This window comes from Fictibacillus halophilus, from assembly GCF_016401385.1.
In the GTDB taxonomy this organism is placed as follows: domain Bacteria; phylum Bacillota; class Bacilli; order Bacillales; family Fictibacillaceae; genus Fictibacillus; species Fictibacillus halophilus.
The window spans coordinates 3,050,416-3,108,086 of record NZ_JAEACF010000001.1 but is presented as its reverse complement, the minus strand read 5'-3'; the positions used below and the strand labels follow the sequence as shown (position 1 = coordinate 3,108,086).

Here is a 57,671-nt window from a genome sequence, read left to right as displayed (position 1 = left end):
AACGATAAATTCCGTGATAAAACAGGATTATTGATCGACGCTTACTTCTCCGGAACAAAAGTAAAATGGATCCTTGATAACGTTGACGGTGCTCGTGAAAAAGCGGAAAACGGTGATCTATTATTCGGAACGATCGACACGTGGCTGGTTTGGAAGCTAACAGGCGGAAGAGCGCACGTAACAGACTATTCCAACGCATCTCGTACACTCATGTACAACATTTACGATCTAAAGTGGGATGACGAGCTTCTAGAAATCTTAGGCGTTCCGAAATCCATGCTGCCAGAAGTTAAATCGTCATCAGAAGTATACGGTGAAACGATCGATTATCATTTCTTCGGTAAAAATATTCCGATCGCAGGTATTGCGGGCGATCAGCAAGCGGCACTTTTCGGACAAGCTTGTTTTGAAAAAGGAATGGCGAAGAACACGTATGGAACAGGCTGTTTCATGCTTATGAACACAGGAGAAAAAGCAGTTAAGTCTGAGCATGGCCTCTTAACGACAATCGCTTGGGGTGTGGACGGGAAAGTCGAGTACGCACTTGAAGGAAGTATCTTTGTTGCAGGATCTGCCATTCAATGGCTGCGCGACGGACTTCGCATGTTAAAAGATGCGGCAGACAGTGAAGATTATGCAGAGCGCGTTGCATCAACAGATGGCGTTTATGTTGTGCCAGCATTCGTAGGGCTCGGAACTCCATATTGGGATTCAGAAGCACGCGGCGCGATCTTTGGACTCACACGCGGTACAGAAAAAGAACACTTCGTTCGTGCGACACTTGAATCATTAGCGTATCAAACAGCTGATGTGTTAACAGCGATGGAAGCAGACTCTGGCATCGAGTTGAAGAAGCTTCGTGTTGATGGCGGAGCGGTGAAGAACAACTTCTTGATGCAGTTCCAAAGCGATATCTTAAACGTTCCTGTTGAGCGTCCGGAAATCAATGAAACGACAGCGCTTGGTGCCGCTTATCTAGCAGGACTTGCCGTAGGATTCTGGGGTGATCGTCAAGAAATTGCAGATAAATGGAAAGTGGACAAAGACTTCGACGTAAACATGAAAGAAGAAGAGCGTAAAGAGCTTTATGATGGCTGGAAAAAAGCTGTTGAAGCAACGATTGCATACAAACCGAAAGCATAACCCTTTCAAAATCTTGAAAACTGCGTTATACTGAACACAAGTTGATATTGAACCGGTTGGAGATCAGGAGAGACCACAAAACCTCGTACAAACGATGCGGGGTTCTTGTGGTCTTTTTTTGCGTGCCAATACACGGAAATGTTGAAAATTGTGTGTTGGGTTCGCTGATTACGGGAAAACTACCCGTATTATAAATGTCCAACGGTTCTGTACAGAAGGAGTGAAGAGAAAATGACAGCATCATTTTCAACATATAAAAGAGAAGAAATCATCACAGGTATGAAACAAGAGAAGCTTGACCTTCTCGTTATCGGAGGAGGCGTAACTGGAGCGGGTATTCTTTTAGATGCTCAGACTCGTGGTATGAAAGTAGGTCTTGTAGAGATGCAGGACTTTGCTGCTGGAACATCCAGCCGTTCTACAAAACTTGTTCACGGCGGACTTCGCTATCTAAAACAGTTCGAAGTGAAGCTCGTTGCAGAGGTTGGTAAAGAACGTGCCATCGTGTACGAAAACGCACCACACGTAACAACACCAGAGTGGATGCTACTTCCGTTTTACAAAGGTGGTACGTTCGGAAAGTTCTCTACTTCCATCGGTCTAAAAGTATACGATTTCTTAGCAGGTGTAAAACGCAAAGAACGCAGAAAAATGTTTTCAGCCGAAGAAACATTACGCCGAGAACCACTATTGAAAAAGGATAACTTGCTTGGCGGCGGATATTATGTTGAATACAAAACAGATGACGCGCGTCTGACGCTTGAGATTATGAAAGAAGCGGTAGCACGCGGAGCATCGGCCGTTAACTACGCGAAAGTAACAAGCTTTATCTATAACGGAAAAAGAGCGGTCGGTGTAAAAGTGGAAGACCAGCTGACTGGTGAGATCCATGAGATCTATGCGAAAAAGATCGTCAACGCAACAGGTCCATGGGTAGATGAGCTTCGTGAAGAAGACCGTTCAAAAACAGGAAAAGAGATCCACCATACAAAAGGTATCCACCTTGTTATTGATGGCTCTAAGTTCCCATTGAAACAAGCGGTTTACTATGACACAGAAGATGGCCGTATGGTGTTCGCGATTCCACGTGCAGGTAAGACGTATGTTGGTACAACAGATACGGATTACAAGGGAGACCTTGCGAACCCAGGTATGACGGAAGAGGATCTTCAATATGTACTAAATACGATCCACTTCATGTTCCCAGATGTGAAGATCACACGCGACGATGTTGAATCTTCATGGTCAGGACTGCGTCCGTTAATTCACGAACCGAAAAAGGGACCATCAGAAATCTCACGTAAAGATGAAGTGTTCCACTCTCCATCTGGACTATTGACGATCGCTGGTGGTAAGCTGACAGGTTACCGTAAAATGGCTGAAAAAGTCGTGGATATCGTACGTGATCAGCTTGGAGAAGAAGAAGGCGCGAAATTCCCTGGATGCCGCACGCAACACATGGAACTATCCGGCGGTAAGATGGGCGGAAGCCAAAACTTCGCAGACTTCCTTCGTACAAAAGTACAGGAAGGATTGGCGTTAGGCTTAGATGAAGCAAAAGCTCGCGAGCTCGTTCAACGCTATGGTACGAACATCGATATCGTATACGGTTATATGAAAGAACGCGGTGAAGAAGCGAAGAGCTACAATTTGCCAGTAAGTTTGTACGCATCCCTACTTTACGCATTAGAGTATGAGATGACGTCCACACCATCTGACTTCTTGATCCGCCGTACGTCTGCTCTATACTTCGACATCGATACGGTATACGAGTGGAAAGAAAGTGTGATCAACTGCATGGCAGACAAATTGGGCTGGAACGCAGAACAAAAACGCGAGCATGCAGAAGACTTTGAAGATCAATTGCGATTGTCTGTTGAGGCGATCTAATAAAGTTTATAGGTACGGCAGAGAGGCATTCCGCTTTTAGAAAGAGCGGGATGTCTTTTTCATTTTCATATGTAGGGGATATTTGAGGGGTTAAATGTGTCCGCAGATTGTCGAGGTTTGTCGACTTGAGGATAAACAGCCAAAACTTTTGGATTCATGCTTAAAACTCGTGGATTACATACTGATTCTTGTGGATTAAAGGCTTGAACTTCTTGATTGATTCTCAAATATACCCAACAGGGTATGAACAAGAAACAGTTTCGTTCCCCGAAACTGCACCTATTTTAGCCAAAACAAAAGGATGATCCCACACAACTACGGGAGCATCCTCAATTTTTAATAAATGTTGAACGTGATAAGTAATCTGAAGGGTATTTTTGAAGCAAATACTGCAAATACAGGTGAATTTCATACGGCATTTCATCATAATACTCTTCATCTAACTCTCTCAAGGTTTCTAGCAGCGAAAAAAAGTGCTCTTTATCCACTTCTTCTGCTGATTTTTTAAAATAACCCCAAACATGTTCTAGCGTATTGCATAAAGCACGTCGCTCAAAAGGTTTTTCCTTCATCTCAGCGATCAACATCGTCACTTTTTCATAATCAGAGTCAGAATGAGCATCTCTCATCAACTCTTGAACCTCTTTGTAAAAGTTATAACCCTTTGCCATCACGGTATATTTTTCACTCGCCCACAATTGTTCGGTCTCTTTTTTCAAAAGGGATCACATCCTTTAATAACGACATTCTATTAAAGATAAATGTAGAGAGCAAGTGCGATGATCGAAACGAGAATCACTATTGCATAGATGAGGGTAAGGCGCACGAGGTTCTGTCGAGTCGAACTTCCGTATTTTTCGTCCTGTGTTTTAGAAATCATGATCGTACCGACTAATCCAGCGATCGAAATCACGACGATTAAAAAGTAAGCAATCCACCATATATCCATTACGAATCTCCCCTTTATACCTATCATACTGCTAACAGTCTATCGGCACCTCCAAAAAATTTACAGGATTATGAACATTTCTATAGAAAAATAAGGGGTAGACCTTAATATAGTAGAAGTACCATATGTGAAGAAGCACATCGACACAAAATATGGAATTTGCTATAATTAAAGCGGTTACAGAATTTATAAAATTCTGAAGATTAGGAGGTAGTCAGAATGGATTTTTATCATCTGTATCAAAACAATTACCTCATTGTGGCTGTATTTTTATTTTTAGGGGTCCTTTTGCCGGTTGTCGCACTGACTGCAGGCCGCTTATTGCGCCCTTATAAACCATCAGCAGAAAAATACACCACCTACGAAAGCGGAATTGAGCCTTTCCATCAAAGTTGGGTTCAGTACAATGTCCGCTATTATTTGTTTGCGCTCATGTTCGTTATTTTTGATGTTGAAACCGTATTTTTATACCCCTGGGCCGTTGCCTATGAAGAGCTAGGCGTGTTCGCTCTCATCGAGATGGGGATTTTTGTTGTTCTTTTAACGTTAGGTCTTGTATACGCTTGGAAAAAGAAGGTGCTCAAATGGACATAAAGTGGGAACTTACGGCAGAGGAACGCGCCGAACTCGACCGCAACGTATTCATGGTAACACTCGAACAAGTAAAAGCCTGGGCCAGAAGTAACTCATTATGGCCGTTAACCTTTGGACTCGCCTGCTGCGCGATTGAAATGATGGGCACAGGGTCGTCTCATTACGACCTCGATCGTTTCGGAAGTATATTCCGTACGTCACCTCGTCAATCCGATGTAATGATCGTTTCAGGAACCGTAACGAAAAAAATGGCGCCCGTATTAAAACGATTATACGAACAGATGCCAGAGCCAAAATGGGTCATCGCGATGGGATCATGTGCCACAGCCGGAGGACCATATATAAAATCGTATGCCGTCGTAAAAGGCGTCGATCAAATCGTACCCGTGGATGTATACATACCAGGATGTCCACCTAACCCTGCTGCACTCATTTATGGCATCAACAAGCTTCAAGAAAAAATCCGTTATGAAGCGAAGACAGGCAAGAAGGTGATGAGCGAATGACAGATAAGCAAAATGATTCCAATGAAGGATTATCGATAGAAGAACAAAAGAAAAAAGCAGCCGCAGAGGCTAAAGCAAAAGCACTTGAACTCGCGAAACAGCGTCAGACTGAAAAAGCGAAGGCAGCGGAACAGTCAGAACCGACTGCGACCGAACCAGAGCTAACAAAAGAAGAACTGAAAAAGAAGGCTGCTGCAGAAGCGAAAGCAAAAGCACTGGAACTTGCGAAACAAAGGCAGGCCGAAAAAGCAAAGGCGGCAGAACAGTCATCAGAGCCGTCAGTATCCGAACCAGAGCTAACAAAAGAAGAGCTCAAGAAAAAAGCGGCCGCAGAGGCGAAGGTAAAAGCCCTCGAGCTTGCGAAACAGCGTCAGGCAGAAAAAGCAAAAGCTGCAGAACAGTCAGAGTCGCCCGCAGCCGAACAAGAATTAACAAAAGAAGAGCTCAAGAAAAAAGCCGCCGCAGAAGCTAAAGCAAAAGCTCTTGAACTCGCAAAACAACGCCAAGCTGAAAAAGCGGAAACCGGGGAAGTTCCACAAACGGATGAGCAAACAGATGATCTTGCAAAACAAAAAGCACTAGCCGCCGCGAAAGCAAAAGCAGCCGCAGCAGCAAAGGCGAAGGCAGCAGCTGCCGCTAAAGCAAAACTAGCAAGAGAGAGTGGGAGCGACACAACCATCGAACCCGGCTCAGACGATGAAAAAGCGAAAGCTGCGGCAAAAGCAAAGGCCGTCGCTGCAGCAAAGGCAAAAGCAGCGGCCGCTGCGAAAGCGAAAGCGTCTCGTGAAGCAGCATCAGATGCAACAACTGAGCCAGCAGGTGACGATGAAAAAGCGAAAGCAATCGCCGCTGCGAAAGCAAAAGCAGCTGCAGCAGCAAAAGCACGCGCTGCCGCAAACGCCAAAGGTGCAGCAACAGAACCTGCGGCTGAAGAAAAACCATCACCAAACCAACCTATCCTCGATACCTACATAAAAGTCATCAAAGAACATCTAGGAGAAGATGTACTCGAAGATTCCTATATTAACAGACTGTCAAAAGACGTCCCTACCTTAGTTGCAAAACCTGATTCCTATTTTAAGATCGCGGAGTTTTTAAAATACAATGACCAGCTTCGTTTTGATTATTTATCTGAAATGCACGGCACCGATTTTGAAACACATTTTGAAGTCTATAACCACCTGTATTCATACAACCATCGCCAGTCCGTTGCCTTAAAAGTAAAAATAGACAGAAATAGCGCTACTACCCATTCCATTACCCCGTTATGGGAGGGAGCAAACTGGCCAGAGCGTGAAACGTATGATCTTCTAGGTATTCACTTTGAAGGTCATCCGAACTTAACGCGCATCATGCTGCCGGATGATTGGGTCGGACATCCGCTAAGAAAAGATTACGAACCACATGACGTGGAGGTGTAGAGACATTGATCAGAACAGAAGAGATGCTCCTCAACGTTGGGCCTCAGCATCCGAGCACACACGGCGTTTTTCGAATCGTACTCAAAATCGACGGAGAAACAATTATTGAAGCGACCCCAGTGATCGGTTATCTTCACCGAGGTACAGAGAAATTAGCAGAAAACCTTCAATACACGCAGATTATTCCATACACAGACCGCATGGATTATTTAGCGGCCATGACGAACAATTATGTAATCTGCCACGCGGTCGAAACGATGATGAGTCTAGAGATACCAGAACGCGCGGAGTATCTGCGTGTCATCGTGATGGAGCTTGGCCGCATCGCAAGCCATCTCGTGTGGTTCGGTACATATTTATTAGATATCGGGGCGATGAGTCCGTTCCTATACGCGTTTCGTGAACGAGAAGCGATCATCAATATGCTGAACGAGATCTGCGGGGCTCGCCTTACGTTCAACTATATGCGTGTTGGCGGTGTGAAATGGGATGCACCAGATGGCTGGATCGAGAAAGTGCGAGATTTTGTTCCGTACATGAGAGAAGAGCTTGCTGGCTATCATGACCTTGTGACGGGCAACGAAATCTTTTTGAACCGTGTCAAAGGAATCGGCTACTACACAAAAGAAGAAGCACTGAACTTTTCATTAAGCGGCGCAAACTTAAGATGCACGGGTACGAATTGGGATCTTAGAAAAGATGAACCTTATTCGATCTATGACCGTTTTGATTTTGATGTTCCGGTATTTCATACGGGCGATGCATGGGCGCGTTATCAGTGCCGCATGCAGGAAATTGAAGAATCACTCAAGATTGTAGAACAAGCGGTGGAACAGTTTCCAGAAGAAGGACCGGTTATGGCAAAAGTGCCAAGAATCATCAAGCCGCCAAAAGGCGAAGCTTTCGTTCGAATTGAGTCGCCTCGTGGAGAAATCGGCTGCTACATCGCATCAGAAGGAAAGAAAGAACCGTACCGCTTGAAGTTTCGCAGGCCATCTTTTTACAACCTTCAGATTCTGCCAAAACTTTTAGTCGGTGAAAACATCTCCAACTTGATTACCATCTTAGGCGGGATTGATATTGTTCTCGGGGAGGTTGATGGCTGATGGAGGATCTTTTATACACACAACCTGGCTGGACACATGTTGCCATCTTCTTTGCGCTCGGTGCGGCACTACTCGTAACGGTTCTCGGGTTCGTAACCTACGCGATTCTAGCGGAACGAAAAGTGCTCGGGTTCATGCAGATGCGGACAGGGCCAAACCGGGTTGGAGGAAGATTCGGTCTTCTACAAACCGTTGCGGACGTTTTTAAACTTCTGATAAAAGAAGACACCATACCGAAACTAGCTGATCGGCCGTTGTTCATATTAGCACCTGTCATCGCGTTTGCTCCAGCGTTCATGGTGCTCGCGACGATTCCGTTCTCAGAAAACATGCAGTTCGCAGACCTTGGCGTCGGCCTTCTGTATTACGTAGCCGTTTCAGGAATTTCAACGATCGGCATCTTAATGGGTGGCTGGGCATCAAACAATAAGTACTCGTTACTCGGCGGCATGCGTGCTGCAGCACAGATGATTTCATACGAAATTCCGCTCGTTATCTCCGTGATCGGAGTAATCTTGTTCGCTGGCAGCCTGAACTTAAACGATATCGTAAGAGGCCAAGAAAACATTGCCTACATCTTTTTAACACCGATTGGATTTTTCGTATTCTTGATCTCCTCGATCGCTGAGTTGAACCGTACACCGTTCGACTTGCCTGAGGCAGAGTCAGAGCTCGTCGCGGGCTATCACGTCGAATACTCAGGATTTCGCTGGGCGTTCTTCATGCTTACAGAATATGTATATCTGTTTGCGATGGCATCCTTAACAACCGTTCTTTTCTTAGGAGGCTGGAACCCGATCCCGTTCTTAGATTTTATCCCAGGGATGTTGTGGTTCGGCGTCAAATTCAGCATCGTCGTATTTTTCATGATTTGGATTCGCGGAACACTGCCACGACTCCGCGCCGATCAACTGATGGGCTTCGCATGGAAGGTCCTGCTGCCGCTAGCACTGCTAAACATTTTTGTCAGTGCAGCTGTTAAGGAACTGTTTTTATAAAAGAGCTTAAGGCAGCACTGCTGGTTATTGTGGGAGTTGGTTTCCGTTTCAGGTGCTCGCTTTCCGCGGGGCAGGCGGTGAGCCACATTCGAATGTTTCACATTTAAGTGTCTCACCTGTCTAGTTGCAGTGGCTAGCCCCTCGAGGTCAAAAGTTAAATAGACCATGAAGGCAAAGAACACCTTCCTTGTCTATTCACCTTTTGCTTGTCGGGGCTGAACGAGCCACTTTCACATTTAGAACTGCCCACCTGTCCCGCAGGAGTCTCACACCTTTCACTACAACCAACAGTTCAAAGAAGGTAGAAAAGATTAAAAAGCAACAAGCTTCTTGAAAAAAAGCTTTATAGAATGACCTTAGCCATCACTCTGAATTTCAAAAGTCGAGCTATTAAATCTTTGGAAGTATTACAAGCATGCTTCCTCGAATAGTTGATTGGATCGCAAGGTGCGAGACTCCTGGGGGATCAGCGGGACAGGTGAGACTCCTAACAGCGCAGAGCGCTAGGAGGCTCACCGCACGCCCCCCGGAAAGCGAGCATCCTGGAGAGGAAATCAACACTTTCACAACACGACAAAGCGAAATCACTCAAAAAGGTTCTAGTCCGTAATAGAGTGCTCTATCAATCGAAAGACCAACGCATAAGGAGCGTGATCTCAGGATGAAAGGTCTTGTAAAAGGTTTAAGCTATACCGTCAAAAACCTAACAAAACAAAACGTCACCACAAGCTATCCAGACGTGCCGATTCAGATGCCTGACCGTTTCCGCGGCATCCAAAAGTTTTATCCCGAAAAATGTATCGTCTGTAACCAATGCGCGCAGATCTGCCCGACCGACTGCATTCAGTTAACAGGTAAGCCGCATCCCGATCCTGCAAAAAAAGGGAAGATCATCGACACGTACGACATCAACTTTGAAATCTGCATCTTATGCGATTTGTGTACAGAAGTATGTCCGACTGAAGCGATCGTCATGACGAATCAGTTCGAGCTTGCAGAATACAGCCGTGATGAACTTTTTAAAAACCTCGAGTGGCTCGATGAGAACGACGAGAATGTTAGAAAGGAGAACAAAGCATGACCGGTGAAATGATCGCATTTTTCTTTCTCGCCTTAACAGCCATTGCCGGCGGCGTTCTTCTTATTAACCTTTCCAATGTCGTTCACATGGTTGTTGCTCTTATTTTTACGTTTATTGCCATTGCAGGGATTTACATCACACTATCAGCAGAGTTCGTTGCCGTCGTGCAGGTGCTAATTTACTCAGGAGCTATCACGATCATCATGCTGTTTGGAATCATGCTCACACGTCATCAGGAAAAAGAAAAGCGTGCACCACGGTTAAAAGTCATCTTAACCGGGCTTGCGATCGGACTTTTCTTCCTGATCATGTACGGCAAGATCAAAGACCTTGATTTTGGTCAGCAGAATGCAGAGCTTCACATCGATAATACGAAAAAGATCGGAATAGAACTGTATTCGCATTATGTGATTCCGTTTGAGTTAACATCCGTCCTGCTGCTTGTAGCTTTAATCGGTTCTATCATTCTGGCAAAGCGGGATGACGATGAAAAGGAGGCAAAAAAATGAGCTCTGTCCCTTTAGCAGCTTACTTGATGCTTGCCTTGATCCTGTTCTGCATCGGTTTGTTTGGTGCATTAACAAAACGAAATGCAGTCATTGTACTTATTTCGATTGAACTGATGCTGAATGCTGTAAATATTAATCTCGTCGCTTTTGCTAAATACTCAATAAATCCTGGTTTAACAGGTCAGATTTTCTCGCTGTTTACAATCACAGTTGCTGCGGCAGAAGCGGCAGTCGGACTTGCGATTCTCATTGCACTGTACCGCAACAGACAGACGGTCAACGTGGATGAGATGGATACGATGAAGCGATAAGGAAGGAGATGGACGATTATGTTGCAGAATAGTTGGCTTATACCGTTGTTCCCGCTTTTATCCTTCGTTTTATTGCTGATTTTTAGAAAATCAAAAAATGAAGGCACTGCATGGATCGGTGTGCTTCTAACCGGGTTATCGCTCATTCTATCTCTCGGGGTTTGGATCGCGGTGTGGCAAGGTGACGGGATTAAGGTTGAGGGCACGTGGTTCGAGATCGGTGAGCGGGCCATCACGATGGGATATGAAGTCAATCCGCTGAATGCTCTTATGCTTGTGATCGTTTCACTCGTCAGTTTTCTTGTACATCTTTACTCAAAAGGTTACATGCATGGCGATGAACGATTTCCCGTGTTCTTTGCTTATTTAGGATTGTTTTCCTTTGCGATGCTCGGACTCGTTCTTTCTCCGAATCTATTACAGCTCTATATGTTTTGGGAGCTTGTTGGACTTGGTTCGTTCTTGTTGATCGGATTCTACTATTTTAAACCAGAAGCAAAAGCCGCTGCGAAAAAGGCATTTGTCATGACCCGAATCGGGGACGTTGGTCTTTTTATCGGAATGGTTTTACTATTTTGGCAGGTTGGTAGCTTTGAGTATGACGAAATATTTGCCTCTGTCCGAAATGGTGATATATCCTCTGGCATGCTGACACTTACCGCACTATGTATTTTTGTGGGAGCGATCGGAAAATCCGGTCAGCTGCCTCTTCATACGTGGCTTCCGGACGCGATGGAAGGACCGACACCCGTATCAGCCCTTATCCATGCTGCCACGATGGTCGCGGCAGGGGTGTACTTGGTCGCTGCGATGTATCCGCTCTTTCAAGCCTCAGAAACAGCTTTAACAGTCGTTGCTGTAGTAGGTGGGGTAACGGCAATCTTTGCAGCTTCGATCGGTCTTATGCAAAAAGACATCAAACGCGTGTTGGCGTATTCAACGGTCAGCCAGTTGGGTTACATGATGCTTGCACTTGGCGCATCCGGTTATGTGGCAGGGATCTTTCACCTAACGACGCACGCATTCTTTAAAGCGTTATTGTTCTTAGCTGCAGGAAGCGTGATTCATGCTGTACATACACAAAACATTGAAGAGATGGGCGGACTTTGGAAAAAGCTCCGACTGACAGGACCTCTCTTTTTGATCGGTGCTCTAGCCATTTCAGGAGTTCCGCTATTATCAGGTTTCTTTTCAAAAGACGAAATCCTAGCAAGTACGTACGCAGATGGCCGTTACGGATTGTTCTGGCTGGCAGTCATTGCCGCTTTCATGACGGCGTTCTATATGTTCCGTCTATTTTTCCTTGTGTTTACAGGAAAACCGCGCGGCGATCAGAGTGGCGTACATGAATCACCAAGTGTCATGACGCTTCCGATGATTGTTCTAGGTGTGCTGGCTATTGCGGCGGGTTACCTGAACACAGCATGGTTCGGTACGTTTTTAACGGATTACTTAGCAGGAGGCCCTGTTGAACTACCGCATGGAGATCATCACGGTCCAAGCTGGATTCCGATCGTTGCAACAGCATCGTCTCTTTTAGGAATCGGTCTAGCTTATCTGATCTACCAAAAAGGAACACTTTCCCGCGATTGGATTACACGGTCTTTGCCAGGACTCAGCAACGTGATCTATAACAAGTGGTACGTGGATGAAGGATACGACGCGACTTTCGTTAAAGGAACGAAGGGGTTGAGCAAACTTGGCGTCCTGTTTGATAAATATATCGTGGACGGACTCGTGGCAGCAGTTGTGAGTGGCGTTCAAGGGTTAAGTAAGGTAGGCTCACGTCTTCAAAACGGGCAGGTTCAAACGTATGGGACGTTCGCCATTTTTGGCATCGTGATTCTATTGCTGATCGTCGCATTAACAGGGGGGTACTTCACATGAACACATGGCTTCTATCGATATTAATTCTTTCCCCTTTGTTAGGCGTTTTGGTTCTCCTATTTACTCCATCTCAAGATGAGAAGTCGATCAAATGGATCGGGGTATTAGGTACATTATTTCCGCTAGGTACCGCGCTCGTTACGTTGTCTGCTTTCAATAAATCGGGCGAAGGTCTTCAGCTTGCTGAAAAGTTTCAGTGGGTGTCTTATGAAGTCTTTCAGTCGAATGGTGATGTGAGCTATCCGATCTTTTATGAAGTGGGCGTTAACGGTCTATCGATGGTGCTTATCTTATTAACAACGGTTGTAAGTGTGCTTGCTGCCATTGCATCGTTTTCGATCAAAAAGGATTGGAGAAGTTACTTCATTTTATTCTTCTTGCTTGAGATGGGCATGATCGGCGTATTCGCCGCCCAAAATTTATTTTTGTTCTTTATTTTCTTTGAGATCACGCTCATTCCGATGTTTTTCCTCATCGGACGCTGGGGTTATCTTGAAAAAGAAAAAGCAGCTTACAGTTTTTTGATCTATAACGGGGTCGGTTCAGCTATTCTTCTGATCGCATTCGTGGCGATGTTCATGAAGACGGGGACGATGAATTTTGATCAGCTAGCTTATACATTCTCGCTTCCGCAATCTGAACTGAACGAGATGAACATCACAAAGAATTTTAAGATGGGGATGCTGATCGCACTTCTTATAGCGTTTGCAGTCAAGCTGCCGGTCGCACCGCTTCACTCATGGATGGTGAGGGTCCACGTTCAGGCGCCACCGCCGATCGTTATGCTTCACTCAGGTATTCTTTTAAAAATTGGTGCGTACGGCTTGATCGTTTTTGGGGCAGGACTGTTTCCTGATCAGTTTGAGTCACTCGCTTTTATCATCGGATTGTTCGGCGTGATTAACCTGCTTTACGGAGCATTCTTAGCACTCACACAGCGTGATCTGAAACGCGTCTTAGCTTACTCGTCTGTCTCACATATGGGAATCGTTCTAATCGGTCTCGCCGCATTGAACGAAGCGGGTATGACTGGTGCAGTGTTCCAAGTCGTTTCACACGGATTGATCTCGGCTCTGTTGTTCTTTTTAGTAGGTGTTCTCTACGAACGAGGTGGTTCATCACAGTTAAAAGACTTTGGTGGAGTCGCGAAAAGGATGCCGATCTTTGCAGGTGTGATGCTCGCAGGTGGACTCGCATCATTAGGCCTTCCAGGAATGTCAGGTTTTATAAGCGAGTTCATGGCGTTTTTAGGATTGTTTGAGAAGATGCCTGTGTTAGCCGCTGTAGGGGCACTAGGCCTAATTTTAACGGCAGTTTATGTGTTGCGAGCGGTGTTGGCGATCACGTTTGGAACTGAAAAAGAACTATCAAACGCACACGACCTTTCATCAACAGAACGAATTCCGGCGTTTATCTTGCTTGCAGCGATTTTGTTTATCGGCATCTATCCTGCATGGTTAAGTGATATGCTCCGTCCGACATTAGATAGCATTCTGCTAGGGTTAGGGGGCTAAATCATGGATCTAGATACTTTATTATCGTTTAGATGGAGTGTTATGACTCCTGAATTTATTATCTTAGGGGTTGCGACCCTTTTATCTGTTATCGACCTTTTTATGAAAAAAGAATCGAGCAGGAAGCCACTAGCCTGGCTTGCTGGAGCAGGTATTCTAGCTGCTCTTATCACGATTTTTATGCAGCTCGATATAGAAGTAACGTCGATTCTGTATGATACGTACAGACTTGATTCTTTCTCTAAAGCATTTAAGATTCTACTCTTGTTAGGAACGTTATTAGTTATTGTTCTCTCTTCCAATTATAAAAAAGAAGACCTTGAGGAGAATAGGGGAGAATTTTATTACCTGCTCCTCGCAGCTCTATTAGGAGCCATGATGATGGCATCCAGCGCTGACTTGATCACTTTGTTTGTCGGTCTGGAACTTCTATCCCTTTCTTCCTATGTTATGGCTGGACTCGAGAGGCGTAATAAACGAAGCAATGAATCAGCGTTTAAGTATATCGTGTCAGGCGGAATCGCGACGGCTATCACCCTTTTTGGAATGAGTTACATTTTCGGACTGACCGGAGAGACAAACCTGTTCAAGATCGCAGAGAACATGGGGAACCTTGAACTGTTAGAGCACAGCTTTCTCATCTTCTTCGCATTCATCATCACGTTTGCAGGACTAACGTTTAAGATCGCGGCCGCTCCACTTCACATGTGGGCACCAGATGTATATGAAGGTGCGCCTGTTCCAGTTACAGCATTCTTGAGTGTCGTGTCTAAAACAGCAGGCTTTGTGATCTTGCTGCGTGTGATCATCATCTGTTTCATCGCGGCTCCAGGGATCGATAAGGAACCGATTCTGCTGCAAGTTCAGCCGTATGTAATGGCATTAGCTGCGGCAACGATGATCATTGGTAACGTTACGGCACTTCGTCAACGCAACATAAAAAGGATGTTTGCATATTCTTCAATTGCACAAGCAGGTTACATTTTAGTACCGTTCGTTTCAAATTCGTCATTGTTGTTTGAATTGATCTGGTTTTATCTGTTGGCGTACTTGTTTATGAATATTGGCGCGTTCACCGTCATTCAGCTGTTAACAAGTCAAGAAGGTTCAAATGATATCGGCGTTTTCCGCGGATTGTTCCGCCGCTCACCGTGGCTCGCGGTTCCGATGACGTTCTTTGTTCTTTCTCTTGCCGGTATTCCGATTACGGCAGGTTTTATCGGGAAGTTTGGAATCTTTATGGGAGCGCTTGGGCTTGAGCAGGCACAATATTGGCTAGCCGCTGTTATGATGGCAACCACGCTCGTATCGTACGTATATTACTTTAATATTATTGCGATCATGTTTTTCCGTGATAGTGAGGGACCAAAGGTTTCAATCCCGGGGGGAATGGCTGCTGTACTCGCATTCTGTACGGCATCGGTTTTAATTCTAGGGGTTATGCCAGATCTCGCACTCGACTTCTTTTACGGAAACTTTGATGTGAACGAATTCTTCATGCAGATCGAAACAGAAGTTCATACGCATGATCATTAATTGTTGAGCTCAAATGGTAGTCCATCAACCTTCTCCTTAGTGAGAGGTTGATGGGCTTTTTTAGTTTCTTAAGAATAAGTATTCTTTAGAAATAATAAGAGCTAGCGTCTTTTTAATCTTTTAATTTCTACTTTGACTGTTGATTGTAGTGTAAGATGCGAGACTCCTGCGGGACAGGTGGGCAGGTGAGACACTTAAGAGTGAAACGTACGAATGTGGCTCACCGCCTGCCCCGCGGAAAGCGAGCATCTGAAACGGAAATCAACAACTTTCTTGAACAGTAGTCCTCACCCGAAAAAAACCCAAAAAATGAGCCAAAACTACCGTAACTTCTTACGTTTTGTTTCGTCTAATCATAGTGAAACGACTATCTATCGAGATTGACATTTATTAGTCGTTACAACTTTTTGAACTTATCGAAAGAAAGGGCTTTCAAAACACCTTACTAGGGATAAAGTATCTATCTAAAATGTCGGGAAAGATTTATGCTTAAAGATGTCGAAATATGTAATGAGGAGGTCAGACTTTTAAATGATTCCAATCGGACAACAAGCTTTGTTACATATCATCGTACATCTATTGTTTCTCGTGATCTCTTGGTGGGCATTGCAGGCCGTTCATTTTGATAAATGGATCAAAAAAGGTAAGGTCATGCAGGCTAGAGTGTTATACATACTTCTAGTGATCAGCTTAGCGAGCATAGCGAGCGATTTTTTTCTAAAGTATCTACAGTATTCCACGAATCTTAGTCAGCTATTTGGATGACTTCACAACTTTTACTGAAGTAGTGGATTTGTCGGAATATGACTACAACTTCCACGGATATCCTCTGTTTCATTGGCAACAATGAGAAATAGAGAGGATGTGCTGGGGAATGAAAAAATGGACGATGACGATTACAGCGATTTTGCTATTAGTTATGATTACTTCTGGATATGCAAAAACAGATGAAAAAACAAATGAAGTTACACATATAATAGACGTTCTAAAAGACAGTGGTGCAACGCCTGACAAATGGACTATGTATTTTCGTGGTCAAACAGGTTTTACATCTAAAGGACTAGGGTATGTAAAACAAGCAGAAGAGCTTAAACGTAATTATCCTGAATTTAACTGGGCGGTAACGGAAGAGGAAGCCGGACATTATAAAATGACCGGATTATTTGAGCGTAATGACATCGGGGTTAGAGAGAAGATTACCGTCATTACATACCCCCAAAAAGATCAATCTGCATCGTATTTTATTTATGCGGTTGAAGGACTTGTAAATGCAAATCAAAATTGGAAAGAAATCCAGAACCTGATCGATAGCCGTGTTGAACAATCAATTGGAGGAAATCCCAAAATTTTCTCTTGTGTTACCGGTACATACGGTGATAAAATGGTGGTTGATTTGTATTCGCAAGCAAATGAATTGGTACGCGCCTTTTCTGGTGATCCTGTCGAGGAACTAAAAGAAGAGACGTTTGTGTCGCTTTCTGCATATACTGAGCAGTGGGAACAAGCGATTTATACCGGTCATCAACATAAAATGAATCTTCAGGTGGCATTGCGATCTGAAGGATTGGGCAGCGGAACAACTGTCACAATTGGCACACCAATAATTACGTCTGAATATTAATATACAAATTGGACGCGGAGGGGAATATCGTTGGAAAAAATCATTGTCCGTGGTGGTAGGCGGTTAGAAGGCTCTGTTCGAGTTGAAGGAGCTAAAAATGCCGTACTTCCTGTCATCGCAGCATCCATTTTAGCAAGTAAAGGCAAAAGCACAATTAAAGACGTGCCTAGTCTAGCTGATGTGTTTACGATTAACGAAGTATTACGTTATTTAAATATTGATGTAGCATTTGATAACGGTGAAATTTCTGTTGATGCTACAAACGAATTGAAAACTGAAGCACCATTTGAGTATGTCCGCAAAATGAGAGCATCATTCCTAGTAATGGGACCATTGCTTGCTCGTGTTGGATTGTCTCGTATCGCACTTCCAGGAGGATGCGCAATTGGATCTCGTCCTATTGACCAGCATCTAAAAGGATTCGAAGCGATGGGTGCAACAGTAAAGATCGGAAATGGATTTATCGAAGCAAAAATTGATGGCCGCTTGCAAGGTGCAAAGATTTATTTAGACTTCCCAAGTGTAGGAGCTACTGAGAACATCATGATGGCTGCAACTCTTGCTGAAGGAACGACTATCATCGAAAACGCTGCAAAAGAACCTGAAATCGTATGTCTAGCTAACTATCTGAACGCGATGGGTGCTACAGTAATCGGTGCCGGAACAGGTACGATCCGCATCGTTGGAGCTGAAGAACTTGTTGGTGCTGAGCATACAGTAGTTCCAGACCGTATCGAAGCTGGTACGTACATGGTAGCAGCAGCTATTACACAAGGTGACGTTTTAGTTGAAAATGCTATCGCAGAACACCTACGTCCTTTAATCGCAAAAATGGAAGAGATGGGTGTACAAATTCAAGAAGAAGGAAACGGACTTCGTGTTCGCGGACCTCGTGAATTAAAGCCTGTTGACATTAAAACAATGCCTCACCCAGGATTCCCGACTGACCTTCAGTCGCAAATGATGGCGCTATTGCTTCGTGCAAACGGAACAAGCGTAATCACGGAAACTGTATTCGAAAACCGTTTCATGCACGTGGAAGAATTCCGCCGCATGAATGGTGATATTAAAATCGAAGGCCGTTCTTCTGTGATCAACGGACCTGTAAATCTGCAAGGTGCTGAGGTTGCTTCAACTGACCTTCGCGCAGGTGCAGCTTTGGTACTTGCTGGGCTTGTCGCTGATGGTTACACACGTGTAACAGAACTGAAGCACATCGACCGCGGATACGTTGATTTTACTGGGAAATTGGCTGCATTAGGTGCTGACATCGAGCGTGTAAACGAAGATGTGAAAACAACACCTTCCAAAGAGCAATCATTAAAAAGTAATTTAGCGTAATTTTATTTAGAGCGAACCCTTTCTCAACTTTGAGGAAGGGTTTTTCTGTTTTAGTCTGAGTTTTATGGTACGCGTTTTTATATATTACACGTTCGCCGGTAAATGGATGGTGAGCACCTGAAAAGGGTGTAGTTTCGCCTGAAAGCAGTCTCTAACCACCGATGTTTTATGATTAACCGCCTGTAAATGATGTATTTCCACTGACAATTATGATTTAGAGGTAACTGCTGTTTAATTCAAAGCGTATTCGGGAAATCTAAACCATATACTTATACTTTTTTTATTTTATGGAAGGGATGTCGAACTCATGCTTTGGACCATTATCGGAATACTAGTCGTACTTTGGTTATTAGGTGTCATTTTTAAAGTAGCTGGCGGGATCATTCATATTTTACTTGTAATCGCCTTAATCGTTTTTGTTTTAAATTTTATTAAAGGCCGAAAATCGAAATAGCTGTAAAAGCTGGCTTTCATAGCCAGCTTTTTTTATTGATCAAGTTAGTCTTTTAACTCGAATAAACACGAAAAAACAGTTCCTAATACCTGTTTTTTGTTTTAAAATTTTGTAGTTAGTACGATATAATCAAAATTTTAAGAATAGTTTGAAAATAAAATAAAAGGTGCTATTATAAATCCACTGGCTTTAAAATTCATGAAGCAAAGGGGATTGGGAAGGGATGAAAAAGCAATTAACTCTATGGGGATTAGCACTTGGTCTTGCAGTAAGTCCGTTAGCGGTAGGACAAGCATCGGCGGAGGCACCTGTTAATGTTTTATCAACAAAAAAAATGAACAGCTTAACGGGTACACCGTCGTTCGTATCTGGAAAACTGTCTGAGGCGTCTTCAAAATCAGCAAAGGAAGTTGTTTTTAATTATCTTCAAAAAGAATCAAAAACGTTTAAATTAGGAACTCAAAAAGCAGAGGATTCATTCACGGTTAAGTCTGTTACAAAAGATGAGTTAGGCAGACAATTGGTGCGAATCCAACAAACTTATAAAGGTGTTCCAATTTGGGGCTCCACACAAGTAGCGCATGTTAACGAAAAGGGAGAGCTCGTTGTATTTTCAGGAACGGTTACTCCTGATCTTCAAAGTAAGCCTGGGTTAAGCTTCGGCAAAAAGATTACAGCTGCAAAAGCAGTAACCGTAGCGGTTAAAGACCTCGGTTTCACGCCTGAATATGAAGCAGATCCAACTTCTGAACTTGTTGTGTATACAAATGGAGATAAAGCGAATTATGCGTACTTGGTGAATCTAAACTTCTTATCGCCTGAACCAGGTAACTATAATTACTTTGTAGATGCTGTAACAGGCAAAATCTTAAACTCTTATAACGACTTGGACGAAGCACATGGTGATCATAAAGCGCCGCCAACGGGTGGAGGAACATTAGTAGGTACGAATGCGATTGGTACAGGAACGGGTGTCCTTGGCGATACGAAGTCCCTGAACACATTATTATCGAACGGTACGTACTACCTGCAGGATAACACGCGAGGAAACGGCGTATTTACATACGATGCGAAGAACCGTCAGCAGCTTCCTGGCACACTATGGGCCGACGCTGATAACAAGTTAAACGCGACCTATGACAGAGCAGCTGTAGATGCTCACTATTATGCTGGTGCAACGTACGATTATTATAAAGAAGTCTTCAACCGCAACTCGTATGACAATAAAGGAGCAGCATTAAAATCAACGGTTCACTATGGCCGTAGCTATAACAATGCGTTTTGGAACGGACAGCAGATGGTATACGGTGATGGCGATGGATCGACGTTTGTATCATTGTCAGGCGGATTAGATGTTGTCGCGCATGAATTAACACATGCTGTAACGGATTTCTCATCTGATCTGATCTATCAAAACGAATCGGGTGCGTTGAACGAAGCGATGTCCGATATTTTCGGTACGTTAGTCGAGCACCATGAAAATAACAATCCGGATTATGAGATCGGAGAAGATATCTACACACCAGGAACGCCAAATGATGCACTTCGTTCGATGAGCAATCCGGCAAAATATCAAGATCCTGATCATTATTCGGTTCGCTACACAGGAACGGGCGACAATGGTGGAGTGCACATCAATAGCGGTATCATCAATAAAGCGGCATACTTGCTGGCAGTTGGTGGAACGCATTATGGTGTAACGGTTCCGGCAATCGGCAATCAAAAAGTAGGAGCGATCTACTACCGAGCAAACACGGTATACTTAACAGCTTCTTCAAACTTCAGCCAAGCAAGAGCGGCTCTTGTTCAATCAGCATCTGACCTTTATGGAGCAACATCTCCAGAAGTAGCAGCGGTTAAAAAATCGTATGATGCAGTTGGCGTGAACTAAATTTAATGCGAAAACCCTGATCTCTAAGCGTGGAGGTCAGGGTTTTATTGTTGTCTTTTTATAACCCATTCACAGCCATTTTACCAAGTGGTCCGTTTTCATCAATGATGTTCTGCAGATCGAAAACGGAGATGGGGAACATGGGAAATCCATATACATAAGCGGTAATTTCATATAGCTGAAAATAAATCACGAGCGACTTGTCGGCAATGTAAAAGTCTTGATCAGGCCGTATGCTTTTGAACGGTTCGAGTGTGTCGATCTGCCTCGATTTCAGCTGTTCTTTAATATGGCGGTTAATAACCTCTACATAATTGCTTCCGGATTCGAACAGATCTTTTAACTGATACGTTTTTCCGGTAGAAAGATCCCACGTCTCTGATTTGATATACGTCATTCCATGAGCGGCCATGGGTGTATAAGCAAAATTTAAGAAACCGATGGATAGGATGTTCTTTTCGTTCGTTTTAACAGCAAACTCTCCATACATGCCTGGACGAGCCTCGGGATTCTGATAATTCGCGAGCTGCTCGTTGATCTGAACGATTCTTCGGTTTACTTGCTGCTGAATACGAGGGTTGATCTTGCCTTCGATCTGCGGATAGTAAATCTTAATATTGCCAGGTGCATACGTGAGCGTACGAACCAAAACAGGCTGCTGAAAACTGTCCATGCTGTTCACCCTTTCAAGCATTTCATCTCTCTATTTTATGCGGCGGTTGGCCTGTATCAGTCCCTGAAGCAAAACTTGTAAATGAAGATTGTAAGGAGCTCATTTCAATTGTAAAAATGCTAGTTTCGAGTTCTAAATGCCCCTCTTTTTGTATAAGTTGTATGGTAGATAACAATCTAGGAGGGCATTGGAACGTGAATGTAAATATCAAGCCGCTGATTTGGATTCTAGCTATTTTTGTCGCTATCATCGTCCTTCTCCCGACGATACTCGTACTACCATTTTCGTCAGAACCTCCTGAATGGAAAGAAGAGAAGGCTGCGCGTCCATCTGAGAGAGTGCTAGCTTTAGAAGTCCCTCATTCTGACATCGTCGTGCCTGTTTTCAGAAAATCGATGGATACGGTTCAGAACATCCCGTTAGAGGAGTATGTGGCGGGAGTGGTCGCTTCTGAAATGCCCGCAGACTTTGAGTTAGAAGCGCTGAAAGCACAAGCGCTGACCGCACGAACGTTTATAGTCAAAGCTCTACTAAACCGCGGCAAAGATGATAGTCTGCCAGAAGGAGCAGTCGTGTCAGACACGGTGATGCATCAAGTGTACAAAGGAAACGAAGAGCTAGAGACCCTTTGGGGAGATGACTTTAACAAAAAAATAGAGAAGATCATCAAGGCAGTCTCTGAGACAAAAGGACAGATCCTAACGTATGAAGGAGATCCGATCCAAGCAAGTTTCTTTTCCACAAGCAACGGCTTCACAGTGAATTCCGAGGACTATTGGAAAAACGAATACCCTTATTTAAGAAGTGTAGAAAGTCCATGGGATAAAAAAGAATCTCCGAAGTACACAGAGACCATCCAGCTGCCTGTCAGAACGGTAGAGCAGAAGCTCGGCGTTTCACTAACAAAGGACGGTCAGATCGGAAAAGTGGTAGCCACAACGAGCGGAAAACGAATTGGCAAATGGGCGATCGGTAAAAAAGAGTTCACTGGAAAAGAAGTGCGAGAGAAGCTGGAGCTACGGTCGACTGATTTCCAGATGAAGAAAAAAGGAAAGCAAGTTACCGTGACAACACGAGGATATGGTCATGGAGTGGGACTGAGCCAATATGGTGCGAACGGAATGGCAAAGGAAGGTAAGACGTACAAAGAGATCGTAAACCACTATTACAAAGGGATTGAGATTGCAGATTATAAACCGATTGCTGACAAAGGGCTCGCGTATCAGCCTCAGTAAATTGCGTGGAAATTGTAGGGGGTCTGACCCGGGTCAGACCCCCTCTTTATAGTTTTGAGGAAACCGCTAGATGTTATAAGGCATTCGGCGGTTTTTTGTATTGTCGAAAGAAATCTTCAAAAAAGTTTTGCACGAAAGTATATATTTTCAGAATTCTGTTCAAACTTGTTGCTGAGGTGATGAAAAATGAAAGAAGAAGAAAAACAAAACAAAAAAACAGTACCGATGAAAGGTAAGAGTGCTATGAAAAAACGTTGGGTTTATCCTGCAGTATACTTAAGCTTTGCAGCAGTCATTCTAACTTCTGTTCTATGGTATCAAAACGATGCGAAGAATACGGAGAATAATAATACTCCAGACAGCGCATTAGAGGACAATGGAGCAGCAGTGCCTGTATCCCTAACAAAAGAAGTTTTCCAAATGCCAGTTGCTGAACCTGAAGCCATTGAAGTTGTAAAAGATTTCTTTAGCCCGGAAGCACCAGCTCAAGAACAAGAAGCAGCCCTTGTATTCTATAACAATATTTACTACCAAAACCGTGGTATCGACTTAGCGACTGCTGATAACAAAGCATTTGACGTAACAGCAGCATTAAGTGGTAACGTTGTAAAAGTAGCAAAAGATCCTGCACTAGGGTTCGTAGTAGAAGTAGAGCATGACAAAGGTGTAGTCACACACTACTCATCACTTGCTTCTGTATCTGTTAAGCAAGGTGACCAAGTGAAGCAAGGCGCAGTTTTAGGACAAGCTGGTGAGAACGCATACGATACAGATGCGAAGATCCACGCACACTTCGAAGTTCGTAAAGACGGAGAAGCAGTCGACCCAGTGATGGCTTGGGACCAATCTGTTGCACAACTTGCAACCGCTGTTGATGACTCTCGTAAAGAGATGAAAAAAGCGGAAGAGAAAAAAGCAGCAGAAGAGCAGAAGAAGGCTGAAGATAAAAAGCCTGCTGAAGAAAAGAAGCAAGCACCAAAGGCTGAAGACAAAGGTTCTAAAGATACAAAGGACACAAAGGATTCTAAAGATACAAAAGATACAAAAGATATGAAAGACACGAAAGATGGCAAAGATGCCAACCGTGAGCAAGAATCATCATCTCAATCGGCAGAAGATACGAATGCTCCTGCAGCAGACGACTCTGGTGCTAACGAATAATAGCAAAAAGGAAGCTGTCTCGGTTCAATCCGAGGCAGTTTTTTCATTTTTATACAAGCCTAAACCATTTATCGGTGAAACATTCCTCTTTTCAGGTGGTCACGATTGCATCACCGGTGTAACGAAGCCGTTCTCAGGTGGTCACAAACGTTTTACCGGTGAAAAAAGCACGTTTACCGGCGAACGTGTCATACATATAAAAACACGTACAGTAAACTAAAGTTTTCTTTCCTTCACAATTATTAAATAACTTAATTTTCCAACTGTTTATGCAGGTTTTTTCACAAATATGGACATTTCCCCTTGTCCCAGTTGAGATTTAGGCATATAACGAAAACTTGGTTAATAAGATGTTACAAAACCTACAATAATTCAATTGAGGGTGAGCGGTGAGAAATCGTACTATGGCTGCGGTGGAAAAAGGGGAATGGAAGCAACACTTATAAGCCGAAGATGACAACGAAACTTGTCACGTAGCTTGTTCATACAAGTCTCTATCGCATCTCTCACATCCATTTTAGGGAGGCGAGTGGTGTGCACGATTACATCAAAGAGCGAACCATCAAGATAGGACGGTATATCGTGGAGACAAGAAAAACAGTCCGCATGATCGCAAAAGAATTCGGGGTTTCCAAAAGCACGGTGCATAAAGACCTCACCGAGCGGCTGCCTGAAATTAATCCTGATCTTGCAAACAACGTAAAAGAGATCCTCGAATACCATAAGTCCATCCGCCACTTGAGAGGTGGAGAAGCGACTCGCGTAAAGTACAAAAAAGGCACAGAGGAAGTTGTTCAGTAAGTTTATGATGAATAGGGATACGAGATGAAATGATATTACATTATGTGCCGCATCGTTCCAGTGTCTAATAATTAATTTTTGACAATATTTCACCTTGTTCGACAGACTTGTGATATAATGATAAATTGGATAGAACTTCGATTTTTTACTAAAAATGTCATTATATCGTATGGATGTTAACAGGGAGGATATAACATGTTTTCAAGGGACGTTGGAATTGACCTTGGTACCGCTAATGTACTGATTTATGTAAAAGGAAAAGGAATCGTGCTCGATGAACCATCTGTAGTTGCGATCGACACGAATACTGGAAAAGCACTCGCTGTAGGAGAAGAAGCCCGCCGCATGGTAGGCCGTACGCCTGGGAACATCGTGGCGATCCGTCCGTTAAAAGATGGCGTAATCGCTGACTTTGAAGTAACCGAGCAGATGCTGAAACATTTTATTAATAAGATTAACGTAAAAGGCATGTTTGCCAAGCCTAGAATCTTGATCTGTACACCAACGAACATTACGTCCGTTGAACAAAAAGCGATTAAAGAAGCTGCGCAAAAGTGCGGAGCGAAACATATTTTCCTTGAAGAAGAGCCGAAAGTGGCTGCAATTGGGGCGGGGATGGATATCTTCCAGCCGAGCGGCAATATGGTTGTGGACATCGGTGGTGGCACAACTGACATTGCGGTCTTGAGTATGGGAGATATCGTTACGTCCTCTTCTATTAAGATGGCTGGGGACAAGTTCGATACAGAAATCCTTCAATATATTAAAAAAGAGTACAAGCTGTTGATCGGTGAACGTACGGCTGAAAACATTAAGTTGAACGTCGCTACGGTTTACGAGCGTGACGAAGAACTCGAGATCCGCGGACGTGACATGGTATCAGGACTTCCACGTACGATTACAGTAGGTTCTAAAGAAATCCAACGCGCATTGATGGAGCCGGTGATGGTTATCGTTCAAGCGGCTAAGAGCGTGTTAGAAAAAACGCCGCCTGAATTATCCGCTGACATCATCGACCGTGGAATCATGCTAACAGGTGGTGGAGCGCTTCTTCACGGAATTGACCAGCTGTTTGCAGATGAATTAAAAGTACCTGTGTTGATCGCAGAAGAGCCGATGAGAGCAGTTGCTCAAGGAACAGGCTTAATGCTTGAACATATGGATAAAATCGCGAAAAGAAAAGTGTTTTAATGAAGGAATGCTGCCCGTATTGGGTGGCGTTTTTTTGTATGAAGTAAGGTTAAGATCTGTAAAGCAATATGGGCATCGGAAAATAGCTTCTAAGCCCTAAAACGAACTTTATAGGCCTTCAACATATTTTAAAGTCCCTCAAATTATTTTATCGGCCTTCTAATGAATTTATAGTCCATCAAAAATTTTTATAGGCTTTTCGACAAACAAACGCGCGTCACCAGCTCCACGGCCACTCCACCATCTCTGCCACAATTTCCTCATCATGAAAAAGGAATCTCACAATTTTTGCAGAAATCTATTAATAATTGTAAAAAACTGTCGATAAAACGGATGAGACATTTTGTGTCCAGATTACAAATACAGGAGGAATACTCCGTGTTAAGAGGCTTCTATAATGCTGCAGCCGGCATGCTGGCACAGCAGCGCAAACAAGAAATTTTAACAAATAACATGGCGAATGCGAATACGCCTGGATATAAAGCGGATAATGCGAGTCTGCGCACGTTCCCAACGATGCTGCTTCAGCATATGGGAGAAACAGAAATGAACGGAAAAAAATTGCCAAACAATTATCCAATCGGACCCGCGGCACTTTCAACAGGTGTTTACGTGCAGGAAACAGCACCTAACTTTCTGCAAGGAGACATGCGCGAGACGGGGATCAAAACGGATATGGCTCTTCTTCAAGGACAAGTTCCGCTTGACCCGGAAACAGGAAAGCCCGGCGGACTCTTTTTCCGATTGAACGTGAACGGTGAAGAGCGTTTTACGCGAAACGGCCATTTTTCAGTGGACGCAGAAGGTAGTCTTGTAACGCCGGAAGGATATTATGTGCTTGGAACAGATGGCAACCCGATAACGGTGAGTAGCGATAATTTTACAGTGAACAAAGACGGTACGGTGCTCGATAACGGTGCAGTTGCGGGGCAGATTGACGTTGCGTACATCACCAACCCTAACGATCTGGTAAAAGAAGGCACAGGCTTGTTCAGGCTAGATGGAAACGGGAATGCGCCGAGTGCGCTTGGAAATCCAAACATCACATACAACGTGCAGCAAGGTTTTGTAGAACGGTCGAACGTGAACACCGAACAGACGATGACAGAGATGCTGACGGCTTACCGTGCGTTTGAAGCCAACCAAAAAGTACTTCAAGCTTACGACCGAACGATGGAAAAAGCATCGAACGAAATTGGCCGAATCGGCTAGGGGGATCCAAACATGAACCAGTCTATGATTTCAGCAGCAGTAACGATGGGGCAGCTGCAACATAAGCTCGATACCATCTCAAATAATATGGCCAACAGCACGACAAATGGCTATAAAAGACGCGAGGCCCAATTTTCGGATATTCTTTTTCAGCAGATCAATAGTGAAGCATTGAATCCGACAGAAGCGGGTCGTCTAACGCCAAACGGAATTCGAATTGGCAGCGGAGCGCGTGTGTCCTCAACTGCACTCAGTTTAGAAGCAGGCACGCTGCAGCAAACTGGACGACTTCTTGATGTAGCGCTCACACAGCCTAGCTTTTATTTTCAGGTATCTGCGATAGATAACAACGGAAATGAATCGCTGCAGTTTACAAGAGACGGCGCGTTCTATTTGTCACCGTCTGCTAACAATCCCAACCAGATGGAACTTGTAACATCAGAGGGCAATAAAGTAATGGGCGTAGACGGACCGATTACGATTCCAGCTGACCATAGCAAAATTACCATTGGACAAAACGGCCAAGTTTCGGTAACGTTAAATAATGGAGCGATTGTTGAATCAGGACAGCTAGCGATTGTAAACATAGTTCGGCCGCAGCTGATGTTATCTGTTGGACAGAACTTGCAAGCGCCACAGGACATTCCGTTAAATCAATTGATAGAGGAAGTAAATGCTGGAGCAGGTAACTTCGTTCAGCAAGGTGCACTCGAATCCTCGAATGTAAACATCTCCACGGAGATGACGGAAATGATTCAAACACAGCGTTCTTATCAATTTAATGCGCGTTCTCTTACAATTGCTGACCAAATGATGGGGTTAGTAAACGGGCTTCGCTAAATGAGGTAGGTTTGTATGACGAATAAGATGCAAGAGTTGAATAAAAACGAAAAACCGAAAACACAGCGTTACCAAGAGAAAGAAACGTCTTCTAAAGAAGAGAAGAAACAGTGGTACCAACGCCAAACGAAAAGAAGCTTTCCGATCTGGCTGCGTCTTCTGCTTCTTGTCTGTGGCATCATCGTCTGCTTTGCTGTTGGTACAATGGTTGGCTATGGCGTGATTGGTGACGGTAAACCGATGAACGTGTTTGAAAAAGAAACATGGACACACATCATCGACCTTGTAGAAAAAGATGCGTAAAGATATAATAAAAAAACAATGACATTGCATGAAAGTCATTGTTTTCTTTTGATGTAAAATTAGTACCAGGTAACAATACCAAGTATAATAAAAATAGATCATAAACCATGAGTAAAAAAGAAAGGTGATGTTCGTATATGTTAACGATTGAAGAAATCAAAGAAATCATTCCACACCGTTATCCGTTCTTGCTGATTGACCGTATCTTAGAAGTAGAAGAGGGAGAGCGCGCTGTTGGGATCAAGAATGTTACAGCGAACGAAGAATTCTTCAACGGCCACTTCCCAGAGTACCCAGTTATGCCAGGCGTTTTAATCGTCGAAGCACTGGCTCAAGTAGGGGCAGTCGCAATGCTGAAAAAAGAAGAAAACCGCGGACGTCTAGCATTTTTCGCAGGCATTGATAACTGCCGCTTCAAAAAGCAAGTCGTACCTGGAGACCAGCTTCGCCTTGAAGTTGAGATGACACGTGTACGAGGTTCGATCGGTAAAGGCAAAGGAATCGCAACCGTTGATGGCCAAGTAGCCTGCGAAGTCGAGATCACCTTCGCACTAGGCAAATAGGGGTCTGACCCCACACAATTATCATAAAAGCTTGAAATGGAGTATTCCCCTAGGGTGTATGTCCTATTTCAAGCTTTCTTTTTATGCTATTTTTATTTTTAGCTTCAAAATAAGACTGTGAAGGAGCATAAATCATGATGAAGAATTATGAATATATCTTGTTTGACCTAGACGGCACTCTTTCTGATCCTAAAATCGGTATTACAAAATCTGTTCAATTTGCCCTCAAGAGAATGGGGATCACAGAAGAGAACCTTGATCACTTAGAATCTTTTATCGGGCCACCGCTTCAACAATCTTTCTCAGAATTTTATACTTTAACGAACCACAGATTCAAACTGCCATCACGCACTATCGAGAAAGATTTAAAGACATAGGCATGTACGAGAATACACTTTACGAACATATTTCTTCACTTCTTCAAGAACTGAGTGATAATGGCCATACATTAGTTATCGCAACTTCTAAACCTACTGTCTTTGCTGAAGAAATCTTAAATTATTTCAACATCCACCACCATTTTGACCTAATCGTTGGCAGCAATCTCGATGGAACACGTACGAGTAAAACAGAGATCATCCAACACATCCTCCACCATTACAACGACCAACCAAAGAAATCGTTCATCATGATTGGTGACAGAAAACATGACATGATTGGGGCGCATAACACAGGTATCGATTCAATAGGAGTTACTTACGGGTATGGTTCAATCGAAGAACTTACAGAAGCAAACCCTACTTATATGGTTAAATCTGTCACTGAATTAAAGAAACACTTGTTAAGAAACGGAACTATTCAAGTCCAGAGCTAAACAAAATAAATCCGGATAAGATGACGGACGTTACATTAATATATATAGTTCGCCAATCATCACAAATACAAATCAATCATCTTCCTAAGAGCCGCTTTATCGTACCCCATATACTGAGCGGCTTTATTACGGATGGGATCGCCGGCATAGAAACGCTCATACAATTCGTGTCTCGAGCCTAACGAACTGCCTATCAAATCCCACGCCAGTTTAAATAACTTAGTTTTTTCCACTGCATCCACGTCTTTACCCCTATAGTACTTTTCCAACAGATGGCCGATCGGTCCGTCGAAATCTGCGATAACAGACGGCGTTTGAATGAATCCGCCTGCTCCGATCAGCTGCAATAATTCGATCGCGCGCGGATAATACGTGGTGCCGAGATTTCTTGCTGTTTCAATAAACGAAAAATGAGGCAGAAAAATACCTTGATCATTACACTTACCCGCCGATTCACTCCCAATGACAAGCCCTTTGATCGTTTCACTCTGCATAAGGAGTTCACCTAATTTTTCTTGTACGTGCAAATACTGATTGGCTCCGATGCTTTCTGCGATTGCATGCCCGATCGCAACAGTGAACTCCAATTTTACTTGAAGACGAACAATCGCTTGATGATAGGCAAGAGCGTTTGCAACAGAATCATTTTTAAACTGCCAAACCGCATCAGGATTTTCATACAATAATACTCTCTCCCAAGGAATCAATACATCATCAAAAATCAAAACCGCGTCCATCTCATCATAAGCGGAACTAAGCGGATAATCAGTGCGCGCCACATTGCCAGAATCAAAACCCGCTCTGCAAATCATATGCAAGCCCTTGCTGTTCGCCGGAACGATCAGTGCCGATGCCAACGCTTTCTCCTTTTCACCCCACTTCGCAACAGGAAACACAATCAGATCTTGAGAATACGGAGCGGCTGTAGCGATCATCTTGCCACCACTCACATACACCCCTTCGCTCGTTTTTCTTGTGATACGAAGTAGACCGAGCTCTTCTGGATTCACCTCACCACCCGCACTGCGATTAATCTGTGGATCACGCTGAACAACCGTTAGAAAACGGTGCTCAACTCCAGCTGTTTCATAATACGTTTTTATCTTTTCTGCAAATTGCTTATCGTAAGCGTCATATGCCGATCGGTTCGCATACCATCCTGTTATACGGGATCTGGCATAGTCAGACAAACGGCTCATCACGCCTGAAGTCGCTCTGCTCCAAGCTTCAAAAGCGATCCTTCTTTTTAGCAGATCATCCTGTGAATGAGGAACTAAAAAAGACGTGTGTATGCGTTGCGCTTGACCTCTAACATGCTGTACCTCGCTAACCTTATCCTGATTCTCAGCACAATCCATCATATCGAATAAAGAACTGATCGTAGATAATGTGCCAGCAAAATGAGGATCTGTCGTAACATCTGTCACACGACCGTTCAGCCACACAGAACGAGCATCTTTTAAGCTATGAATATAGTGTTCACCATATTTACTCATGAGGCTTGTACACCTTTCCGGTCCCGAGTGGAGGAGAATAGATATGAAGAGTCACCGTTGCCGAGAATGTAGGATTGTACATCGCGTGCGTCGTATCTCCCTCGACAGAAAACAGCTCACCTTTTGGGTAATATTCACTTCTTTCATAGCTCACACCATCGTTTCCCTTTCTGTACAAAAGATTCAATACAGAACCTTCTACCACATAAATCCATCCCGAAGAGAATCCATGATCATGCACGAGTGTTTTTGAGAAAGGAGGTAAAAAGACTAATAGCACCTCAACACGTTCATTTTTAAAAAGAACATTCCTTCCATATTCTAAATCCTGTGGAGTTGATAAATGTTTCTCTACATCTTGAAAAGTAGGAGAGAGCTGTAGCATGATATTCGCTGCATTTGCTCTATCTATGTCCGAAACCGTGCTAAACACACGCTCGATTTTTTGTAAAATATCCAACTTCCATTTCCCCCTTGCTGCCTTTGACGACATTGTTGATAAACGTAGTCGCCTTTGTATAAGGTATGAAGCTTGAGGGACGAGCGTTACGGCACAATTGAAAAATGGACAGATAAATCCGGTATAAATCTTACGGTTACCCATAGAGTGATAGAGATGGGGAGGAGGAGGGGTATGAAGATCTCGAGCAAAGGGGAATATGCGCTTCGGGCGTTAATCGTGTTAGGTGCACAATACCCGCAACTGGTTCAAACAAAGGATATTGCAAGAGAGACCCTGGTTCCTTCTAATTACTTAGAACAAATTCTGTTGCTCTTAAAAAACTTAGGCTACGTGAAAAGTAAAAGAGGAGCGAGTGGGGGCTATACATTAAAAATTGAACCTTCACAAATCTGTATTGGCGATATTGTTCGAGATATAGAAGGTCCGCTCGCTCCGATGAGCTGTGTGAGCGTTACGGCATACGAACATTGTCCACTCGAGGAACAAGCTTGTCTGTTGCAGCCGTTATGGCGCCTCGTTCGCGATGTTGTTGCAGATCTGCTTGATCACACATCATTGGAGAATTTGCTGAACGGCAACCTTCCAACCCGATCAAAATAAAAAACCTGGAACTCTCTCCAGGTTTCCAGCCTATTTCGCCCTCGCCACGATCCCGTTATGCACCTTGATGTACCCGTGTCGCAAAATCTCTAGTCCGTTCTCATGCAGATAGAGTCCCATCTGCTCTAACGTCATCAGCTCCCTGTACGTATGATTCATCACATCCGCCATGATCTCGTAATACAGCTTAGAACGCATTTGCGCACGAGGTGTCGTCATCACGATATAGCCACTCGGTTTTAAGAATTTTCGATGCCATTCAACGACTTCGGCTTTCATAGAGTCAGGAAAATGCTCTAACAACCCGACGCTGAGCACAATATCGAACTCTCTACCATATGGCAGATTGCGGATATCATCCACGACATACGAGATGTTGAAGTCGTTTTTATAATAAACTTTATCTCCACCCGTTCGTGAATTTTTCCCCAAAAACGGATAAGATTCAGGAAACTCTGCAAACCGTGCATCTCGGCAGAACGGGTCATAATCCACCATCACCACTTCACCGTCAGGATACATCGCAGACAGCTGCATCGCCTCATATCCTTCAGCAGCACCCAAAAATAGAATGCGAGGCTTCAGAACGTCCAGGCCTTCAAACAAAGCTCTCTTTCCGCGCGGATCCCAGATACCATCCTGAATACGGTGCACATAATTCCAGAGGTGAATTCGCACGTAATCACCGAGTGCCGTCTTTACTTCGCTAGGCTTAAAGCTTGTTAAACTTTTTAAAAAAGCGTTCTTTTTATCTCCAATCTCAGCGGGTACATCCTTAGAGAACCATTCGTGAAACGACTGGTTGAACATCGTCCAGGATGTATGAACCGGAAGCATCTCACCGTGTGTTTGTTCCCACTCTGTTTTTTCCTTTGAAAAAGAAGTCACCTCATATGGCTTGCCAATGTCTTTCCACGTCACAGTGGACCAATCGTTTACCGTATTTACTTTTACAAACTTTTCATATTCTTTCCTGTCTCTATACTGACGCAAATCCATTCGGTATGACGGTCTCATTTCAGTTTGGCCGAACGATTTCGGTTGTTGAACCGCTGTTTCAAGCATGATATACCCTCCTTAAAAAAGGATTTTTTATAGATATTCAAAGAAAGTATGTAAAATCCTCTAAAACCTAACATTTCGCTTCAACATGATAAAATAGAATAAAGAAAACAGGGAGGAAAATGGATATGAAGATTATTTTTATCGGTGACAGCATCACAGCTTCAAATAAAAACACAGATCCAGATCGACTGGGAGACGGATACGTTCGCATGATTAAAGAAGTCTTGCCAAAGGAAGTAACAGTGATCAATAAAGGTGTGAACGGACATCGCGTAACAGACCTTGCGTTTCGTTGGCAGCGAGATGTAATCGACCTGGAGCCTGATCTCCTATCCGTTTCTATCGGAATCAACGATGTGTGGAGACAGCTCGATAGCCCTCAATTACAGCAGATCGATGTTTCTCAGTTTGAAGAAGTGTACCGAGGATTGCTTTCTCAACTTTCAACAAAAACAAAACTTGTCCTAATGGAACCTACGATTATAAAAGAGAACACAGAATCTCAAGGAAATCAGCTGTTGATTCCGTATGTGGAAGTGGTCCGAAAGTTAGCAAAAGAATTTAAAGCCGTGCTCGTTCCTACACATGATGTTTTTATCAATCACCTAAACAAAAAGCCAGATGTGTCCTTAACAACAGATGGCGTTCATATGAGACGAAAAGGAAATGAACTTATGGCAAAAACTTGGCTGGAAGCTGCAGAGTCACTCATTACTCAATAAACCCGAACAGGAGTTACATAGATGACAAACACATCACTAACATTCTTTAATGAAATACATCGAGAAGCGTTAAACGCGTTTTATTTACCTCAGGAGCAAGAAAAATTCACGGCCATGCCGAATGAGGCTTTAAAAAAATGCGAAGAAGATTCAGGACGTCAACCTGTGGTTATTGAAGCAAACGGCAAAACAGTCGGTTTTGTCGTTCTGCATAAGGGAGAGAACATTCGAGATTTTACTGCCAATCCGAATGCGATGGTCATTCGTGCACTATCCATCAATCATCCCCATCAAGGAAAAGGGTACGCAAAAGTTGCGATGCTGCAGCTGCCTCTGTTTGTTTCCAAACACTTTCCGGAAGTAAACGAACTGATCCTAGCCGTTAACTTTAAGAACGATTTAGCAAAAAAGCTTTACGAAAAAGTAGGCTTTGTAGATCGCGGTCAGATCAAACCTGGTCCAGTCGGGCCGCAATATGTGCTGCATTATGATCTATAATTATTAAGCCAATATAAAGCTGATTTAAGAATTGTAAAGTCTCCGTTATGACTTGGTAAATTGCGTCTTTTTGGGTTTTTTTCATGATATATTCTGAACAGGGACAGAGAAATCCCATACTCATGCAAAAATCATATTGAAAATCCGAAGGGAGCAATTGAACAATGAGCAAAACGTTTTTGGCTAAAATCGGAGCATCTCTTATGGCAATATTTTTGATCACTGCATGTAGCAACGCGGAAGACACGAACACTGAGGAAGAAACGAATACGGAAGAAACAGAGACTCAAGACGAAGAGACAAAAACTGATGAGGAAGGTTCTACAGAAGAAGAAACTTCAACAGATGAGGAATCAACGGAAGAGTCAGCTGAATAAGATAAAAGAAGCGCCGGGCCTCTACCTTCCAGAGAGGACCCGGTTTTTTGTTTAGATGAAGGTGATATCAAAGTTGGTAGTGTTTTTACGGTACACGTTCTTATAAATATTACACGTTCGCACTTATATTGGTAATCCACGCACACTTCAAGATAACTTACACACATTTCGACACGCATTACGCACATCCTACACCTGTTTACATACAAAGTTCCCGCATTCCCACACATCTCAATAACCTACAGTGCTATACAAACCCAAAATAATAATCGCATTCCGTATTTCGATCCCTATTATCTGAAAAATATGAAAATATACCCATTTAAGATCATTTTTATCAGCCGAACGGCTCATTTCCAAGTAAAGAAAACATGGCATAATAAAAGGAATGAAAGCGTTATCTTAAAAGCATTTGTGCAAACGCTTTCGCTAATTTGCACACCAATTAAAGGGGGAAATGAAGTGAGGAAAATGAAATCTAGCAACAGAGTTTCTTGGTTACTGCTTTTTACGCTAATTTTGCAAACGTTTGCATCTGCATTACTCATACAACCATCTTCAACAAAAGCTGTGGAGCGCACCGTGACGCTTGTTGGAGATCTGCAATCTGAACTTGGCGGTTCAAGTGACTGGAACCCTGCAGACACTGCTACAAAAATGGAACTTCAACCGAACGGAAAGTACAAGCTTACTGGAAAACTTCCTGCCGGCACCTATGAATACAAGGTGGCGATCAATGGTTCTTGGGATGAGAACTATGGAGTGGACGGAAAACAAGGTGGCGACAACTACAAGCTGACGATCGACACGGAAAAAGAAGTGACATTCGTTTACGACGATACGACTCATAAATTAACGATTCCAGAACCACTTCCTGCCGAAAAAACACCGCGAATCGTAGGTGACATCCAGCCGGATATCGGAGCAGGTGGCGAGTGGACACCTGGTGAATCAACCGCTCTTTTACAAGATGAAGACGGTGACAACATCTACACATACACCGCACAAGTGCCAAAAGGAAAGCACGAATTTAAGATTGTGCTCGGCAACAATTGGGATGCACCAAATTACCCGACAGACAACTTGAAATTGAACGTACTAAAAGACTCAGAGATCACGTTTTTCTACAATCATGACACAAAAGAAGTGTACACGAACTATGACGCGGGTCTTCCTGATGGCAGCGTGAACGCAGGCAAGCTTCACCATGATACATGGAACGAAGCGTTTCGCGCGCCGTTTGGAGCGATCAAAGCTGGACAAGACGTAACACTGCGCCTTCAAACGAAAAAGGGCGATCTGACTGGCGCAAAGCTATATCTTCGTAACTATAACTCCGGCAATACAACGGTAAAAGATATGGTGAATGCTGGCTGGACGACAGTGAACGGCGAAGACATTGAGCTGTGGGAAGCTACAGTTACACCTGAAGAAAAAGGTGTGTACGGCTATAAATTCACCGCGCGTGATGGAGATGCGGTAAAAGAATATGGAGAAGATACGGGTGAAGGTGGAAAAGGAGCAGCAGCCGATACGAACGCCGCTCTATTCCAGATGACCGTGTACGATCCGTCTTATAAAACACCTGACTGGATGAAAGAGTCGGTTGTGTATCAGATTTTCCCGGACCGTTTTTATAACGGAAACAAAAAGAACGATAAAGCAAAAACAACAGCGCGTGGCACTGAGCCGATCGAGCACAGAGATTGGAATGAGCTGCCAGACAACCCTCGTCAAGCAGAAACAGAAGGCTATGATGGAGACGAGATTTGGTCGAACGATTTCTTTGGCGGCGATATTGCTGGTATCCAGAAGAAATTAGACTATATCGAGTCACTTGGCGTTAATACACTTTACTTAAACCCGGTCGCACATGCAGCATCCAACCATAAGTATGATGCGACGGACTATAAAGCGATGGATCCGATGTTTGGGTCACCAGAAGAATTTAAGGCTTTTACAAAAGAACTAAAAAAACGCAAGATGCACTTAATCCTCGATGGTGTATTCAACCATGTTGGAGACGATTCGATCTATTTTGACCGATACGGAAAATATAAAACGGTCGGAGCTTACGAATATTGGGCAAGCATCTACGACCTGATGAGTACGAAAGGCTTAACAGAAACAGAAGCGAAAAAACAAACAGAAGCGAAGTTTAAGAAAGAAGGACAAGAGTTTAGTCCATACGGCTTCCATAACTGGTTTAACATCGAGAACGAAAAAGTGAACGGCGTTTATAAATACCAGGCGTGGTGGGGCTTTGACTCACTTCCGGAAATCAAATCGATTCCAGGTGAAGCAGTAGACTATGATTCTGAGTTGAACAACAAGCCGTTCGCAGACTATATCATGTATGACAAAGATTCTGCTGCAAAATCATGGCTAGATCGTGGCGCATCAGGCTGGCGATTGGACGTTGCGAACGAAGTAGATACAGAGTTTTGGAGAGAGTTCCGAAAAGAACTGAAGGAAGGCAAGAAAGAAGATCCATTAATCCTAGGTGAGATCTGGGATGATGCATCTGAATACTTCCTTGGCGATCTGTATGATTCTGTGATGAACTACCGTTTCCGCGGTGCGATGATCGATTACTTGAAGAACGGTAACGCAGAAGGCGCAGAAAACCAGATGAACGCAGTGTTTGAAGATTACCCACAAGAAGCATTCTATGCGCTTATGAACTTGATGGGCTCTCATGATACACCTCGTGCAGCGTTTATCCTAGGAAACGGAACAGATTCTTACGAGCGTGCTGAACTGGATCCAAAGTATGACCACGAGCTAGGCGTAAAACGACTGAAGCTCGCGGCGATCTTACAGATGGGGTATGCTGGTGCACCAACTCTTTATTATGGAGATGAGGCGGGCGTTACGGGCTCTAAAGATCCGGACGACCGAAGAACATATCCATGGGGCTCTGAAGACAAAAATCTTGTAAAGCATTATCAAAACATTGGAAAAGTGCGTAGTGATTACCATGATCTCTTCAGCTATGGTGAGCTTCACCATCTATACGCTGAAAAAGATGTGCTTGCTTACGCACGTACAGATAAGAAGAATGCAGCTCTTGTAATCACAAACCGCGGCAACGAAGATAAGACCGTTGAACTGGACGTGAAGAAGCTGATCGTAAACAACGTAAAGCTAACAGATCAGCTTAACAAAAAATACAAAACAGCTGTAAAGGATGGAAAGCTAACAGTAACCGTTCCTGCGATGAGTGGTCGTATGCTCGTTTCGGATAAGCACCAGAATCTGAAAGCGCCAAAAGCGGTGAAAGATGTAAAAGCGTCAGAAAGCAGTCACTCTGTTTCGCTTTCATGGAAAGGTGACGCAAAACGTTACGCTGTCTATCAGACCACAATCTCTGGTGCTTTTTATGAAAAGGTAGCAGAAACGAAAGGCAACTCAATTAAGATTGATAACTTGGATAACGGACGTAAATACTATTTCGCTGTCGTTGCAATTGATAAAAACAACAACGAATCTCTAAAAACAGAATCAAAAGCTGCGATTCCTCATGTGGCGTTAAAGGACGGAAACTATAACATTTCAAATGTAACAGCGTTAAAGAATGGTGTGATCGACCTATCTAAGCCACAAACGGTTTCAGCAGATATCAAAATCACTGGTGAAACAGAGACCGATGTAGCAGAAGGATTACAGAGTGAGCTGCAAGTAAAAGAGCCAGGCAAGACGAACTGGACATCTCACAAAGGAACGTACACAGCACAAAACGGAGAATTCAACACGTTTAGCGCAGATTTCTTACCTTTTAAAGAGGGAGCGTATCAATATCGTTACGCGTTCTCAACCGACCTAGGCAGAACGTGGGTCACAAGTGAAACAAAGACGGTTACCTTTACAAAAGGCGATGACACGACTGCTCCTGCAACATCTGTAACATTAGAGAAACCAGCGCAAGAGTCAGGACAAGTGAATCTGAAGTGGTCTGTAGAAGGAGCGAACGAGCCATATCTGTTCACGATTGTTCGTGATGGAGAAGTCATTGACCAAGTCCTTGATACAAGTGCCACAACGTATAAAGATCTGAACGTAACGAACGGAAAAGTCTACAGTTACGAAGTGCACATCTATGACAAAGCCGGTAACAGTGTGAAGTCGAACGCCGTTCAGGTTACGCCTGACCTTGTTATGGTAAAAGTCACAATGAAAGTGAACGCACCAGCCTATACACCACAAGGCGTGGATATTACGATGCCAGGCAGCAAGAACGGCTGGAACACAGGTGCGTGGAAGATGACGCGTGGCGGCGCCGTAACAAACGATTATGAATATACGTTTGAAGCGCAAGAAGGTGAAGTCATTACGTACAAATACGCAAAGAACAGCTCTTGGGATCAAGAGGGTCTTGCTGACCATACACCGGGTAATCCAAACGATGATGATGTAAGCTATTACGGATATGGTGCAACAGGAACAGACCTGAGTTTTGTTGTCACGAACCAAGGCGGTAATTCGATGGTCGTTCAAGATAAGATCCTACGATGGATCGATATGCCGGTTGTCGTTACCTCTCATACGGATGGCCAGACTGTAACATCAGACACGATCACCCTAAAAGGAAATGCCATTAAAGAAGGTGTGATGACGATCAACGGTCAGCCGGTTACGATTAACGATGACATGACGTTCACGCACACGGTAAACTTGAGTGCAGGAGAGAACAAGCTGAACATTCATATCGAACCGTCAGAAGAGAATAAATCTACTATTTTCAAAAATGACGGTGGAGCGATTGGTAAGAACACGAAGGATATCTTGATGACGATTAATAAGAATTAGTTTGATAGGGTGCTGCTTCTCTTGGGGAGTGGCATCTTTTTCCTTAGATTACATTTTCTTTACTGTTTTAGTTTTAAAGATTTACTTAAGAAAAAATATGCTATATTCATATATGATTTTAGAGGGGGTAAGAGTATGAAGTATTTTGTGAGTCTACTTGCTACAGGTCTATTAGTCCTAGGAATTAATAGCGCAGACGTATCTGCGGAATCATTTAATGTGAAAATTGGAAATAATAGTGTTGTTTTTCCAGATGAGAAACCTATTGTGAAAAACAATAGATTGTTAGTTCCGCTCAGACCGGTTTTTGAATCAATGAACGCTGAAGTAAAATGGAATTCATCAACAAACATGGTTACCTCGCAATTATCAAAGGCTGGAACAACGGCTAAGCTTGCTATCAACATTCATTCACCATTTTTAGAAAAACAATTTAGTAATAAATTCTATATTCAGCAATCTGATGTTAAACCAGCTATTATTAATAATCGTACATACATACCCCTCCGTTTAGTTGGGGAAGCATACGGATTTGATGTAACTTGGGATGAAAGTTCAAATACAGCAACTTATAAAGAAACAGGATCACTTCATCTAACCGATCCAACATATAAAACTCACTTATCTACTGGAACAATTAGTAAGCAAAATGTGTATGAACTTGAAACGTTTTTTTCTGTTAATAAATATCGTTTAAATAACGGCAAGAAAGAGTTATCTTTAAACCCTACATTGAGCAATGTAGCAAGAGAAAAATCTAGGGATATGCTCGTAAAAAACTATTTTGACCACACGTCTCCAACATATGGCTCACCGTTTGATATGATGAAACAGTTTGGTATCACGTATACTTCTGCAGGAGAAAATATTGCTGCTGGTTATACGACAACAAGTGCCGTTATGACAGGTTGGATAAATAGCCCAGGTCACAAAGCAAACATTTTAAGTGATAACTTCTCACAAATTGGTGTGGGTTATATAAAAGGTACAACAGGATACAAGACATATTGGACACAGATGTTTATTCGTCCGTAAAAAAGGGGTGCCTCATGATGAGGCATCCTTTTTGAGTGGGGAAATGGGGGAATGACCCAAAGAGTTTTAGCTTAGACCCATAAAGCTTGGATTTTGACTCATAGAATGAAGCAGGACTCATCGAACATCTATTTTGACTCATAGATTGGCGAGTTAGACCCATAGAAACCTAGTTTAGACTCATAGGAATGAGATTTTGACTCATAGAGCAAAAAGAACTACTTAATTCGGTAGCTCTTATCTTTTATACCTTTCTAATATAGCCTCAGTAACTGATTTCAGATCTTTATTATTTCTTTTTGCCTCAGCATACCTCTTATAATCCTCAGCCGAAACCTCTAACAAGAAGCTTTTCGGAAAAATATAAGGTTTTCCTTTGTCTTGTTCGTCAAGATTGTTCAACACTTCTAGCTCGTCTTCGTTCTCCTTGTTGCGTTCAGGATCATAAACAAACATCTTTCCATACTCTTCTTCTACACTTTTGTTAACGTTGATAAAATACTTCATTCACACCACACTCCTCATTTAATTCATGTAAATGGTATTCCCTAGGTGAGCGACAATTAGACATGAAAGGTGATAATAAATGTATTAATATAACTCACTGGTTGTTATGAAAGCCCTTAAACGTTAAACTAGTCTTATAGAAAATTAAATAATCATTACTACTAGGGGTGCCTTTGTTAAGGCTGAGATTAGAGTGAACTTTAAGACCCTTGGAACCTGATTTGGTTAGAACCAGCGTAGGGAAGTGGTGTGTGGATCAGATAAACTTGCCATTTTTCTTAAAACTGTGAAACCACCTCTTTGCTACATAAAGGAGGTGGTTTTTTATTGTGGAAAAACAGCTTCATGTGATTACCACGGGCAGGCAAAGTGTTGATGAGTTAGTAACTATAGCGGAAAGCATTCATCCGTATATGACGATGTTGCATGTACGGGAAAAAACAAAGTCTGCCAAAGAAGTCAGTCATCTTATCGAACGTCTTCAGAAAGCAGGAGTGCCTTCCACTAAAATTATTGTAAATGATCGAGTGGATGTAGCACTTTGCACAGGCGTAAAAGGTGTTCAGCTGGCACATCACAGTTTAGATGTGTCACAAGTGCGAAGAGCTCTGCCTGAAATGGTGATGGGCTGCTCTGTTCATTCTGTTTCAGAAGCACAGGATGCTGAACAAAGCGGCGCCGACTTCATCATGTATGGTCATATTTTTAAGACGGCTTCCAAACGTAATGCGGAGCCAAGAGGGTTAGATCAGCTTCAACGTGTAGTGGATCAAACTACACTTCCGGTCATCGCGATCGGAGGCATCACATCAGAAAACGTACGGAATGTCATTAAAACAGGTGCATCTGGAATCGCCGTCATGTCAGGTATTTTAGAAGCAAAATCACCACTACAAGCTGTAAAACTGTACAAACAACAACTGGAGGTGTGGGATGCGCACAACGTATGATGCCATCATTATTGGAGGCGGCGTGATCGGCTGTTCCATCGCCTATGAGCTTTGTAAACAAAACAAACGTATGCTGCTTCTTGAAAAAGAAACCATAGGAAGTAAGGCGTCTAGTGCTGCAGCCGGCATGCTCGGAGCTGAGATGGAGTTTAAGACCGACCATCCACTCTATTCCTTGGCAAAAGAAAGTCGGGATTCCTTCAGCTCTCTATCACAGGAGCTTTTCAACGTTTGCGGGATAGACATCGAACTCATTCAAAAAGGAATCTATGAACTGGCGTTTACAGAGGAAGAAGCGGATGAACTAAAAAGAGAAGCGGCCAAGCGTCAAGATCAAGGTGAAGCAGTTTTTTGGCTTCCAGCACACGACCTGCTTAGGAAAGAACCTGCGTTGTCGCCACTTGTAAAGGGAGCTCTCTATTTTGAAAAAGATGGTCAAGTGTCACCAGTTAAGCTTACTCGAGCCCTATATCAGTCCGCAGAGATTCTCGGTGCCGAGATAAAAGAGCATACGGAAGTGGTTCAGCTTCTTCAAACTGGCAACAGGGTGACAGGTGTCATAACAACGAAAGAAACGTTTCATGCTGATTCCGTCATAGTAGCTGGTGGGGTGTGGAGCTCTGATCTAGAACCTTCACTAAAAATGGTGCCGGTAAAAGGGGAATGTCTTTCTTTTAAAACACAGCGTCCGCTACTCACAGGTACGGTAAAATACAAAAACTGTTACCTCGTTCCAAAGCGAGAAAACACAATATTTGTTGGCGCGACAAGTACACCACACGTCTTTGATGAAGAAGTTACATTTTCAGGTCTCTTTGAATTAATGGAGAAGACAAAACAGATCGTTCCTGAACTAAGTGGTGCTTGTTTTGAAAAAGCATGGGGAGGCATCCGTCCGCAAACAGAATCAGGAATTCCTTATATCGGTCCTCATCCACATAAAGAGGGTCTCATTCTTGCGACGGGGCATTATCGAAACGGCATTCTGCTTTCCGCCATAACTGGAAAAAGGATTGCTGACTATATGGAAAGCGAGGTATATCATTCGTGAAACTTATGATAAATGGAGAAGAGGTCATGGTGCCTAATTCTTTGCAGTCAATTACAGATTTGCTGAAGCACCTTAACTTACATGACCAAGTTGTGATTGCAGAAGTGAACGAAGATATTATTGATAATCAGAAACAAAGAGAAACTCAAATAAAAGAAAACGACAAGATCGAACTTGTTCGATTCGTTGGCGGAGGTTGATGGTATGTTAAACATTGGACACTATTCCTTTTCATCACGATTACTTTTAGGTACAGGCAAATACCCGGACTTCAAAACACAAAAAGAAGCGGTAGAGGTATCTGGTTCTGAGATTTTGACTTTTGCAGTTCGTCGGATGAACATCTTTGAAGGAAGTCAGCCAAACTTTTTAGAGATGCTCGATCTGGAAAAATACACATTGTTACCGAACACAGCTGGCGCGAAAACAGCGGAAGAAGCGGTGCGCATCGCAAAACTCGCGAAAGCATCAGGATTATGTGATATGGTAAAAGTAGAAGTCATCGGATGCGACAAAACGCTGCTGCCGGATCCAGTTGAAACGTTAAAAGCAACAGAAGAGCTATTAAAAGAAGGGTTCATCGTGCTTCCCTATACGTCAGATGATGTTGTTCTTGCTAGACGATTAGAAGAGCTGGGCTCACATGCAATCATGCCTGCCGCTTCTCCTATCGGTTCAGGACAAGGAATCATCAACCCGCTTTATTTAAAATTTATCATCGAGCAAACGAAGGTTCCCGTAATCGTTGATGCAGGAATCGGCAGTGCGAGTGACGCGATGATCGCGATGGAACTCGGAGCGGATGGTGTGCTGTTAAACACAGCCGTAGCGGGTGCGAAAGATCCTGTGAAGATGGCCCTTGCGATGAAAATGGCTGTAGAAGCTGGAAAGCTAGGGTATGAAGCAGGAAGAATTCCAAGAAAAGAAACGGCAACAGCGAGCAGTCCTTTAGAAGGGTTGAGTGTGAAGTGAATGAACGTTATTCAAGGCAGGAATTGTTTAGCCTAATCGGTATAGAAGGGCAAGAAAAAATACGGACAAAAAGTGTGCTGATCGTTGGTGCAGGTGCGCTTGGTGCAGGAAGCGCTGAAGCTCTCACACGTGCAGGGGTGAAACGAATCGTTCTTGTTGATCGTGATTACGTGGATTGGACGAACCTTCAGCGTCAGCAGCTCTATTCTGAAGAAGATGCGAAGAGACAGCTGCCAAAAGTAATCGCTGCAAAAAATAGATTGAACCAGATTAATTCTGAAGTAGAAATTCAAGCACATGTGATGGACATGGGGATCGAGGAAGCAGAAGAATTGATCTCTGGTATCGATCTGATCATGGATGCAACGGATAACTTTGAAACGCGTCTGTTGATCAACGATCTAGCTCAGAAATATGAGATACCATGGATTTATGGGGCTTGTGTTGGGAGCTATGGTATTTCTTACACGATTTTACCTGGGGATGGACCGTGTTTGAACTGTTTGCTTGATAAGATTCCGGCGAACGGCCAAACATGTGATACGGCAGGAATTATCTCTCCAGCCGTACAGATGGTCACAGCCTATCAAACAGCTGAGGCGCTAAAGATTTTAGTTGAAGACTATGCATCCATTCGGAAGAAAATCGTAACATTTGATACGTGGACGAATCAGCATGTTCAATTAGGGATGGGAAAAGCGAAGAAGGTAGATTGTCCATCTTGTGGGGCTAACCCTACGTATCCTTACTTAGAGAAAGGTGCTGCGTTAAAAACAGCTGTTCTTTGCGGGCGGGATACCGTTCAGATTCGTCCCGCTCATACGATTGAAATTAATTTAGAAGAGATGGAGAGAAGGTTACTCCCACATGGTGAGGTTCGTTGTAATCATTATTTACTAGAGCTTCAAAGTGGCAGTCATCGCCTCGTTCTTTTTAAAGATGGCCGTGCGCTTGTTCATGGCACGAAGAATACGGCAGAGGCGAAATCTCTATATCATAGATATATAGGGTGAAAACTCTGTATAATGAAGTATAGGAGGTGATTTGATTTATGGAGTTTTTTGATCTGATCTATCAAACGGACGCATTAGTTTTATCCATTAGTATCGCACTAACGTTCATTATTGCTAAGCAGCTTTCGGTCGTTAATCAATCTCTTGTTCATAGATTAAATCACCATGTGAAACAGGACAGGCTAAGTTCCGAGAAGAGGATAACCGACTCTCACCTCGTTCAAAATTATTGCTTCATTCGCGACGAAATCGCACGTACAATGTTTAGAAAAGAAACGCCTGATGATAAAGAAGGACACGTTTCCTCCTTGTTTGCTTAAAGATTTAAAAAACAAGGAGGAACAAGAATTGAAGAAGTATGTATCCATTCTTTCATTACTAGCTATTTTTCTATTATCTGGCTGCAACAACGCACCCATTACCGCAGAGAGCCCGGGGATCTGGAACCATTTTTTCATCTACCCGTTTTCAAAGCTTATCCAATATGTGGCGTATCTGTTTAACGATAGCTATGGCATCGCGATTATCATCTTAACAATTGTAATACGATTTCTGATCATGCCGTTAACATTGAAACAAACGAAAAATCAGGAAAAGATGAAGAAGATTCAGCCGGAGATCCAACAGCTACGTGAAAAGCACACAGGAAAAGATCGAGAGTCTCAACTGCAATTACAAAATGAATTAATGGCTGTTTATAAAAAACATGAAGTCAATCCGTTATCCATGGGGTGTTTGCCCCTTTTGATCCAGATGCCGATTCTGTTTGCGTTTTATTATGCAATCATTAAAACGAAAGAAATTGCATTGCACAACTTTCTTTGGTTTAACCTTGGAACAGCAGATCCTCTGCATCTGCTTCCGGTGTTAGCGGCGTTAACCACGTTCATACAATATAAAATGAGTACAACTGAGCTTGCTGCTTCAAATCCTCAAATAAAAATGATGGGTTATGTGATGCCGATCATCATTCTATTCTCTGCATGGAAGCTGTCCGCCGTTCTACCTCTATATTGGGTGGTAGGGAATGTTTTTTTAACGATTCAAAATGTTGTTTTGCAAAAACGAAAGAAAAAAGCAGTGTCTGCTAGCGTGTAATAAGAAAACGACCAGAGTTTTTATAACCTCTGGTCGTTTTTTATGTTCGTTCGCCAAGTTTAAGCCGCGTGTTTTTTGCGTAATTTTCTGTTCCGTATCTCCTCAACAGCACCAGATCCTAAGAGGACACCTGTGATGATGAGCAGAAAACCGAAAATATGCTGAAACAAAATTTGTTCACCTAAAAATAGATAGGCACCAACTAGGGCGAAAAATGGATTCAAGTTTATAAAAATGGAAGCTTCAGATGCTCCGATTTTACCGATTGCCTCATTATAGAGCATATGGCCGACAGCCGTAGCAATACAAGCTGAAGCAAAATAGATCAGCCATAACGAAACGGTTGAATTCTCAACAACACCTGCAAATCCTTGTGGCTCTTCGATCAATCCGATCACGATCAGAAACAGTGAACCGATCACCATCATATAGCCGGTCATGAGTCGCGGATCTAACGTGTGTGCCACTCGCTTGATCAGAATGAAGCTTACAGCTTGCGTGAGTACAGATAATAAAATGTATCCATCACCGAACGAGATTCCTGCTACCTGACTGTTTCCTTCCAAAACGATGAACGCAACGCCAGAGAACCCAAGAAGAAGTCCGATTGATTTTAAGAGAGTGAGAGGTGTTCCTAAAAACGAGATAGCTAGAATGGTCGTTAGAAGTGGTGACATTCCCATGATCAACCCGCCGTTCGTGGCTGTTGTCTCGGTCAAGCCGATCGATAGAAAATAGTGATGAGCCACAACATTAAAGATCGACGCGAGAAAAACATACCAAAACTCTTTTTTCGTAAGCCACCGAACTTTTTTTATGGTGAAGAGAAGCAGAAATACGGTCAAGCCAGCAGTTAGAACTCGAATTCCTGTGATCGTAACGGGCATGAAGTTCGTAACCAGGATTTTCGTCGCTGTTACATTTAACCCCCATACCACCATAACCAGGAATAAAATCACATACGTCCGATACGCTTTCATTATGTCATCTTCTTTCTTCTGCTTTTTACTTCATAAAGTAAAGTATTTCAATGATTTTAATTTCCATTGTACAGCATTTAGAATGGATTTACAGGAAAAAAGCTTACAATTTTTAGATTGAGGCGAAATGACCATATCTACTTTAAAAGATAGTCTGCTATAGTGGGAGAAAATGATTTTGAATCTGTCGATTAGGGGGCTGGCAGGCAACGTTTTATGGTCAGATTTGTCGAATGGCCTTTATTTTTGAATTTAGACTTAATTGGTAGCTGTTTAGACTTAATGCGTGGCTGATTAGACTTAATCTACTAGGAAAATTACCTTATTGAAGCTCAAAACGACTTAATCTCAAAAAAGGAGTGCTCCACACCATGCAAAAAGTTAACCCGTATGTACTATTAGTGGTCGCAAACTTAATCTGGGGCGGGAATTTTGTGATCGGACGTGCGATAACGAGTAGTTTACCGCCTGTAACACTATCTTTTTTACGTTGGTGTACCGCATTTCTCATCTTTCTTCCGTTTGCCGTACCATTTTTACGAAAAGAATGGCGAATACTAAAAAAACAGTGGCATGTTGTTCTCATCTTATCGATCACTGGGATCACGGGCTTCAATACACTTTTGTACATCGCTCTTCACTACACGACTTCCATCAATGCATCCATCGTTAACACGTCAACACCGATTCTGCTTTTCCTATTGTCGTTTGTTTTTCTGAAAGAGAAGCTGAACTCGAAACAGATTGCAGGAGCCTTGCTTTCACTCGTAGGACTGCTATTTATTATCTCAAAAGGCTCACTCACCGTTTTACTCCAGCTGTCGTTTAATAAAGGTGACTTAATCGTCATAGGAGCTGTGATCTGCTGGAGCATCTATTCGCTTCTTATTCGAAGATATGCGGGAATTCTTCCTACTTACAGCACGTTCATTGTAACCGCGTTTCTCGGCATCCTCATCTTGCTGCCATTTTCAATGCGAGAAATGCAAACAGAAGAAATTGTATGGTCTTATGGCACGGTTGCAACGATCCTTTATACCGGAATCTTTGCATCGATCGTTGCGTTCATGTCCTGGAATACGGCGGTTGAGCGGGTCGGACCGAGTAAAGCAGGGGTCTTTTTGAACTTGATTCCTGTGTTTGCTGCGCTCTTTGCTGTTCTTTTTATCGACGAAACACTCGCATGGTATCAAGGAGCTGGCGGCGTTCTCGTCATCCTAGGTGTTGTTATCTCAACACGCGTTACCAAAAGAGAAAAGCATATACCAAAAGCAAGCAGAAGTGTTAAAGTAATAAGTAAATAATTTACAAAATTTACGAAACCTTTCTTTATTCTCAGTCGTATTACATGGTGAAAAGAGAGAGTTATGATAGGAGGAATTGGGGAGCGCATGACAACACATACGTTAGAGCTTAAGAACTTAACAAAAAAGATCAAAGGCAAGACCATTGTTGATGATCTCTCGTTTTCGGTAAGAGAAGGTGAGATTTTCGGTCTGCTTGGTCCGAACGGAGCGGGTAAGACGACAACGATTCGAATGATCGTGGGGCTGATCTCCATCACGGACGGAGACGTTTTGATCAACGGTGACAATCTGCGGGGTAACTTTGAAAAAGCGATGGAACGCGTAGGCGCGATCGTTGAAAATCCGCAGTTGTATGACTATATGACAGGCTATAAAAACCTTATGCAATATGCAAGGATCATGCCGGATGTAACGAAGGAAAGAATTGACGAAGTGATTGAACTCGTTGATCTGAAGTACGCGATTAACGATAAGGTGAAAACATACTCGCTTGGTATGAGGCAGCGACTGGGTGTAGCTCAGGCACTTTTACATAAACCGAACGTGTTAATCCTGGATGAACCGACAAACGGACTCGATCCACAAGGAATCTATGACCTTCGTAACTATTTACGCCTACTTGCGAACAACGGTACCTCTGTAATCGTTTCTTCACATATGCTTGCTGAGATGCAGATGATGTGTGACCGTGTAGCCATCATTCAACACGGAAAACTGGTGCGTATCGATGAGATCCTAAACCAAGAAAACGAAGCAGATGTGAAGGTTCATTTCCAAATCGAAGGAGACGTTGCGCAGGCAAAACAAGTTCTTCTTAACTTAAATGAGGATCTGAACGTAACCGAGTCAGGTCAAGAACTGATCGTCCAAACAGCAGACGTTAGATTTATAGCTGAAATGAATAAACAACTGGTTCTTGCAGGCGTTCTCGTTGTGGGCATCCAACGCAAAACGAAGACGCTAGAAGAACGATTCTTAGAAATGACAAAGAAAGGGGGAGATCTGAATGAAATGGCTGTCCCTGTTAACGAATGAATGGATTAAGATCTTTAGCCGTACACGCACATGGATCTTCCTTGCCATCCCAATCGTTATCATTATCGGTATCGCTGTTTATGACAAAGTCACAACAGATGTTGAAGTAAACGAAAATTGGAAGCAAGAATTGACCGAAACGATTAAGGCTGACGAGAAGACTCTAGATGAAGCAAAGAAAAACAATGATGATGAAGTCTATATAGAATATTTAGAATCCACCATCAAGCAGAACGAATATGCCATTGCTAATGATATTTCTCCTTATGAAACGACCGCATGGCAGTTCATGAAAGACATGTCGTGGCTTTCAATCTTTATCGGATTGTTCGTAATCGTAGTGGCTAGTGATATTGTCTCTAATGAGTTTGCAAAAGGAACGATTAAGATGCTTCTGATCCGCCCTTATAGCAGGTGGAAAATTCTTTTATCTAAACTCGTTGCAACACTCGGCTTCGCGTTCTTAATGTGGCTTGTAGTTATTATAGTGACATGGCTCGTAGGTGGCCTTGCCTATGGATTTGGTGGCATGGATCAGTCGTACTTAATCACAGCAGAAGATGGGCAAGTGAAGGAAAGGCTGATCGTGGAGTATGTGTTTGCTAACATCGGTGTAGAATTTATTGAATTAACAACACTCGTGGCTATGTCATTTATGATTTCAACCTTGTTCATGAGTAACTCGGTTGCAATCGGTGTGGCAATGTTTACGATGTTTGCCGGTAACATCATTGTTACTCTTCTTGCCAAAAAAGATTGGGTGATTTACACGTTGTTCGCCAACATGGATCTTAGTGTATTGATCGATGGACAGAACCAGATGATCAAGGACTTAACGCTGCCGTTCTCCATTAGCGTGCTCGCGGTATACACGGTGGTCATGCTTGCGATTACGTTTACAGTTTTCCAAAAGCGAGATGTAAAAGCATAAAGATTTTAGGGATGACTCTCAGTTTTAGGAGTTATCCCTTTTTTGATAGGTGAATTTATTTATAGACCCTAAAAAATAGTTTATAAGCCCTAAAACATTTTTTATAGTCCTTCCAATCTTTTTATAGTCCTTCAAAAATTTATAGGCCGTTCGACAATTCTACAAGCAAATAAAAAGGACAAAGGCGTCCGCTCCTGTCCTTTTTCTATATATATCCTATCCAATAACTCTATCTCTATGCTTTTTGTGACTGAAATTGCTCTTCTTCAGTAGATCCTTTTAGAGCCGTTGTTGAAGCTGTACCACCCGAAACGAGCTGTGTTACTTCATCAAAATACCCTGTTCCTACTTCACGTTGGTGGCGAGTTGCTGTATAGCCATCGATCTCACTATCAAACTCTCGTTGTTGCAGCTCAGAATAGGCACCCATTCCTCTCGCTTTATATCCTTTTGCTAGCTCGAACATGCTATGGTTCAGTGCGTGGAACCCTGCAAGCGTAACGAATTGGAATTTGTAGCCCATCGCTGCAAGCTGCTGCTGGAACGTTTCAATCGTTGCGTCATCCAGCTTCTTTTTCCAGTTAAAAGAAGGTGAACAGTTGTAAGCTAATAGTTTACCAGGGAACTGCTCATGAATGGCATCTGCAAAACGCTGAGCTTGTTCTAGATTTGGTTCACTCGTTTCACACCAGATCAGATCTGCATATGGAGCATACGCAAGACCACGTGCGATCGCTTGATCAAGGCCGGCGTTCGTACGGTAAAAGCCTTCAGCTGTTCGTTCACCCGTAATAAACGCGCGATCAACCGGATCGATGTCACTTGTAATCAAGTCTGCCGCATCAGCATCTGTACGTGCGATTAGAATCGTTGGCGTTCCCATCACATCTGCCGCAAGACGAGCAGAGATTAAGTTGCGTACTGCTGTTTGAGTAGGCAATAATACCTTTCCACCAAGATGTCCGCACTTTTTCTCAGAAGATAACTGATCTTCAAAGTGAACGGCCGATGCTCCAGATTCAATCATACCTTTCATCAGTTCAAACACGTTTAGTTGTCCGCCAAAACCAGCTTCTGCATCGGCAACGATCGGAAGGAAGTAATCGACTTCATTTCCGCCTTCCATGTGCTGAATCTGATCAGCGCGCTGAAGAGCAGAGTTGATTCTTTTTACCACGTGAGGCACAGAGTTTGCTGGATACAAACTTTGATCAGGATACATGTTTCCAGAAAGGTTGGCATCTGCTGCAACCTGCCAACCGCTTAAGTATACCGCTTTCAGACCTGCCTTTGCTTGCTGAACAGCCTGATTGCCCGTTAGTGCTCCTAAAGCGTTTACATATGTTTCGTTCTGAAGCAGATCCCAAAATTTTTCGGCACCCTTTTTTGCAAGTGTATGCTCGATATCGATAGATCCGCGTAAGCGAATAACCTCTTCTGCTGTATAAGGACGCTGAACACCTGACCAGCGCTCTTCGTTTTGCCACATATCCTGTAATTTCTCCACACGTGATTGACTCATTTAACTCTCTCCTTAAGTTTTCATAGTATTTTTGAATGGTGTTTTCTTAAAAAGTTGCTTTAAAATCCTGTATGATTTTTGATCGTCTTAGCTTTAATTCTTCATTGCCAAGTTGATTGGAGCGTAAGGTGCGAGACTCCTGCGGGACAGGCGGGCAGGTGAGACCCTTAAGGGCGCAAAGCGGCAAGGGGCTCACCGCCTGCCCCGCGGAAAGCGAGCAACCTGGAGCGGAAATCAACCTCTTTCAAAAGCAGCAAGAAATTAAACCTACAAAACTTCATACCCACGATTGGTCAAGAAATCTTGAAACTCATCATCGCGAATCAGCTCGTCAAACAGCGCGACAGCTTCCATAAAACGACCAGAATTGAATGACTCCTCATTCATTCCTTGCTTCAACTTTTGAACTTCCTGCAACTTTAGTTCCTCTACCAGCTCGAACGTCACTTTGCGGCGGTCACGTAAAATGCCTTTAGGGTGTCGGATCCATTGCCATACTTGGGCACGTGAGATTTCTGCAGTAGCTGCATCTTCCATAAGATGGTTGATCGGTGCAGCTCCTTTACCTCTCAACCAAGAAGCAATGTATTGGATGCCGACACTAATGTTGACGCGCAAACCTTCTTCTGTAATTTCGCCTTCTGGTACAGCCACTAAATCATCAGCCGTTACGACAACATCTTCACGTTTTCGATCGATCTGATTTGGTGTTGGCATGATTCGGTCAAAGACTTCCATAGCAACAGGCACGAGTCCCGGATGGGCAACCCATGTCCCGTCATGACCGTCAGAAGCCTCGCGCTCCTTGTCAGCACGCACTTTTTCAAAAGCAGCAGCATTCGCAGCTTCATCGTTTTTAATTGGAATCTGTGCAGCCATTCCACCGATCGCAGGAGCGTTTCGTTTATGACACGTCTTTATTGCCAAAAGCGAGTAGGACCTCATGAACGGAACAGTCATCGTTACAAGCGAACGGTCAGGGAGAATCACGTGTGGCTGATTACGGAACTTCTTAATATAGCTAAAAATATAATCCCATCGGCCACAGTTTACGCCTGCGGAATGTTCACGAAGTTCGTATAAAATTTCGTCCATCTCAAAAGCCGCAACAATGGTTTCGATTAGTACAGTTGCTTTAATCGTACCTCGTGGAATCCCTAGCTGTTCTTGTGCGTAAATAAACACATCGTTCCAAAGGCGAGCTTCTTTATGACTTTCCATTTTAGGAAGATAGAAATACGGTCCAGACCCTTTTTCAATCAGTGTCTTTGCATTGTGATAAAAATAAAGTCCAAAATCTACTAAGCTACCAGACATCGGTTCGTTGTCGACAACAATATGTTTTTCTTCAAGATGCCAGCCGCGTGGACGTACGATGAGTGTCGCGATTTTTTCATTCAATGTATATGTTTTGCCGTTTCCATTATCAAAAGAAATGGTACGGTTAACAGCATCCTTTAAGTTGATCTGACCTTCAATCGTGTTTTCCCAAGTAGGAGAATTAGAATCTTCAAGATCTGCCATAAATAGTTTGGCACCTGAGTTTAAGGCATTAATCACCATCTTGCGGTCAACAGGACCCGTGATTTCTACTCGTCGATCTTGCAGATCTTGGGGAAGCGGTGATATGGTCCAATCACTGTTTCGGATATGTTCAGTTTCCGGTAAAAAGGTAGGCATGATTCCGGAATCAATCTCACTTTGCCTGGCTTTACGTTGTTTCAGAAGTTCTTTGCGCGTGTTATTAAAGTGAAGGTGTAATGATTTTAAGAAAAGAATGCTACCTGGTGTTAATATTTTTTCATACGCTGGGGTAACGTTGCCTAACACTTGGAGATTAGTAGTTTCAATCGTCACTTATTACACAGTCCTTTCTGAGTATGTTATTAAACAGATAAGAATAAATTATTATTGTTATATAACAGAAGAGGTAAAAAAATTTACCTCTCGTGTTTTCCCATGCAACGCTCGCACTCATAAAGATAAGATTCGTGCTGTTCCTCAATTACACATCCACATTCTATACACGTTTTGTCCGGAATATTACGGTGAAGCTCCAAGTAGTTTTTCATTTTAATTTCCTCCTGTTTTGTGTTTGATTTGATTATAATGCATTGTATTATAACAGCTTAATTTTTGCAACACCTGTTTTATAACATTTTCCGTTTTTTTATAAAATTGAGTCATCTGTCCAACTGTTTATCCGTGATATGACTGGGTTTGTAGGGATGTGTAAAAAAATAAAAAACTGTTGTAATACAGTTCTGTTTTAGTGCGATTATTTGAATTTTTAGATAATAAACCATACAATGAATTAATCTATAAAGGCACCTTAACTTCCCAAAACGAAAGGTGAGAATCATGAATCAAACGATACAGGATACGAAACAGAAACTTCAGTACAATGCCCTTCATAACCCTTATCATTCAGATCGGATGAGCATTTTTTCGAAAAAAGGAATGGTTGCGACGAGTCAGCCGCTCGCCGCACAAGCTGGGCTTGACATGTTAAAAAAGGGTGGAAATGCGGTTGATGCAGCCATTGCCACCGCAGCTTGCCTAACGGTTGTTGAGCCAACATCAAACGGTATCGGTGGTGATGCATTCGCTCTCGTCTGGATGAATGGTGAACTGCATGGCTTGAACTCGAGTGGTCCTGCACCAAGAAGCATCTCGATCGAAGAAGTAAAGAAAGCGGGACATGATACCATGCCAAAGTTCGGTTGGCTGCCTGTTACGGTGCCAGGTGCACCAGCTGCATGGGCAGAACTTTCCAACCGATTTGGCAAGCTTCCGTTTAAAGAAGTGCTGAAACCTGCAATCTCTTACGCAGAAGAAGGTTACCCATTGACGCCTATTCTCGGTAAGTACTGGCGAAAAGCGTATGAAACGTACAAGCGTGAATTAAAAGGCGAGGAGTTCGAGAGCTGGTTCAAAACCTTTGCACCGAAGGGACGTGCACCAGAAGTAGGCGAGATTTGGCGCTCACCTCACCATGCAAGCACATTACGAGACATCGCAGAAACGAAATCAGAATCTTTTTATAGAGGAGTACTCGCACAAAAAATAAGCGAGGCGTCAGAAGCGCACGGCGGATTTCTCCGAAGTGAGGATCTTGCTACCTTTTATCCCAAGTGGGTGAAACCAATCAGCGTGAACTACAGAGGATACGACGTTTGGGAGATTCCGCCGAACGGTCAAGGAATCGTTGCACTCATGGCACTCAACACGTTAAAAGGATATGATTTTACCGAAAAAGAATCAGCCGAAACGTATCATAAACAGATCGAAGCCATCAAACTAGCCTTTGTTGATGCGAAAAAATATGTAACAGACCGCTCAAGAATGAATGTATCTGTTGAAGGATTATTGTCGGAGAGCTATGCTGCAAAACGAAGAGACCTGATCGGTAGTGAAGCTCTTCAGCCAGAACCTGGCACACCACCAAGTGGTGGAACGGTATATCTTGCAACGGCAGATGAAGACGGCAATATGGTCTCGTTCATTCAGAGCAACTACATGGGCTTTGGTTCTGGCGTGGTCGTTCCTGAAACGGGGATCGGTCTGCAGAATAGAGGACATGATTTCTCGCTGGATCCAGATCACGATAACGCACTCGCTCCAGGCAAAAAGACGTATCACACAATCATACCAGGATTTTTAACGAAGAACGGAAAAGCAGTAGGACCTTTCGGTGTGATGGGAGGCTACATGCAGCCTCAAGGTCACGTGCAAGTTGTGGTGAACACGATTGATTTTCATCTGAACCCGCAAGCCGCACTAGATGCGCCACGCTGGCAGTGGATGGAGGATAAGAAAGTTCTAGTTGAACGCTCACTTCCGTCGCATATTGTTGATGACCTAGCCAGAAGAGGTCATGACGTTCAAGTGGCCGCAGATTCAGGGAACTTTGGCCGCGGCCAGATTATTTGGAGAGACCCAGAGACAGGAGTTTTAGCGGGTGGAACGGAAGGAAGAACAGATGGATCGATCGCTGCATGGTAACAAACAAATCTCAACTAAGAATAAAGGACTGATCACATGACGTATCTCAACTTGTTTCTTGCCTTCTTTCGGTCAGGCATGCTGGGGTATGGGGGAGGTCCTTCTTCCATCCCTTTAGTTCATAAGGAAGTGGTCGGAAAATACAAATGGATGAACGACGAAGAATTTGGAGATGTGTTGGCGCTAGGAAACACACTGCCTGGGCCGATCGCGACAAAAATGGCCGGATATATCGGATACCGAGTGGCAGGCATTACGGGTCTCTTCGTTTCGCTATTAGCAACGATTCTGCCAACCATTATCCTCATGATTCTGCTCTTAACCTCACTCCGAGAATTTAAAGATCAGCCATGGGTGCAAGGCATGACAAAAGGAGTCATTCCCGTTGTCGCTGTGATGCTCGCTGTACTAACGTGGCAATTCTTTGATAGCTCCAAAAAAGGGTTAGGTTTAAAACTAAGCCTTTTTCACATTTTCGCTGGTGTTATCCTTCTTCAATTTCTAGGTGTCCACCCTGGAATCATCATTGGTGCATTATTGGCATACGCTCTTTTTGGACCATTGAAGGGAACGGATAAAAAGAAAGCAAGCGTGCGGGAAGGAGAGGAGACAGGATGACTTTTTGGCATATCTTTCTCGCCTTTTTCTTACCCGGAATTTTAGGATATGGCGGTGGACCGGCGTCCATTCCTTTAATTGAAAACGAAGTCGTTGACCGCTATGAATGGCTTTCTGTTAATGAATTTACCGAAGTACTGGCGCTAGGTAATGCGCTTCCTGGTCCGATCGCGACGAAGATGGCAGGCTATATCGGATACCAAGAAGGGGGCTGGTTTGGGGCGTTTGTTGGTGTGTTCGCAACCGTTGCACCTTCTCTTTTATTGATGGTCGCGTTTTTAGGTCTTGTTTATAAATTTAAAGACTCACCGAGAGTAAAGAACATGAGCACATATGTAAAACCTACAATCGCTGTGCTTCTTGGCATCATGGCGTATCAGTTCTTTGCTGAATCTTATATCAGTGTCGGTTGGATGCATACACTGTTTTTAGCTGCTGCCAGTTTTTTATTGATGGAGAAAGTGAAAGTGTCCCCGGTGTTCGTCATTATTGGATCACTCGGGTATGGAGCCGTGTTTTTGGCTTAAGGGGAAGCGACTTAAGACTTTATTAGAAAAAGCACTGTGATTTCTCACAGTGCTTTAAAACTTGTATCTCAATATAATAGTCATACGTGTTTCTTAGCTTTATTTGATGGCGTTGACTGGAAGCTTTTAAATGTTACTGCTTCCAAACTTTTCTTCCAAATCCAACAGCTACACAAGCTGCAATACTTCCTACCAAAATTAGAACTCCAACCATAATTGTTGTCCTCCTTTTGAATATAGAATTATTATTTGTACCAGTATACCATTTCTCATACTTTCTCGCTCTGTGTAACTAACAGTTTTAAAGCAATTCATACATTTATGGAGAGTCTTCCCAAATTCGTACAACCATATGGTAAGATAATAAAAAAAGATAAGCATGTTGGACAAGACAGATGAATACTTTTTAAAGGGAAACGGAGGACTTAACATGAGACCGATATGGCTTGGGATTGCGGCAGCCTTTTTATTTGGCGTCACGTTCATTTTGAATCGTTCCATGGACTTATCAGGCGGAAGCTGGCATTGGAGTGCAGCCCTTCGCT

Annotated in this window: 58 protein-coding genes, 1 pseudogene and 1 riboswitch (2 of these 60 only partly in view); of the genes and pseudogenes, 48 read left to right on the top strand and 11 right to left on the bottom strand. The window is 43.2% G+C overall.

Features of this window, described 5'->3' with window-relative positions:
* Together glpK and I5J82_RS15880 are read left to right on the top strand one after the other, a co-directional pair.
* A protein-coding gene (gene glpK / locus I5J82_RS15885; RefSeq protein WP_197221529.1) for a glycerol kinase GlpK crosses the window boundary here: on the top strand, nucleotides 1–1,143 show its 3' portion. The gene continues 360 nt to the left of window position 1, outside the view; 1,143 of the gene's 1,503 nt are visible here — the last part of the coding sequence; the start codon falls outside the window, past its left edge; the stop codon is at nucleotides 1,141–1,143.
* Between the two features lie 231 nt (nucleotides 1,144–1,374).
* Nucleotides 1,375–3,033 carry a glycerol-3-phosphate dehydrogenase/oxidase gene (locus I5J82_RS15880; protein ID WP_198768667.1) on the top strand — a complete coding sequence of 553 codons (1,659 nt, stop codon included), beginning with the start codon at nucleotides 1,375–1,377 and terminating at the stop codon, nucleotides 3,031–3,033.
* A gap of 329 nt (nucleotides 3,034–3,362) precedes the next feature.
* On the opposite strand, the gene I5J82_RS15875 is transcribed toward I5J82_RS15880, so the two are convergent.
* Together I5J82_RS15875 and I5J82_RS15870 are read right to left on the bottom strand one after the other, a co-directional pair.
* Entirely contained in the window at nucleotides 3,363–3,752 is a 390-nt protein-coding gene (locus I5J82_RS15875; protein WP_198768666.1) for a DUF1722 domain-containing protein, read from the bottom strand.
* A gap of 32 nt (nucleotides 3,753–3,784) precedes the next feature.
* Nucleotides 3,785–3,982: a hypothetical protein gene (locus I5J82_RS15870; RefSeq protein ID WP_198768665.1), complete on the bottom strand. Its 198-nt coding sequence runs from the start codon at nucleotides 3,980–3,982 to the stop codon at nucleotides 3,785–3,787.
* A 219-nt stretch (nucleotides 3,983–4,201) separates the two neighbouring features.
* Between I5J82_RS15870 and I5J82_RS15865 the strand changes: the two genes are divergently transcribed.
* From I5J82_RS15865 to I5J82_RS15790, 16 genes are all read left to right on the top strand, one after another.
* A complete protein-coding gene (locus I5J82_RS15865) occupies nucleotides 4,202–4,576 on the top strand; it encodes an NADH-quinone oxidoreductase subunit A (RefSeq protein ID WP_066398906.1) in 375 nt (124 codons plus the stop codon).
* Nucleotides 4,567–5,082: a NuoB/complex I 20 kDa subunit family protein gene (locus I5J82_RS15860; protein ID WP_137791106.1), complete on the top strand. Its 516-nt coding sequence runs from the start codon at nucleotides 4,567–4,569 to the stop codon at nucleotides 5,080–5,082. The genes I5J82_RS15865 and I5J82_RS15860 overlap by 10 nt, the downstream gene beginning before the upstream one ends.
* Nucleotides 5,079–6,503 (top strand): NADH-quinone oxidoreductase subunit C, encoded by a 1,425-nt coding sequence (locus tag I5J82_RS15855; RefSeq protein ID WP_198768664.1) that lies wholly within the window; start codon nucleotides 5,079–5,081, stop codon nucleotides 6,501–6,503. Before I5J82_RS15860 ends, I5J82_RS15855 begins: the two co-directional genes overlap by 4 nt.
* 5 nt (nucleotides 6,504–6,508) lie before the next feature.
* Entirely contained in the window at nucleotides 6,509–7,609 is a 1,101-nt protein-coding gene (locus tag I5J82_RS15850) for an NADH-quinone oxidoreductase subunit D (RefSeq protein ID WP_066398902.1), read from the top strand.
* Nucleotides 7,606–8,607, top strand: coding sequence for an NADH-quinone oxidoreductase subunit NuoH (gene nuoH / locus I5J82_RS15845; protein WP_198769045.1), 1,002 nt, complete (start codon nucleotides 7,606–7,608; stop codon nucleotides 8,605–8,607). The genes I5J82_RS15850 and nuoH overlap by 4 nt, the downstream gene beginning before the upstream one ends.
* Nucleotides 8,608–9,268: 661 nt before the next feature.
* Nucleotides 9,269–9,688, top strand: a complete 420-nt coding sequence (nuoI, locus tag I5J82_RS15840; protein WP_066244809.1) for an NADH-quinone oxidoreductase subunit NuoI — start codon at nucleotides 9,269–9,271, stop codon at nucleotides 9,686–9,688.
* Nucleotides 9,685–10,197, top strand: coding sequence for an NADH-quinone oxidoreductase subunit J (locus I5J82_RS15835; RefSeq protein WP_066398893.1), 513 nt, complete (start codon nucleotides 9,685–9,687; stop codon nucleotides 10,195–10,197). Before nuoI ends, I5J82_RS15835 begins: the two co-directional genes overlap by 4 nt.
* A complete protein-coding gene (gene nuoK, locus I5J82_RS15830; protein ID WP_144696957.1) occupies nucleotides 10,194–10,508 on the top strand; it encodes an NADH-quinone oxidoreductase subunit NuoK in 315 nt (104 codons plus the stop codon). Before I5J82_RS15835 ends, nuoK begins: the two co-directional genes overlap by 4 nt.
* Before the next feature lie 18 nt (nucleotides 10,509–10,526).
* The gene (nuoL, locus tag I5J82_RS15825; RefSeq protein WP_198768663.1) at nucleotides 10,527–12,395 is read left to right on the top strand and encodes an NADH-quinone oxidoreductase subunit L; all 1,869 of its coding nucleotides are present in this window, start codon (nucleotides 10,527–10,529) and stop codon (nucleotides 12,393–12,395) included.
* Nucleotides 12,392–13,909 carry a complex I subunit 4 family protein gene (locus tag I5J82_RS15820; protein WP_198768662.1) on the top strand — a complete coding sequence of 506 codons (1,518 nt, stop codon included), beginning with the start codon at nucleotides 12,392–12,394 and terminating at the stop codon, nucleotides 13,907–13,909. Before nuoL ends, I5J82_RS15820 begins: the two co-directional genes overlap by 4 nt.
* Nucleotides 13,910–13,912: 3 nt before the next feature.
* Entirely contained in the window at nucleotides 13,913–15,445 is a 1,533-nt protein-coding gene (gene nuoN, locus I5J82_RS15815; protein WP_198768661.1) for an NADH-quinone oxidoreductase subunit NuoN, read from the top strand.
* A gap of 531 nt (nucleotides 15,446–15,976) precedes the next feature.
* Nucleotides 15,977–16,210, top strand: coding sequence for a DUF1146 family protein (locus tag I5J82_RS15810; protein ID WP_144696969.1), 234 nt, complete (start codon nucleotides 15,977–15,979; stop codon nucleotides 16,208–16,210).
* A 109-nt stretch (nucleotides 16,211–16,319) separates the two neighbouring features.
* Nucleotides 16,320–17,066 (top strand): YwmB family TATA-box binding protein, encoded by a 747-nt coding sequence (locus tag I5J82_RS15805; protein ID WP_198768660.1) that lies wholly within the window; start codon nucleotides 16,320–16,322, stop codon nucleotides 17,064–17,066.
* Nucleotides 17,067–17,096: 30 nt separating this feature from the next.
* Complete coding sequence (gene murA, locus I5J82_RS15800; protein ID WP_198768659.1) at nucleotides 17,097–18,407, top strand: UDP-N-acetylglucosamine 1-carboxyvinyltransferase; 1,311 nt, start codon at nucleotides 17,097–17,099, stop codon at nucleotides 18,405–18,407.
* Between the two features lie 307 nt (nucleotides 18,408–18,714).
* Entirely contained in the window at nucleotides 18,715–18,861 is a 147-nt protein-coding gene (locus I5J82_RS15795) for a lmo0937 family membrane protein (RefSeq protein WP_137791095.1), read from the top strand.
* Between the two features lie 223 nt (nucleotides 18,862–19,084).
* A complete protein-coding gene (locus tag I5J82_RS15790) occupies nucleotides 19,085–20,752 on the top strand; it encodes a M4 family metallopeptidase (RefSeq protein ID WP_198768658.1) in 1,668 nt (555 codons plus the stop codon).
* Nucleotides 20,753–20,810: 58 nt separating this feature from the next.
* Here I5J82_RS15790 and I5J82_RS15785 read toward each other — a convergent pair whose 3' ends face one another.
* Complete coding sequence (locus I5J82_RS15785) at nucleotides 20,811–21,425, bottom strand: DUF3298 and DUF4163 domain-containing protein (protein ID WP_198768657.1); 615 nt, start codon at nucleotides 21,423–21,425, stop codon at nucleotides 20,811–20,813.
* A gap of 194 nt (nucleotides 21,426–21,619) precedes the next feature.
* Between I5J82_RS15785 and spoIID the strand changes: the two genes are divergently transcribed.
* The 10 genes and pseudogenes from spoIID (at nucleotide 21,620) to I5J82_RS15735 (ending at nucleotide 29,545) form a co-directional block, all read left to right on the top strand.
* Nucleotides 21,620–22,660 (top strand): stage II sporulation protein D, encoded by a 1,041-nt coding sequence (spoIID, locus tag I5J82_RS15780; RefSeq protein ID WP_332873666.1) that lies wholly within the window; start codon nucleotides 21,620–21,622, stop codon nucleotides 22,658–22,660.
* A gap of 186 nt (nucleotides 22,661–22,846) precedes the next feature.
* Nucleotides 22,847–23,821 carry a stage II sporulation protein SpoIIQ gene (spoIIQ, locus tag I5J82_RS15775; RefSeq protein ID WP_198768655.1) on the top strand — a complete coding sequence of 325 codons (975 nt, stop codon included), beginning with the start codon at nucleotides 22,847–22,849 and terminating at the stop codon, nucleotides 23,819–23,821.
* The gene (locus I5J82_RS15770) at nucleotides 23,808–24,041 is read left to right on the top strand and encodes a hypothetical protein (RefSeq protein WP_198768654.1); all 234 of its coding nucleotides are present in this window, start codon (nucleotides 23,808–23,810) and stop codon (nucleotides 24,039–24,041) included. The genes spoIIQ and I5J82_RS15770 overlap by 14 nt, the downstream gene beginning before the upstream one ends.
* 314 nt (nucleotides 24,042–24,355) lie before the next feature.
* On the top strand, nucleotides 24,356–24,622 hold the full coding sequence (gene spoIIID / locus I5J82_RS15765; protein ID WP_007203593.1) for a sporulation transcriptional regulator SpoIIID: 267 nt from the start codon (nucleotides 24,356–24,358) through the stop codon (nucleotides 24,620–24,622).
* Between the two features lie 195 nt (nucleotides 24,623–24,817).
* On the top strand, nucleotides 24,818–25,813 hold the full coding sequence (mreB, locus tag I5J82_RS15760; protein ID WP_198768653.1) for a rod shape-determining protein: 996 nt from the start codon (nucleotides 24,818–24,820) through the stop codon (nucleotides 25,811–25,813).
* A gap of 378 nt (nucleotides 25,814–26,191) precedes the next feature.
* Entirely contained in the window at nucleotides 26,192–27,025 is an 834-nt protein-coding gene (locus tag I5J82_RS15755) for a flagellar hook-basal body protein (protein ID WP_198768652.1), read from the top strand.
* Nucleotides 27,026–27,037: 12 nt separating this feature from the next.
* Complete coding sequence (locus I5J82_RS15750) at nucleotides 27,038–27,865, top strand: flagellar hook-basal body protein (RefSeq protein ID WP_198768651.1); 828 nt, start codon at nucleotides 27,038–27,040, stop codon at nucleotides 27,863–27,865.
* Between the two features lie 15 nt (nucleotides 27,866–27,880).
* Nucleotides 27,881–28,168, top strand: coding sequence for a DNA-directed RNA polymerase subunit beta (locus I5J82_RS15745; protein WP_233096507.1), 288 nt, complete (start codon nucleotides 27,881–27,883; stop codon nucleotides 28,166–28,168).
* Between the two features lie 137 nt (nucleotides 28,169–28,305).
* Nucleotides 28,306–28,731, top strand: a complete 426-nt coding sequence (gene fabZ / locus I5J82_RS15740; protein ID WP_066398842.1) for a 3-hydroxyacyl-ACP dehydratase FabZ — start codon at nucleotides 28,306–28,308, stop codon at nucleotides 28,729–28,731.
* Nucleotides 28,732–28,868: 137 nt separating this feature from the next.
* Nucleotides 28,869–29,545, top strand: a pseudogene (locus tag I5J82_RS15735) (HAD family hydrolase).
* A gap of 59 nt (nucleotides 29,546–29,604) precedes the next feature.
* On the opposite strand, the gene I5J82_RS15730 reads toward I5J82_RS15735, so the two are convergent.
* Both I5J82_RS15730 and I5J82_RS15725 read right to left on the bottom strand, forming a co-directional pair.
* Nucleotides 29,605–31,041: a 4-hydroxyphenylacetate 3-hydroxylase family protein gene (locus tag I5J82_RS15730; protein ID WP_198768650.1), complete on the bottom strand. Its 1,437-nt coding sequence runs from the start codon at nucleotides 31,039–31,041 to the stop codon at nucleotides 29,605–29,607.
* Nucleotides 31,034–31,501, bottom strand: a complete 468-nt coding sequence (locus I5J82_RS15725; RefSeq protein ID WP_198768649.1) for a cysteine dioxygenase — start codon at nucleotides 31,499–31,501, stop codon at nucleotides 31,034–31,036. The genes I5J82_RS15730 and I5J82_RS15725 overlap by 8 nt, the downstream gene beginning before the upstream one ends.
* Before the next feature lie 174 nt (nucleotides 31,502–31,675).
* Between I5J82_RS15725 and I5J82_RS15720 the strand changes: the two genes are divergently transcribed.
* Nucleotides 31,676–32,104 carry an RrF2 family transcriptional regulator gene (locus tag I5J82_RS15720; protein ID WP_198768648.1) on the top strand — a complete coding sequence of 143 codons (429 nt, stop codon included), beginning with the start codon at nucleotides 31,676–31,678 and terminating at the stop codon, nucleotides 32,102–32,104.
* 30 nt (nucleotides 32,105–32,134) lie between these two features.
* Here I5J82_RS15720 and I5J82_RS15715 read toward each other — a convergent pair whose 3' ends face one another.
* Nucleotides 32,135–33,169 (bottom strand): class I SAM-dependent methyltransferase, encoded by a 1,035-nt coding sequence (locus tag I5J82_RS15715; RefSeq protein WP_198768647.1) that lies wholly within the window; start codon nucleotides 33,167–33,169, stop codon nucleotides 32,135–32,137.
* Between the two features lie 125 nt (nucleotides 33,170–33,294).
* On the opposite strand from I5J82_RS15715, the gene I5J82_RS15710 reads away from it, so the two are divergent.
* The 5 genes from I5J82_RS15710 to I5J82_RS15690 all read left to right on the top strand — a co-directional run bounded on the left by I5J82_RS15710 (nucleotide 33,295) and on the right by I5J82_RS15690 (nucleotide 40,610).
* Nucleotides 33,295–33,891 carry an SGNH/GDSL hydrolase family protein gene (locus tag I5J82_RS15710; protein WP_332873665.1) on the top strand — a complete coding sequence of 199 codons (597 nt, stop codon included), beginning with the start codon at nucleotides 33,295–33,297 and terminating at the stop codon, nucleotides 33,889–33,891.
* 21 nt (nucleotides 33,892–33,912) lie between these two features.
* Nucleotides 33,913–34,389, top strand: a complete 477-nt coding sequence (locus tag I5J82_RS15705) for a GNAT family N-acetyltransferase (protein WP_198768645.1) — start codon at nucleotides 33,913–33,915, stop codon at nucleotides 34,387–34,389.
* 164 nt (nucleotides 34,390–34,553) lie between these two features.
* Nucleotides 34,554–34,766, top strand: coding sequence for a hypothetical protein (locus I5J82_RS15700; RefSeq protein ID WP_198768644.1), 213 nt, complete (start codon nucleotides 34,554–34,556; stop codon nucleotides 34,764–34,766).
* Nucleotides 34,767–35,237: 471 nt separating this feature from the next.
* Nucleotides 35,238–39,575 carry a pullulanase X25 domain-containing protein gene (locus tag I5J82_RS15695; RefSeq protein WP_233096659.1) on the top strand — a complete coding sequence of 1,446 codons (4,338 nt, stop codon included), beginning with the start codon at nucleotides 35,238–35,240 and terminating at the stop codon, nucleotides 39,573–39,575.
* Between the two features lie 135 nt (nucleotides 39,576–39,710).
* Entirely contained in the window at nucleotides 39,711–40,610 is a 900-nt protein-coding gene (locus I5J82_RS15690; protein ID WP_233096506.1) for a stalk domain-containing protein, read from the top strand.
* Nucleotides 40,611–40,847: 237 nt separating this feature from the next.
* On the opposite strand, the gene I5J82_RS15685 is transcribed toward I5J82_RS15690, so the two are convergent.
* Nucleotides 40,848–41,117: a hypothetical protein gene (locus I5J82_RS15685; protein WP_198768642.1), complete on the bottom strand. Its 270-nt coding sequence runs from the start codon at nucleotides 41,115–41,117 to the stop codon at nucleotides 40,848–40,850.
* A gap of 153 nt (nucleotides 41,118–41,270) precedes the next feature.
* A riboswitch (TPP riboswitch) is annotated at nucleotides 41,271–41,377 on the top strand.
* Between the two features lie 69 nt (nucleotides 41,378–41,446).
* Here I5J82_RS15685 and tenI point away from each other — a divergent pair.
* The 7 genes from tenI to yidC are packed head-to-tail and all read left to right on the top strand — an operon-like array spanning nucleotide 41,447 to nucleotide 46,201.
* Nucleotides 41,447–42,067, top strand: coding sequence for a thiazole tautomerase TenI (gene tenI / locus I5J82_RS15680; protein ID WP_198768641.1), 621 nt, complete (start codon nucleotides 41,447–41,449; stop codon nucleotides 42,065–42,067).
* Nucleotides 42,051–43,118 (top strand): glycine oxidase ThiO, encoded by a 1,068-nt coding sequence (thiO, locus tag I5J82_RS15675; protein WP_198768640.1) that lies wholly within the window; start codon nucleotides 42,051–42,053, stop codon nucleotides 43,116–43,118. Before tenI ends, thiO begins: the two co-directional genes overlap by 17 nt.
* Before the next feature lie 5 nt (nucleotides 43,119–43,123).
* A complete protein-coding gene (thiS, locus tag I5J82_RS15670; protein WP_231607380.1) occupies nucleotides 43,124–43,318 on the top strand; it encodes a sulfur carrier protein ThiS in 195 nt (64 codons plus the stop codon).
* Nucleotides 43,319–43,322: 4 nt separating this feature from the next.
* Complete coding sequence (locus I5J82_RS15665; RefSeq protein ID WP_198768638.1) at nucleotides 43,323–44,090, top strand: thiazole synthase; 768 nt, start codon at nucleotides 43,323–43,325, stop codon at nucleotides 44,088–44,090.
* Nucleotides 44,087–45,103: a MoeB/ThiF family adenylyltransferase gene (locus I5J82_RS15660; RefSeq protein ID WP_198768637.1), complete on the top strand. Its 1,017-nt coding sequence runs from the start codon at nucleotides 44,087–44,089 to the stop codon at nucleotides 45,101–45,103. Before I5J82_RS15665 ends, I5J82_RS15660 begins: the two co-directional genes overlap by 4 nt.
* 38 nt (nucleotides 45,104–45,141) lie before the next feature.
* Nucleotides 45,142–45,423 (top strand): hypothetical protein, encoded by a 282-nt coding sequence (locus tag I5J82_RS15655; RefSeq protein WP_198768636.1) that lies wholly within the window; start codon nucleotides 45,142–45,144, stop codon nucleotides 45,421–45,423.
* 28 nt (nucleotides 45,424–45,451) lie between these two features.
* Nucleotides 45,452–46,201 carry a membrane protein insertase YidC gene (gene yidC, locus I5J82_RS15650; RefSeq protein WP_233096505.1) on the top strand — a complete coding sequence of 250 codons (750 nt, stop codon included), beginning with the start codon at nucleotides 45,452–45,454 and terminating at the stop codon, nucleotides 46,199–46,201.
* A 59-nt stretch (nucleotides 46,202–46,260) separates the two neighbouring features.
* Here yidC and I5J82_RS15645 read toward each other — a convergent pair whose 3' ends face one another.
* On the bottom strand, nucleotides 46,261–47,181 hold the full coding sequence (locus I5J82_RS15645) for a DMT family transporter (RefSeq protein ID WP_198768634.1): 921 nt from the start codon (nucleotides 47,179–47,181) through the stop codon (nucleotides 46,261–46,263).
* A 371-nt stretch (nucleotides 47,182–47,552) separates the two neighbouring features.
* Here I5J82_RS15645 and I5J82_RS15640 point away from each other — a divergent pair, with 371 nt between their 5' ends.
* From I5J82_RS15640 to I5J82_RS15630, 3 genes are all read left to right on the top strand, one after another.
* A complete protein-coding gene (locus I5J82_RS15640) occupies nucleotides 47,553–48,485 on the top strand; it encodes a DMT family transporter (RefSeq protein ID WP_198768633.1) in 933 nt (310 codons plus the stop codon).
* Nucleotides 48,486–48,572: 87 nt separating this feature from the next.
* Complete coding sequence (locus I5J82_RS15635; RefSeq protein ID WP_198768632.1) at nucleotides 48,573–49,523, top strand: ABC transporter ATP-binding protein; 951 nt, start codon at nucleotides 48,573–48,575, stop codon at nucleotides 49,521–49,523.
* Complete coding sequence (locus I5J82_RS15630) at nucleotides 49,495–50,454, top strand: ABC transporter permease (RefSeq protein WP_198768631.1); 960 nt, start codon at nucleotides 49,495–49,497, stop codon at nucleotides 50,452–50,454. The genes I5J82_RS15635 and I5J82_RS15630 overlap by 29 nt, the downstream gene beginning before the upstream one ends.
* A gap of 235 nt (nucleotides 50,455–50,689) precedes the next feature.
* Here I5J82_RS15630 and aceA read toward each other — a convergent pair whose 3' ends face one another.
* The 3 genes from aceA to yhfH form a co-directional block, all read right to left on the bottom strand.
* Nucleotides 50,690–51,976: an isocitrate lyase gene (gene aceA, locus I5J82_RS15625; protein WP_198768630.1), complete on the bottom strand. Its 1,287-nt coding sequence runs from the start codon at nucleotides 51,974–51,976 to the stop codon at nucleotides 50,690–50,692.
* A 267-nt stretch (nucleotides 51,977–52,243) separates the two neighbouring features.
* Entirely contained in the window at nucleotides 52,244–53,833 is a 1,590-nt protein-coding gene (gene aceB, locus I5J82_RS15620) for a malate synthase A (RefSeq protein WP_198768629.1), read from the bottom strand.
* A gap of 83 nt (nucleotides 53,834–53,916) precedes the next feature.
* The gene (gene yhfH / locus I5J82_RS15615) at nucleotides 53,917–54,048 is read right to left on the bottom strand and encodes a protein YhfH (protein WP_082861521.1); all 132 of its coding nucleotides are present in this window, start codon (nucleotides 54,046–54,048) and stop codon (nucleotides 53,917–53,919) included.
* Between the two features lie 289 nt (nucleotides 54,049–54,337).
* On the opposite strand from yhfH, the gene I5J82_RS15610 reads away from it, so the two are divergent.
* The 4 genes from I5J82_RS15610 to I5J82_RS15595 form a co-directional block, all read left to right on the top strand.
* A complete protein-coding gene (locus I5J82_RS15610) occupies nucleotides 54,338–55,981 on the top strand; it encodes a gamma-glutamyltransferase family protein (RefSeq protein ID WP_198768628.1) in 1,644 nt (547 codons plus the stop codon).
* Between the two features lie 36 nt (nucleotides 55,982–56,017).
* Nucleotides 56,018–56,599 carry a chromate transporter gene (locus tag I5J82_RS15605; protein WP_144697081.1) on the top strand — a complete coding sequence of 194 codons (582 nt, stop codon included), beginning with the start codon at nucleotides 56,018–56,020 and terminating at the stop codon, nucleotides 56,597–56,599.
* Nucleotides 56,596–57,126 carry a chromate transporter gene (locus I5J82_RS15600; RefSeq protein WP_198768627.1) on the top strand — a complete coding sequence of 177 codons (531 nt, stop codon included), beginning with the start codon at nucleotides 56,596–56,598 and terminating at the stop codon, nucleotides 57,124–57,126. The genes I5J82_RS15605 and I5J82_RS15600 overlap by 4 nt, the downstream gene beginning before the upstream one ends.
* Nucleotides 57,127–57,556: 430 nt before the next feature.
* Nucleotides 57,557–57,671, top strand: partial view of a DMT family transporter gene (locus tag I5J82_RS15595; protein WP_198768626.1) — the 5' end (the start) only. It continues 848 nt past the right edge of the window; 115 of the gene's 963 nt are visible here — the first part of the coding sequence; its start codon is at nucleotides 57,557–57,559; the stop codon falls past the right edge of the window.

Excerpts from the sequence above, each read along its gene's own strand:
- fabZ (WP_066398842.1), top strand. The coding sequence starts at position 28,306 with ATGTTAACGATTGAAGAAATCAAAGAAATCATTCCACACCGTTATCCG.
- I5J82_RS15610 (WP_198768628.1), top strand. The coding sequence starts at position 54,338 with ATGAATCAAACGATACAGGATACGAAACAGAAACTTCAGTACAATGCC.
- I5J82_RS15860 (WP_137791106.1), top strand. The coding sequence starts at position 4,567 with ATGGACATAAAGTGGGAACTTACGGCAGAGGAACGCGCCGAACTCGAC.
- thiO (WP_198768640.1), top strand. The coding sequence starts at position 42,051 with ATGCGCACAACGTATGATGCCATCATTATTGGAGGCGGCGTGATCGGC.
- aceA (WP_198768630.1), bottom strand. The coding sequence starts at position 51,976 with ATGAGTCAATCACGTGTGGAGAAATTACAGGATATGTGGCAAAACGAA.
- nuoN (WP_198768661.1), top strand. The coding sequence starts at position 13,913 with ATGGATCTAGATACTTTATTATCGTTTAGATGGAGTGTTATGACTCCT.
- I5J82_RS15690 (WP_233096506.1), top strand. The coding sequence starts at position 39,711 with ATGAAGTATTTTGTGAGTCTACTTGCTACAGGTCTATTAGTCCTAGGA.
- mreB (WP_198768653.1), top strand. The coding sequence starts at position 24,818 with ATGTTTTCAAGGGACGTTGGAATTGACCTTGGTACCGCTAATGTACTG.
- I5J82_RS15645 (WP_198768634.1), bottom strand. The coding sequence starts at position 47,181 with ATGAAAGCGTATCGGACGTATGTGATTTTATTCCTGGTTATGGTGGTA.
- I5J82_RS15730 (WP_198768650.1), bottom strand. The coding sequence starts at position 31,041 with ATGAGTAAATATGGTGAACACTATATTCATAGCTTAAAAGATGCTCGT.
- I5J82_RS15710 (WP_332873665.1), top strand. The coding sequence starts at position 33,295 with ATGAAGATTATTTTTATCGGTGACAGCATCACAGCTTCAAATAAAAAC.
- I5J82_RS15635 (WP_198768632.1), top strand. The coding sequence starts at position 48,573 with ATGACAACACATACGTTAGAGCTTAAGAACTTAACAAAAAAGATCAAA.
- nuoK (WP_144696957.1), top strand. The coding sequence starts at position 10,194 with ATGAGCTCTGTCCCTTTAGCAGCTTACTTGATGCTTGCCTTGATCCTG.
- yhfH (WP_082861521.1), bottom strand. The coding sequence starts at position 54,048 with ATGAAAAACTACTTGGAGCTTCACCGTAATATTCCGGACAAAACGTGT.
- I5J82_RS15865 (WP_066398906.1), top strand. The coding sequence starts at position 4,202 with ATGGATTTTTATCATCTGTATCAAAACAATTACCTCATTGTGGCTGTA.
- I5J82_RS15720 (WP_198768648.1), top strand. The coding sequence starts at position 31,676 with ATGAAGATCTCGAGCAAAGGGGAATATGCGCTTCGGGCGTTAATCGTG.
- I5J82_RS15790 (WP_198768658.1), top strand. The coding sequence starts at position 19,085 with ATGAAAAAGCAATTAACTCTATGGGGATTAGCACTTGGTCTTGCAGTA.
- I5J82_RS15745 (WP_233096507.1), top strand. The coding sequence starts at position 27,881 with ATGACGAATAAGATGCAAGAGTTGAATAAAAACGAAAAACCGAAAACA.
- nuoI (WP_066244809.1), top strand. The coding sequence starts at position 9,269 with ATGAAAGGTCTTGTAAAAGGTTTAAGCTATACCGTCAAAAACCTAACA.
- I5J82_RS15835 (WP_066398893.1), top strand. The coding sequence starts at position 9,685 with ATGACCGGTGAAATGATCGCATTTTTCTTTCTCGCCTTAACAGCCATT.
- I5J82_RS15655 (WP_198768636.1), top strand. The coding sequence starts at position 45,142 with ATGGAGTTTTTTGATCTGATCTATCAAACGGACGCATTAGTTTTATCC.
- I5J82_RS15805 (WP_198768660.1), top strand. The coding sequence starts at position 16,320 with ATGAAAAAATGGACGATGACGATTACAGCGATTTTGCTATTAGTTATG.
- spoIIQ (WP_198768655.1), top strand. The coding sequence starts at position 22,847 with ATGAAAGAAGAAGAAAAACAAAACAAAAAAACAGTACCGATGAAAGGT.
- I5J82_RS15855 (WP_198768664.1), top strand. The coding sequence starts at position 5,079 with ATGACAGATAAGCAAAATGATTCCAATGAAGGATTATCGATAGAAGAA.
- I5J82_RS15630 (WP_198768631.1), top strand. The coding sequence starts at position 49,495 with ATGAAATGGCTGTCCCTGTTAACGAATGAATGGATTAAGATCTTTAGC.
- I5J82_RS15820 (WP_198768662.1), top strand. The coding sequence starts at position 12,392 with ATGAACACATGGCTTCTATCGATATTAATTCTTTCCCCTTTGTTAGGC.
- I5J82_RS15685 (WP_198768642.1), bottom strand. The coding sequence starts at position 41,117 with ATGAAGTATTTTATCAACGTTAACAAAAGTGTAGAAGAAGAGTATGGA.
- I5J82_RS15810 (WP_144696969.1), top strand. The coding sequence starts at position 15,977 with ATGATTCCAATCGGACAACAAGCTTTGTTACATATCATCGTACATCTA.
- I5J82_RS15750 (WP_198768651.1), top strand. The coding sequence starts at position 27,038 with ATGAACCAGTCTATGATTTCAGCAGCAGTAACGATGGGGCAGCTGCAA.
- I5J82_RS15785 (WP_198768657.1), bottom strand. The coding sequence starts at position 21,425 with ATGGACAGTTTTCAGCAGCCTGTTTTGGTTCGTACGCTCACGTATGCA.
- I5J82_RS15795 (WP_137791095.1), top strand. The coding sequence starts at position 18,715 with ATGCTTTGGACCATTATCGGAATACTAGTCGTACTTTGGTTATTAGGT.
- thiS (WP_231607380.1), top strand. The coding sequence starts at position 43,124 with ATGATAAATGGAGAAGAGGTCATGGTGCCTAATTCTTTGCAGTCAATT.
- I5J82_RS15715 (WP_198768647.1), bottom strand. The coding sequence starts at position 33,169 with ATGCTTGAAACAGCGGTTCAACAACCGAAATCGTTCGGCCAAACTGAA.
- I5J82_RS15605 (WP_144697081.1), top strand. The coding sequence starts at position 56,018 with ATGACGTATCTCAACTTGTTTCTTGCCTTCTTTCGGTCAGGCATGCTG.
- I5J82_RS15695 (WP_233096659.1), top strand. The coding sequence starts at position 35,238 with ATGAAATCTAGCAACAGAGTTTCTTGGTTACTGCTTTTTACGCTAATT.
- I5J82_RS15870 (WP_198768665.1), bottom strand. The coding sequence starts at position 3,982 with ATGGATATATGGTGGATTGCTTACTTTTTAATCGTCGTGATTTCGATC.
- I5J82_RS15700 (WP_198768644.1), top strand. The coding sequence starts at position 34,554 with ATGAGCAAAACGTTTTTGGCTAAAATCGGAGCATCTCTTATGGCAATA.
- I5J82_RS15665 (WP_198768638.1), top strand. The coding sequence starts at position 43,323 with ATGTTAAACATTGGACACTATTCCTTTTCATCACGATTACTTTTAGGT.
- I5J82_RS15880 (WP_198768667.1), top strand. The coding sequence starts at position 1,375 with ATGACAGCATCATTTTCAACATATAAAAGAGAAGAAATCATCACAGGT.
- I5J82_RS15600 (WP_198768627.1), top strand. The coding sequence starts at position 56,596 with ATGACTTTTTGGCATATCTTTCTCGCCTTTTTCTTACCCGGAATTTTA.
- nuoL (WP_198768663.1), top strand. The coding sequence starts at position 10,527 with ATGTTGCAGAATAGTTGGCTTATACCGTTGTTCCCGCTTTTATCCTTC.
- I5J82_RS15705 (WP_198768645.1), top strand. The coding sequence starts at position 33,913 with ATGACAAACACATCACTAACATTCTTTAATGAAATACATCGAGAAGCG.
- I5J82_RS15640 (WP_198768633.1), top strand. The coding sequence starts at position 47,553 with ATGCAAAAAGTTAACCCGTATGTACTATTAGTGGTCGCAAACTTAATC.